The sequence below is a fragment of the Mucilaginibacter sp. UYP27 genome (assembly GCF_040547175.1).
Taxonomy (GTDB): Bacteria; Bacteroidota; Bacteroidia; order Sphingobacteriales; family Sphingobacteriaceae; genus Mucilaginibacter.
The window spans coordinates 634387-692057 of sequence record NZ_JBEPPE010000001.1 but is presented as its reverse complement, the minus strand read 5'-3'; the positions used below and the strand labels follow the sequence as shown (position 1 = coordinate 692057).

Genomic DNA, 57671 nt, shown 5'->3' with positions numbered 1-57671 from the left:
ACATATTTTAATATCTAAACGATAGGATTGTTACATTATCAAAATATAAAAGCCCTCCCAAGATTAGTTGGGAGGGCTTTAACAAACTCTTAATATACAGCTGTTGTATAGGCTATTGTAACCTAAAGGTAGATGCTACCTGATTGAAATTTCTCACGTTTAAGCCGGGGTGTGTAATTGATAGCGTGGTCATTGATGTACCTGCTATTACAACAACCCTAAAGTCTAAACCGGTGGCTGTAAAGTTAGCTTTCACATCAACATAACCTAATCCAAAATTTGACACACTTAACGTACGGTCGGCTTCGCTGTATGGAAGAGCATAATAGCCGGTTCCGGAACCACTAACCCTAAAGTAAACCAATACGATACCCTGATCAACTACGCTTTGTGTAATTGCAGGTATGGTTAACCTTGTTAAGCCGGTTAATGTTACCGATTTGTTTGGTAACAAGAAACTTTGAACATTAGCCTGCCCATCCTGTCCGTTTTGCCCATTTTGGCCGGCGGCACCTGTTTGGCCTGGTGCGCCAGTAGCACCGGCGGGGCCGGCAGGGCCTTGTGCACCAGTAGCGCCTGTGGCACCGGTTGCGCCTGTAGCTCCGTTAGTGCCGTTTGCACCTGCAGTGCCGTTAGCACCTGTTGCGCCATTAGTTCCGTTTGTGCCATTGGCACCCGTTGCGCCGGTCTCACCTTTTTCGCCTTGCGGCCCTTGCGGTCCAGTTGCACCTGTAGCACCAGTTGGGCCTACTGGTCCCCCTGCTGGTCCGGCCGGGCCTTGTGGTCCTGCGGGGCCAGCAGGGCCTGCTGTTCCTGTAGCACCCGTTGCACCCGTCGCGCCTGTACCACCGGTTTCGCCAGTTGCTCCTTGTGGCCCTGCTGCACCGGTTGCGCCAGTAGCACCAGTGCCTCCGGTTTTTCCCTGAACGCCTTGCGGGCCCGGGGTTGTAGATTTTTTACATGCACCTGCTGTTAGTAGGCTAAGTGCTATAGTTGCTAATAAAAGTCTGTTTCTTTTCATAATCTTTTGTGAGTGTAGGGTCTTGTACGGAGTTATTAACATTTGGTTTCAAAAAATTATTTATGTGGAATAAATTATCTTTCAAATGCCAATGAATATGCCTACAGATGCCTACAGACGGGAGATAACATATGTTAACAAGTATTTCGTTTGGGCTACAACCTTCGAGATGATGTTTTCGTTAAACATAAAAAAACATTAACCTATGGATAATTTTAAAGGGTCGTTGCATAATAAAGTGCATAAATGGATGGATGCATTCGGATTCAGATTAAATACATCCCAAACGAGCGGAAGAAGTAAGATAACTACTAATCACTATTTTTTTGAAACCTTCAATTTTTTTGAAAAGTGGAAAGATAACGATCCTGCAAAAGCCAAGTTTTTGTGTTTTGATACTTATGGTGAAAAGGTGAATGTTAAAACATTACTTGATTTGCAAACCGCATTTTTTGATAATATAAGTCAGCTGAAATAATACTTATCCCATTTCCAAAAATGAAGCAATAAAAAAGCCCCCGTCAATTGACGGGGGCCTTGCTTTTAAACTTTAAATTATTTTGTTTGCGGCCAGCAGCTGTTATCCACAGGGGCAACCCCGTCTGTTAAACGGCCTGGTGTGCCACCGCTAACATTAACAATTGGGCGGGTTGGGTTCAAAGCTTCTTTAATGCGCAAACGTAAGTCGGCATAGTGCGCTGTTGTTAACGCATCGCCCCCCTTTGGCAGGCTTGCGCTAATTTTTACAAGTTCAACACGTACCATCGGCCTGATATCTGATAAAGCGATGTTGATAGGTGTTAACCCAAGGCTTGCCAATTGTGCTGAAGTAGCACCCGGAAAACTTTGACTCGCATCATCATTTAACAAAGTTTTTAAACGGTCAACATACCCACGTTGTAGGTTGCGTTTAAACTCATCAGGTGTACTTTTTGCAAATATGCCTACACGCAGATCGTTAAACATATCTGCAACGGTATAAGCAGTTGCCCCGTTTTTTGATTGATTGTCAAACATGCGCGCCATACGAGATGGGTTGATAACGTTTGCAACAGCATTTACCTGTACAGATTTAATGCGGCCTATAACAACGCCATTATCGAATTTGCTTAATTCGGCATTGTTTATTAACCACCTTGGTGTAGTAAATACTTGTTGGTTTAAAAAAACAACAGCATCGTGCTGTAGATTTTTGTTTACAACACCATAAACGGCACCTCTTGATCATAGGTTTTATAGTTTTCGTTCATGCCACCAATATTCATCGTAACGTGGCCTATGTAGCGATTGTACTGGCCAATAACCTCATTGTATAAAGTTACCAGGTCATCATAATCCTCGCCTTTTTGATAAGTCCATCTTTCGATATTAGGAAGAATCCGTTTTAAGTTAGCAATACCATAGGTGCTTGCCTTCATCGCATTGTCACCCAAATCCTCGTTTTGTAAGCGTGGGTCTATAGAAGTTCCCTGTCTGCCATAATAGTAAAGCGGGTTGCCGGCTTTCTCTTTGGTCCAAACATCTAACATTTCTTTTTCCTGCACGGCAGTTTTCTTTCCGGAGAAGTAACTGTAACCCCATTTTACCGACCATAAGTCGTACTCGCCAATTTGAGGGTAAAGGTGGGTTACATTATCTCCAGGCTGTGCTATGTAGTTAAAACGGGCATAATCCATTATTGAGGGAGCCGTACCATGCTTATCAGTAAATGATTTTGAACGTAACGAATCAACCGGATATGCGTAGCTCGAACCAAAGTTGTGTGGTAAGCCTAAAGTGTGCCCTATCTCATGCGACGATACAAAACGGATAAGTTCGCCCATTTGCGCGTCGCTAAATTTAGCCATGCGTACATTAGGGTTAACCGCCGCTGTTTGGATGAAGTACCAGTTACGCAATAAACTCATCACGTTATGATACCAGCCTACGTGACTCTCCAGTATCTCGCCGCTGCGCGGGTCAGATATGTGCGGGCCATAGGCATTTTGCACATCAGACGCAAAGTATCTTAATACACTGTAACGCGCATCTTCAGTGCTAAACTCAGGGTCTTCTTTTTTAGTTGGCGCTTCTTTACCTACGATGGCATTTTTAAAGCCTGCTGCCTCAAACGCCTTGTTCCAGTCGTTAACACCGGCAATAAGGTATGGTACCCATTTTTTAGGGGTAGCAGGGTCTATATAGTAAACAATCTGTTTTTTAGGCTCAACCAACTCGCCGCGGCTGTAAGCAGCTTCGTCTTTAGGCTCCAGTTTCCAACGGTGGATGTAGGCAGTTGCTTCTGCTTTTTGGGCATCAGTACCATAATCTGTTTGGCCCTGGCCAAAAAAACCAACACGTGCATCCATTATACGCGCTTTCATTGGCGTTTTAGGAAGCAATAGCATCGACGTGTTCAACTCAAAGGTTACTGCCGCGTTGGTATTGTCGGTTGGCGACTCTGTAGCGCGGTAGGTTTTAAGAGTGCGTGTCTCTATATTTATCGGGAAGCTCCTCATGGTATCTATATAAGAGCGGGTGTTATCCAGCGCGCTTATCTTGTACATTTTTTTAATGTTATCGGGCAGACCAATTGCTGCAACGTCGCCATTGTAAAGGTCTGTTACATCTACCAAAACACCGGTAGTATCTTTATTGTATGCTTTAATATCAAAAGCCGCTAATACAGCATCAAGGTTTGAGTTTTTTACCGATTGATACATGTCGCTGGTGCTATCGGCCCTTACCGAGTAGCTTGGTACGCGTATAAATACTTGTTTATCATGGCGTTCCCACTTCCAAACCTGGTTATTAACCTCCTCGCCACCATATTGCTGGCCAAAAGATTTTAAGCCGGTTGGCGTTTTTACAAAGCGGGTAACTACCAGCATTTCGCGACTAACCAAGCTATCAGGAATTTCAAAGTAATACTTACCATCAACTTTATAGGTGTTAAAAAGGCCGCTATCGGCTTTTGCTTTCCCAATAAGATCGCTGAATTTTTTGATGCCTTCTTTTTTGGCGGCACCAATTGTTGCAGTGGCGGTAGAGCCGCCCGGGGTGGTTGTGGTTTTTAGCGTAACCGTACGGTCTGCCGCTTTTTTGGTGGCGCAAGAACTTGCAATAGTTGCCATAGCAAAAAATGCAACGCCCAGGTAAGTATTTACCCGTAAAGGTGTATTCATCGTTAAGTTAATTAGTAAAGGCTAAAAATATGGAATAATTTTTTTAGAAACCTATTGGAACATATTCGTTATATGCACTTTATATGCGGCGTTTAAGGTTAATGACAACCCTATCATATTTCTTATCGTGATAGATCTCCAGCAAAAGGCTGCGCTCGCTTGTTTTAAAGTAGGAGTCTATCTCCTCAGCTGTCATTTTGGAAATGGGTTTAAAATTGATGGATGTGATTTCATCGTCTTTTATAAGCCCTATCTCATCGGCGGGTGAGCCGGGCGCGATGCGGCCAATAATTAAATGTGCAAGATTTTCGCCGGCCATAAAGTATTCTATCCCGCTCATATCGTGTTCAAACGGCAGGCCGAATTTCTCGTTTGCCTTTAAATACAGCAAGCCATTGGTATAATCAAAAATAAGGTTAAAGCGTTTAAGTATCCCTATACCAAGGTTACCATCCCTGGGTACGCTCGCTGTTCGTTCCACATAATCTTTATCAGGAAAGGATGTAATGATGTTTTTTATCTTGTATCCGGCCATATCAATATCCTTTACCCGGCTTAAGTACCCCGATATTGGGCCGTTAAGGCCTACCCCGAGATTTGCCTGGATCGACTTTTTAGGCAGGCCGTGTTTCTGCAACATATTCTCGATAGATAATGGGTGCCCTGCACCCAAATCTATTACAAACTTACTTAACGCTTTTGTACCATCGGGAAAACTCACCGTAGTTTGCATATAGGGCTTTTTATCCTCTATATTGATAGGGATCTTTCGGCTCTTTTTAAAAGGCTTAAGGTCTTTAGGGCGGCAAACGGTAATGGTGCTATCGGTAAAGTTTATTTTTACCGCCATCGAATTAAAAAACTCGTATCCCAGTAAACCATGTATAGGCAACCCTACGTATCCCGAAAGGTTAAAATAATCGGTTTTAAGTATCGCTGCAGATACATTGTCGGTCACCAGGCCGGGAATGCCAATGTTTAAAGCCGGGGTAACATAGGCTTCGAATGCATCGCCTTCGCCAAGCCCAAATAATTTTATGGTTCGTTTTGACGTGATGCCGATGGAATCTACCAGCTTGGGTTCGGTGATAATCATCAACCCAACACCCGTATCTAAAATAAAATTAAAAGGCCCTTTACCGTTTATATTAAGCTTGACGATCATCATATTACGAACAAGCTTAAAAGGAATTTCGACGTTTTTGTGGTTTGAGTCTACCTCAAAAGACTGGGCACTTGCCGATAGAAAAAGGCAATTAAATATGACAAAGAGCCATATATGTTTAAACGTTGAATATTTATAAAGACCGGCTAACACCTGGTTTGGATTGGAAGCTAAATCTACATTTTATTTTTAAAAAAATAGCAGGATAGTTTAGCTACCAATCATAGCATACTAACAGCCCTCAGGCTTTTTGCCGTCTTTGCCTTCGTCGCATTTTAGCGCGCCACGCAACTCGGGATTTTGTAATGGAACGGTCGCCAACTTTCTTTCAACCTCGGTTTGCTGTACAACAACGGCATAATCGGCAGGCTCAATGCGGCTGCCCCGCGCTTCAGCATATACCTGCGTAAACTCTGCTCCAATATATAGAATCGCGGCGGTATAATAGATCCATACTAATATTACAATAAGCGCCCCGGCTGTACCATATAAAGACCCTTGCGCAGTAAATTGAATATATAAGCTAATTACATACTGGCCAATAATGAATAGTATGGCGGTAAATATAGCCCCAGAACGTACATCCTTCCATTTTATCTTAACGTCTGGCAATACTTTAAATATAATAGCGAACAGTACCGAAATTACCAATAGGGTAATACCGAAGTTTACCGTAAATAAGAATGTTTCGCCAATTACGCCGGCAATGCTTTTACCTAATATTTTCGGTAAAAAAGCCACTATTTTATCGCTGATGGCACTTATAATTATATTTACTAACAATGATGCGAGCAGTAAAAATCCAAGGCTTACAATAAGCGAGAACGACAAAAACCTGTTTTTTATCATCTGCACCCAGCCCCTTTTTGGTTTTGCCTTAACCCTCCAGATAATGTTAAGCGAATCCTGGATCTCTAAGAATATAGAGCTTGCACCAATTAATAAGGTAACAATACTTATTACCAGGCCAATGCCGCTTTTGCCTGCAATATCCTGCGATTTTATGGTGCTTTGTATTTGTAATGCACCTTGTTTGCCTAAATAATGTTGTATCTGATCGTAAAAATCCTGGCGATAACTGCCGTCTTTCAGAAAAATCCCCGCAAGCGCCAATACCAATAACAACAACGGCGCCAGCGAAAAAACGGTGTAATATGCTAACGATGCACTAAGTTTTAAACCGTTATCTGAACCAAAGCCGCTGAAGGTCGCGATCAACACTTTCCACAGTTGTTTTAAATAGTCTTTGCTAAAAAATTTCATATTAAAAATCGAATGTATTTGTTAGTACCTTACGTTATAAAACAGATAACACCAGTTTATGAAAATTGTAATGATGCCAGCTAAATTTTTAAGGCTATTATATATTTGTTTGTTAGTAAGCAATTTTAGTGCCTCGGCACAAAGACCACCATTTGGATAGTGCGCCATACCGAAAAAGTGACCAATATCAAACGCTATGATGACCCCATTTAAGCCCGGCGGGCACCAAACGTGCCGGGGCATTAGCCAAATAATTAAAGCGCGAAAATATAAAAGCCATATATGTAACCAAGTAAAACGAACTGGCTTAACCGCACGGCCGCTTGCTTACAAAGCTAAGATACTGCGACGTGTTTTTGTGGACCCAGCGCTAAATGTATTTGCAAAAACCATATTAAACTTTGGGGGCGAAAATGTTTTAATTGTTGGACACTCTAATACCGTAATGAAGCTCTTAGGAGCCTTTGGAGCTGATGTGCCATTCCCATCGTCGTTAGATGAGAAAGATTACGATATGCTTTTTAAGATCACTATTAAAGATAACGAAACGAGAGAATACCTACGGATTATTACGGCGATAAGCACCACACTAACGAGATTCCCGAAAAATATCAGCCCGAGATAATCCACCCGGAGGCAGTAAGGCCCTTTACTAATTATTAAAAGAGAATCAAGAGTCAGGACAGCAAGAACAAGAAATAATAAATTCGGTTTTATCTTGTCTTTGGTTCTTTTAATCTTGCTTCGCTTAATGATTGGATACCACCAGTAAGTCGAGGTCTTTACACGGAATATTGAAACGCTCGCCCATGTGCTTGTTAGTGAGGTGCCCCTGGTAAATATATACCGATTTACGGATGCCGGCTTTTTGCCATATCACATTTTTAAGCCCACCCATTTCGCCAATATCCAATAAGATAGGTGCAAAAATGTTGGTAAGCGCATAAGTAGCAGTACGTGCTACACGCGATGCAATGTTAGGTACGCAGTAATGAATAACATCGTACTTGCGGAAAACGGGGTGGGTATGGTTAGTAACTTCTGATGTTTCGAAACAGCCCCCCTGGTCAATACTAACATCGATAATAACCGAATTGGGTTTCATTTTGCTTACAGTAGTTTCTGATACTATTTGGGGGCTGCGCCCGTCATCGGCACGCATAGCGCCAATGGCAACATCGCAGGTGGTAATGGCTTTTTCTAATACAATTGGTTGCACTACCGAGGTAAATACCCGCGTGCCTATGTTATTTTGCAGACGGCGTAATTTATAAATAGATGGATCGAACACCTTTACCTGCGCGCCTAATGATATGGCCGTACGCGCGGCGTATTCGCCAACTGTGCCTGCCCCAAGTATCACAATTTCTGTTGGCGGCACGCCGGTAATGCCACCCAGCATCAGCCCCTTGCCTTCAAAAATATTGCTCAGGTATTCGGCGGCGATGAGTATAGATGTTGCGCCTACAATTTCGCTCATGGCGCGCACTACGGTAAGTGAGCCACCTTCGTCCTCTAAGTGTTCAAAACACAACGCGGTGATCTTTTTCTTCATCAGCGCGTGCAAGCAATCGGCTTTAAGTGTTGATAACTGCAGGGCCGATATAAGTAACTGCCCGGGCTTCATCATCTCTATTTCCTCCTTGGTAGGCGGGGCAATTTTAATGATGATATCGGCTTCGTAAACTTTTTTGGTATCGTAAACTATTTGGGCGCCTTGTTCGCTGTAGTTGTTATCAGTAAAGTTTGCGGCCTGGCCGGCGTTGCTTTCCAGCATTACTTCGTGGCCATTGTTTATTAGCAGTGCTACCGATAAAGGGGTAAGCGGGATACGGTTTTCCTGAAAGGAAACCTCCTTGGGGATGCCAATGTAAAGCTTGTCTTTTTTGCTCTTAACTTCCAGCATCGACTCTTTGGGCTGCATCATTGCCTGCCTGGCAACATCTGAAAACCCACTGTATTTCCCTGTACTCATGATACGTTATTTTTCCGGCTGATGAAGATAAGAAAAAAACAGGATTGCTTATTAAATGTTTTCAACGCTTATTTGCCTGCTTAAAGCGTCAATTACATGGATGCGTATCCCGGCATAACTATCTGGGATAAGGTTAGCAATCTTTTCGGGCCATTCGATAAAGCAGTAATTACCCGAGTAAAAATATTCTTCATAACCCATATCCAGCGCTTCATTCTGATCTTTTAACCTGTAAAAATCAAAATGATAAACCGGTCCGTCCTGGCTTTCATATTGGTTTACTATTGAGAACGTAGGGCTTGTGGCCGCGTCTAAAACACCTAATTGTGCACAAAGTGCTTTTATAAGTGTTGTTTTGCCCGCACCCATATCTCCGTAAAATAGAAATATGCGGGTATCGTGTGCAAAGTTTAATATATCCGATGCTACCTGCGGTAGTTCGGCGGTTGATGTAATGTGTAAGTCCATAGTATATGTTCGCCATCTCCTTTGCGAAAGCACACAAAGGAGATGGCGAATTTAATATTTTCAATTCCTATTTAGGGCCATAGGTAACTATCGGGATAATCATTTCTTCTAACGAGATACCGCCGTGCTGGAAGGTTTCGTTATAAAAATTAACAAAGTGGTTGTAGTTGTTTGGGTACACAAAGTAACTATCGCCCTTGGCAAACACAAAGCTACTGCTTACGTGCAGCTTTGGCAACATGGCATCATGCGGGTTGCGGATATGGAACACCTCTTTAGCATTATAGTTTAGGTTTTTACCTTGTTTATAACGCAGGTTGGTATTAGTATTACGGTCGCCTATTATCTTGCTTGGGTTTTTAACGCGTATGGTACCATGGTCGGTTGTGATAACAACTCTCACCTGTTTCGATGCCAGGAACTTCAACAACTCAAATAACGGCGAATGCTCAAACCATGATAACGTTAACGAGCGGTAGGCTGCATCATCGCTCGCCAACTCGCGTATCATCTGCATATCTGTACGGGCATGGCTAAGCATATCCACAAAGTTGTAAACAACTACGTTTAGCTCATTATTCATCAGGTTGTTAACCGACTCATTCAATGCGCGGCCTTCGTCAATGTTGAGTATCTTGTGGTACGAGTGTTTAACATCACGACGCAAAACGCGTTTTAGTTGATCGGCAACAAAGTCGGCCTCAAAAAGGTTCTTACCGCCTTCATCCTCGTCATTTTGCCATTTTTGCGGGTAACGGGTTTCCATTTCTAAAGGCATTAAACCCGAGAAAATAGCATTACGAGCGTATTGTGTAGCCGTAGGCAAGATGCTGTAATAGGTGTCTTCTTCCTCTAAACGAAAATACTCTGATATAATAGGATTAATGATCTTAAACTGATCGTAACGTAAGTTATCTATCAATATAAAGAAAACCGGCCCTTTACCATCCAATTTAGGGAACACCTTTTTCTTAAATAACTGCGGCGATGATGTTGGCCCGTTCTCCGGGTCTTTGATCCAGCCTAAATAGTTCCGTTCTACAAACTTGCAGAACTGTACATTAGCTTCGGCCTTTTGCATAGTAAGGATCTCGTGCATACCGGCATCTTCTAAGGTTTCCAATTCAAGTTCCCAGTAAATGAGTTTCTTGTAAACATCAACCCATTCCTGGTAGCTCAGGTTATCGTTAAGGGTCATACCCAGGTTACGAAAATCCTGCTGATAGGCCATGGTGGTTTTTGCGCCAACAAGCTTTTTGTTTTCGGTAAGTTTTTTTATGGTAAGCAGTATTTGCTTCGGGTGTACCGGCTTTATCAGGTAGTCATCAATTTTCGAGCCTATGGCATCTTCCATTAAATACTCTTCCTCGTTTTTGGTGATCAGTACAATTGGTATATCGTTATTGATGTTCTTTATTTGTTGGAGGGTTTCCAGGCCGGTTAGGCCGGGCATATTCTCATCCAGGAAAACCAGGTCGAAGTACTGCTTTTTAAATTCCTCAATGGCATCGTTGCCATTAGTAACGGTTATTACTTTATATCCCTTTTCAGTTAAAAATAGAACGTGTGGTTTCAGCAGATCAATTTCGTCATCGGCCCATAATATAGTGGTATCCTGCATAATATATTTAATTTTACCACCCTATAACCTTTAGGTAGTATGTTTTGTTGTAAAAATATGCAAAGGATTAACATTAATTAACAAATAGACGGTGCTTGTTTTGTCATAATTCAACACTTTTGTATTCTTAACAGCTACCTTGAACAAAAAGAAAATCATAAACGACCCGGTTTACGGCTTCATAAGTATACCCACTGAACTGGTGTATGACCTGATAGACCATCCATACTTTCAGCGCCTGCGCTATATTAAACAATTGGGGATGACGCATTTGGTATATCCCGGCGCTTTGCACACCCGTTTTCACCATGCTTTGGGTGCTATGCATTTAATGAGCCTCGCTATTGAAACCCTTTGCAATAAAGGCGCGGAGATTTCGCCCGAAGAAAAAGAAGGCCTGATGATCGCGATATTATTGCATGATATTGGGCACGGCCCGTTCTCGCACGCTTTAGAGCATACCATAGTAGATGAAATAGACCACGAGGATATTTCAATCCTGTTGATGAATAAGCTGAACGATGAGTTCGACGGTAAGCTTTCATTAGCCATCAGCATATTTACAGGCAGCCATCCAAAACACTTCTTACATCAGTTAGTAAGCAGTCAATTGGACATGGATAGGATGGATTACTTAAATCGCGACAGCTATTTTACAGGCGTATCTGAAGGGGTTATCAGTTCGGACCGGATCATAAAAATGCTCACCGTAAAAGATGATAGCATTGCTGTAGAAGAGAAGGGTATTTATTCGATAGAGAAATTCCTGATCGCCCGCAGGCTGATGTACTGGCAGGTTTATCTGCATAAAACAGTAATAGCCGCCGAGCAGTTGCTTTGCAAAATATTTACCCGCAGCCGCGAACTTGCTTTGCAGGGAACACATTTCCCGCTTACCCCGGCGCTTAGTTACTTCCTGGAAAATTTTATCACCAAGGAAGAGTTTATCGCGAGCGACGAGCATTTAAAAACCTTCGCCCTGCTTGATGATACCGATGTGATGGCCGCGGTGAAGATCTGGGCCGATAGCGAAGATTTTGTACTATCGCACCTTTGTAATAACTTGATAAACCGCAGGCTTTACCACGTAGACATCACCAGCGAGCAACCCCACTGCGACTTTGTTAAGCAATTGACGGCTAACGCGATAAAAAAATATGGCATCAGCGAGCATGAGGCATCATACTTTGTATTTACCGATAGCATCCGCAATAATGCCTACAACAAAGGGGATGGAAACATCGACATTTTGAAAAAGAATGGCGAAATAACAGATATAACCCTGGCCAGCGACAATTCAAACCTGGAGGCTTTATCAAAAACTGTAAAAAAATATATACTTTGCTATGCCAAAGAACTGTTATAAGTACTGAGTAGTATGTTGGTTAGTGGTTATAATAGCCGCTTACAAACCAGTATACTTCACGCATTATTAATAATTTGTTGCTATGGTTTTAACATTTAAATTTGTACGATGCAATTTACCGCAAAGGATATAGCCTTTATGCTTAAGGGCACAGTTGAAGGCGACCCGCTTGTGGAAGCTAATCACCTGGCCAAGATAGAAGAAGGCGGCACTGGTTCTTTATCGTTTTTAGCTAACCCTAAATATGAGCAGTACCTGTATACCACTAATGCATCGGTAGTTATTGTAAACAATAGCCTGCAATTAACCGCGCCGGTAAAGGCCACCCTGATCAGGGTAGAGAATGCATATTCATCGTTCACCTTACTACTTGAACAATACAATACTATTAAACTTAATAAATCGGGCGTTGAAGAACCGCACTTTATACATAAATCAGCACAAATTGGTAAAGACCCTTATATAGGTGCTTTTAGCTACATTAGCCAGGATGTTGTTATGGGCGATAATTGTAAGATCTATCCCGGTTGTTACATTGCCGATAATGTAAAATTGGGTAATAACGTAACTTTGTTTCCCGGCGTCAAGGTTTACTTTGATTGTGTTATAGGCAATAATGTAGTTATCCATTCAGGTGCTGTTATTGGCAGCGATGGTTTCGGCTTTGCGCCTAATGCCGACGGCACATACACCAAAGTAGCCCAAATAGGTAATGTTGTTGTTGAAGACAACGTTGAAGTGGGTGCTAATACCACTATAGACAGGGCTACGATGGGCTCAACCTACGTGCGCAAAGGTGCTAAGGTGGATAACCTTGTGCAGATTGCCCATAACGTTGATATTGGCCCCAACACTGTAATAGCTGCCCAGGCGGGTATTGCAGGTAGTGCTAAACTGGGCGAAGGCGTAATGCTTGGGGGCCAGGTAGGGGTAGTTGGGCATATTACCCTTGCTAAAGGTACCAAAGTGCAGGCGCAATCCGGGATTGGCCGTACTATTAAGGAAGAAGGCAAAAGTTGGGCGGGTTCGCCGGCTATTGCTTACACGGCAGATATGCGATCTAATGTCGTGGTAAGCCGCTTGCCCGAATTGGAAAGAAGAGTTAACGAACTTGAAAAGATAATAAAAGAGTTAAAGAACAAAGATGTTCATTAGTCCACTTGTTCATTAGTTTATTAGGCTTGCTGAGCAGTATAATAAACTATTTACCAATGAACCATTGACCGATGAACCATTGAACATCATAACATGAATGTAAAACAAAGAACTATTAAGGCGCCCATATCGGTTTCGGGCACAGGGTTACACACCGGGCAAAGCGTTACCATGACGTTTAACCCCGCCCCGGAAAAACATGGCTACAAGTTCCGCAGGGTTGATTTGCCCGGCCAGCCAATTATTGATGCCGATGTTGATAATGTAACCGATACCTCAAGAGGAACCACGCTAACCCAAAATGGTGCCAGTGTAAGTACTGTTGAGCACGTGCTTGCCGCCTTAGTTGGTTTAGAGATAGATAATGTACTTATTGATATGGATGGCCCGGAAACGCCAATAATGGATGGCAGTTCTATTCAGTTTATTGATGCGATAGAAAAAGCCGGTTACGAAGAACAGGCTGCCGACAGGGAGTATTACCACATCCCATATAATATCCACTACTCGGAACCCGACCGTAAAGTAGATATGGTAGCTATGCCTTTAGATGATGATTACCGCTTTACCTGTATGGTTGATTATAATTCGCAGGTGTTGGGTAGCCAGCATGCAACCATCTCGAGTTTATCCGAGTTTAAAAAGGAGATTGCATCCAGCCGTACTTTTTGCTTTTTGCATGAGCTGGAAATGCTGGTTAAACACGACCTGATAAAAGGCGGAGACCTTAACAACGCCATCGTAGTGGTTGATAAAGACGTTGACGAAGAAGAGCTTGCCAGCCTTGCTAAGCTGTTTAACCGCAAGGATATTAATGTTGCACCACAAGGTATTTTGAATAATATCGAGCTTCGCCATCAAAACGAGCCGGCACGCCACAAGTTGCTGGATATGATAGGCGACCTTGCCTTGGTTGGTGTGCCGTTAAAAGGGCATATTATGGCTGCAAGGCCGGGCCACGCGGCAAACGTAGCCTTCGCAAAAAAAATTAAAACGCTTATTAAAAAAGAGCGAAGCCGCAAACATGTAAAAGTTTACGACCCCAACATGACCCCGGTTTACGATACTGTTCAGATCATGAACATATTGCCACACCGCCCGCCATTGTTGCTGATAGACAAGATCCTGGAACTTTCTAAAACGCACGTAGTAGGTTTAAAAGCTGTAACTATGAACGAGCCGTTCTTTGTAGGCCATTTTCCTGGTGCGCCTGTCATGCCCGGTGTTTTGCAAATAGAGGCTATGGCACAAACCGGTGGTATACTGGTTTTAAACACCGTTCCTGATCCGGAAAACTGGTTAACATTGTTTCTTAAAATTGAAAGTGCAAGGTTTAAGGATAAGGTTTTACCCGGCGATACGTTAATATTCCGTTGCGACCTGATAGCGCCTATCCGCCGTGGCATTGCTCAAATGAAAGGTATAGGTATGGTTGGGGAAAAGATTGTTGTAGAGGCCGAGCTGATGGCGCAAATCGTTAGATATAAATAAGTATGATACAGCCTTTAGCATATATACACCCACAGGCAAAAATTGCCGACAACGTGGTTATAGAGCCTTTTGTTACCATACATAAAGATGTGGTAATTGAGGAAGGTACCTGGGTGGGTTCAAACTCCGTAATTATGGATGGCGCCCGCATCGGCAAAAACTGCCGCATTTTCCCGGGGGCTGTAGTATCTGCACCACCACAAGATTTGAAATATAAAGGCGAGGCTAGCACCGTTACCATTGGCGACAACACAGTTATCCGCGAATGCGTTACCTTAAATCGTGGTACCGCCCTTGATAAAAATACGACCACAATTGGGCAAAATTGCCTACTAATGGCTTATGTCCACGTAGCACACGATTGTGTTATTGGCGATAACGTTATTATAGCAAACGGTGTGCAGCTTGCAGGCCACATCAACGTTTACGACTATGCCTTTATCGGCGGCACTTCTGCCGTGCACCAGTTTGTAGAAATTGGCGCGCATGCCATGATCTCTGGTGGTTCGTTGGTGCGTAAAGATGTTCCCCCATATACTAAGGCCGGCCGCGAGCCATTGTCGTACATCGGCATCAATTCAGTTGGTTTACGCCGCAGGGGCTTTAGTGCCGAAACCATTAACGAGATCCAGGAGATCTACCGGATCATCTTTCTGAAAAAATACAACATCACCAAAGCCCTCGATATCATCGAGGCCGAATTTAACCCAACGGTTGAACGCGACGAGATCATAAACTTTGTGCAGAACTCGCAACGCGGTATCATGAAGGGATTTGGAAGCTCCTAAAAAGTTTGCAGTCATTAGTGGGAAGTTTGCAGTTAAAAGATAAGTCAATCGCTACCACCTATGCCAACTGCGCACTAATAACTGCCAACTAAGAATGAACATCACCCTCCAAAACATTGGCCGCCGCTTTAACCGTGAATGGATCTTCAGGGGGATAGATTATACCTTCGAAAATGCCGGTAAATACGCGGTATTGGGGGCAAATGGTTCGGGCAAATCCACCTTATTGCAGGTGCTTAACGGTAGCCTTGTACCTTCTGTCGGGGTGCTTAAGTATGAAGATGCCGGTAAAGAAATTGAAGCCGGCGAGATTTTCAATTACCTGAGTTTAGCAGCACCTTACCTTGAGGTTATCGAAGATTTCTCGTTGAACGAGATGATCGATTTTCATTTTAGGTTCAAAAAATTTAAAACAGGGATGGATAAAAATGCTGTTGCCGAGATCCTGAATTTAGAAGGCAGCCGCAATAAACTTGTGAAATACTTTTCATCAGGTATGAAACAACGTCTAAAACTGGCACTTGCTTTTTGTGCCGATACCCCCATGCTGATGCTGGATGAACCCACCTCCAACCTGGATACACAGGGCATCGACTGGTACCTAAGCCTGGTAGAAAAATTTAGCGAGAACCGCCTAACCATTGTTTGCTCTAACCAGGAGCACGAGTACGGTTTTTGTGAGAACAGGTTAAGCATAGCCGATTACAAATCGTAGTGATGCGATACCTCGCATCTTACAGGCATGTTGAAGTTTCAAATCAATTATAAAATTGCAAATACAGGCGATAAGGTAAAAGTTGATACTGCAACCGGCGCTCATGTATAACGCATAAAAGCTTAAGTCATTATCCAGCCCAGCCTTCTCTATCCAAACTTCTGAAATGGATCGCCTCTGCAAGGTGCTCTAATAATATTTCTTCGCTGCCGGCAAGGTCGGCAATGGTGCGGGCAACTTTAAGGATGCGGTCGTATGCGCGCGCAGATAAACCCAGCTTTTCCATGGCTTTCTTTAAAAGCGTTTGCCCCGCCGTGGTTATCTTACAAACGTCACGCACCATTTGTGGGCTCATTTGCGCATTAGCGTGCAGGTCTGGCCGTTCGCCAAATCGTTCTATCTGAATTTCACGGGCTTTTATCACGCGGTCGCGAATCAATTCACTCTTTTCGGATAGTCTGTCTGATGCTAACTCGTTAAAATTTACCGGTGTAACTTCCACGTGCAGGTCAATCCGGTCAAGCAACGGGCCCGAGATCTTGCTCAAATATTTTTGTACAGTGCCCGGCGGGCAAATACATTCTTTTTCGGGATGATTGTAATAGCCGCAAGGGCAAGGGTTCATGCTGGCTATCAGCATAAAGCTACTCGGATAATCAACCGTAAACTTAGCCCGCGAAATTGTAACCTTGCGTTCTTCCAAAGGTTGGCGCATTACTTCGAGCGCGCTGCGTTTAAATTCTGGTAACTCATCCAAAAATAAAACCCCGTTATGCGCAAGCGAGATCTCACCCGGCTGCGGGTTGCTACCTCCACCTACGAGGGCAACGTCAGAAATGGTGTGATGCGGCGCCCTGAACGGCCTTGTTGTAACCAATGCATCCGCTGTAGACAGTTTCCCGGCCACAGAATGGATCTTGGTAGTTTCTAACGATTCGTATAAACTCAGCGGAGGCAATATAGATGGCAGCCTGCGTGCAAGCATGGTTTTACCTGCTCCCGGCGGGCCTATCAGTATCACATTATGCCCACCTGCAGCGGCTATTTCTAAAGCGCGTTTAATGTTCTCTTGCCCGCGCACTTCACTAAAGTCGCTATCGTAAGCGGTAAGGCTTTTGTAAAACTCGTCGCGGGTGTTAACCACCTCGGGTTCTAATGTTCCGTCGCCGTTAAAAAAGTCGGCCACTTGTTTTATGTTCTCCACGCCGTAAACTTCCAGGTTATCTACAATGGCGGCCTCGCGTGCGTTTTGTTTTGGGAGGATGAAACCTTTATACCCTTCTTTGCGGGCTTGTATGGCAATTGGCAACGCGCCTTTAATGGGCTGCAGGCCACCGTCTAACGACAGTTCGCCCATAATGAGGTACTTGTCAAGGTTCTCAGCTTCTATCTGGCCGGATGCCGCTAAAACACCTGTGGCAATAGTAAGGTCATACGCCGAACCCTCTTTCTTGATATCGGCAGGGGCCATATTTACTACTACTTGTTGACGAGGCATGCGGTAACCGCAGTTTTTCAATGCAGAGTCTATTCTGAAATAACTTTCCTTAATGGCTACATCCGGCAGGCCTACCACAAAATATTTAGTGCCCGCAGCAATATTCACTTCAACTGTAATGGTAATTGCCTGGATACCATAAACCGCACTTCCAAAGGTCTTAACTAACACGTGATAGGATTTTTTTTAAGCGAAAGATATAGATTTTATTTGAGGGGCGAATGGTTAAGTTGAGGTTTGTGCTAAAATATGACCTAACCAATCTATTCTTGTGCCCAAGGTCAAAATCAAGAAGCCCGCCTGGTATCCAGGCGGGCTTCTTGATTACATAATTACTTTATATCTACCTGATAAAGCACAAACCACAAGCGAATACTATATTCACGAGTAATACAATCGAAAACATGTTTTTATTGTGTGCGCTAATGGTTGCCAAACGCGTGTTAAGGCGCTTTAACATCCTGTTATTTAATAATATAAAATGGTTTATTAGCAAAAAGCCTACTGCGCCAAATAAAATGGCAACATAGCTTGATGTGTTTAGGGTAAGCAAATTTGCCTTTACCATAAGCTTGGTAAAAAGCATGGCGTTTGTTAACACCACAATCAGCAAAAAGCTAACGTTAAACAACGATTTAAACTGGGGCAATGAGCCCTGACCGAAATTTTTGAAGCTCCACCTGTAAAACATTACATAAATGGATTGATACGCTTTTGCCATGGTGTTAAAATTTAAGTGAACAGATCGGGTTAATTTTCATAACAACCTTACTTGTTATTATAATATTCAATTATACGGAAAACATTTAAAAAAGATATAATGTTTTGATTTTTTTTAATTATCAAAATTATATAAGGCTAATTTACAAATATCGAAACTAAATTACAATTTGATTAGACATTTAAACTCATTACTTATTAGGTACGACAGGTTTTGTATCTAAAGGTTTATTAGTGGTATCAAATGTAGCCAAGAGATCCACGTTAGGGTCCGCTTTTATTTCAATCGTAGGCGATGCCACCGGTATCACGGTTGATGATGCGATACCTTTTACTTCGGTTTTAATTAGTTTTCCGTTAACTAATAACTCTAATGTAAATTGGTAGGGCTTATCCTGTAGCTGGTTAATATGTATCGCTACCGATTTTGTTTTGTCAATATATTCCCACGAGATCCTAAGTTGCGGGTGGCCGGCTTCGCGCAGCCATTGTGTAAAAAAGTGTTTCAGATCTTTACCGCTTGCTTTCTCCATCACCATTCGCAGGTCGTTGGTGTTGGCGTTGCTGCCGTTGTACTGTTTGTAATAGGCAGCTATCCCCTTCCAAAAAGCGATATCGCCAATTTTGCGGCGCAGCATGTGCAGTACCCAGCCTCCTTTTTGGTACGCATTTGCGTTAAGCATGTTTATCATTGGCCCTTTAAACGCCGAATCTACAATTGGCGCCCGATATTTTTTTTCGAACCCGAATATCATATCCCTATCTGTAGTTAAACGGCTTTTAAGGGTATCAACACCATAGGTGCCTTCCATATACAAGTTGGTCATGTAAGTAGCAAAGCCTTCGCTAAGCCAAACATTTGGCCAGGTTTTCTCGCTCACGGCATCACCAAACCATTGGTGCGCTATTTCATGCGCCATCAAGGGTTCAATGCCTTTGCTGTCATTTACCGACTTCTCATAATAAAAAATGGCGCCGGCATTTTCCATCCCGCCAAATATCGTTTTCGACTGCACATTAGCCAACTTTTTATACGGGAACGCGCCAATGCGTTTTACAAACCAAGGCAGTATCTTGGCGGCTACGGCATAGTTTTTTAAACCGTCTAACTTATCCTCCGGGAACACGTAGCTGTAAACCGGCGTAACGCTCGCGGTTACAGGTGCGCTAACAACAAAATCCGCTACGCCAATTACCATTACCTTGGTGGGTAGCTGTGCCGTTTCGCTCCAGTGGGTTAATTTCTTATTAAGCGGCAACGGTTTTTCCATCACTTTTAGGCCATTAGATACCACCTTGTATTTAGCAGGGGCTGTAACCAGGAACTCTACAGATGCTTTGTCGGCGGGGTTATCAACACAGGGGAGCCAATAGCGGGCGCGTGTTGCCCAGTTATCGCCAAAAAAGGTGCGGTGTTTGTATTGGTTTGTGGAGATGATCAACCCATCGGTAGGAATGCCCTGGTAGGTGATCACATAGCTATGAGTCGAACCCACTACAGCCTTTATATTGATATTTAGTTTATCGCTATCCTGCGTATATTTTACCGGCAGGTTTTTCTCTTTGATGCCCGATACCAGCATGCCCTTACCTTCAGCATTTTTCCTGTAAAGATCCAGCTGTAAAGTTGTGGTTGGTTTAATAAACTTAGCAGTTACAGTGGCCTGCCCCTTTATTATATTGTCAGCATCGTTTAGGGTTATGGCGAAGCGGTAATGTTGGATATCGACTTTAGCACCGGGCGCCTGGGCACCGGCAGATAAAGCAGCTATTAGCGGAGCAACCAGCAATAGATAAAATTTTTTACGCATGGGTAATATTACAAATTTTACGTTTGTAATTACAAGGGGTATTTAACCCTTTCTGATAAAAAGGATTGTATAGGGTTAAAACAGCTGATGTTATCCCTTGTGGTGTTTCCTCAAGCTTTGAAAATCGATATAATAAAGCACCTTAATAGAAAAGTTATTGTTTTGCGGCTGGTTATACGTGTCACGGAAGTTGTTGTAATAATTTTGCGTGCCCATATTGGTGTAGCTTTGTGCCGACTGTTTCCACGCCAGGCTTATTTCGCTGCCCGGTGTAAACTGCCAAACGTATATCATGTCAATGTTCCAAAGGTTTAGGTTTTGATCAACATTGTGGTTAAAATCGGTTGTGGTTAATTTGGCCAATGAGCCATCCTGCGCCAGGTCGAAAAACTGTTTGTAGTTAACCTTGCTCCAGTAATGCCTTAACCGGAACGTAAGCCCCATAATGTTACTGAAGGTGTATTTCACATTAAAAATGTTTTGTACGGTTTGGGCGTCGCGCAAGCCAATTATAGGGGTGGTGTTATCTGTAGCCACGGTGGCAAAGCCCACATAGTTTATGCGCGGACTAACCGTTAGGTCGCCACCTACCGAAAACTTGTTGCTTACCCTGTAATTGTAGTAAAATTCCAGGTCGTTACCCTTGCCTTTAAAGCGGTTTAACCAGGCGTTTGAGTAAAAGATGCCTACCGAAAATGGCTTAGCCTGGTTAGTTTGCAAGTTTAGGTTAAATACAAAAGTTTCTGCTGTTTTAAATACACGGCCGGGCACACGTGGCTCATAAAAATCGTTTCCGCTTAGGCGGATGTGGCCGTTAAAGTTGGCGTACCAAAAGTTTTTAAAGTTTGCCTCGGCACCAAAATTTTGGTTAAAGTATTGGTATGATGATGGCGATACCCGGTACGATGAATAAGTGTTGGTCCACACATCCCATTTGGTGAAAAAGTGCTTGGGTTTGTAGTTGGCGTATGATAGGTTTAGGTTATGGTCCAGGAAGTTATTATTGAACAGGATGCCCAGATCGTTAGGGTCATACTTTTTATCTACGCGGTCTTCAGATACGCTCCAGGTAAAATTACCCAGCGTTTTACCGAAAGTAAGGTTGTAGTTATAACCCGTAACCGTTTGCTGGTCGCGATAGAACTTGTTGCTCATTAGCCCGTAGCCGGATAAATTATAAGAGTTGCGTTTGTTATTTAAGTTGAATACAAATCCGCCTACGTCTGCCGAGTAATCTTTACCAAAACGGTTAACATTGGTATTGATCAACGTTACCGAAGAGTTGTTCTTCAGGTTTTGATCCAGCACGATGATGTTATAGTTGGTTAACGGACTTGTCTCTACCTGGCGTTGGTTTCCTGCCGGGTCCTCAACTGTAGCATAAGCGGTATTGGTGATGCCGTTAAAAACACCGATCCCCAACCCTTTTGAGGTACGGCCCGATAGCTTAAAGGCATTGATCAGCTTGGTTTCGGTAGGGTTGCTCACTACAGACTCGCCTGTTTGCAGGTTATCGTAAGCCTTGCCATAGTTGATGGGCTGCCCGCCCACCCGGCGTGTGTAAAACAGGTTGCCCTTGTTAAATAACTCGGTTCCTTCCGTAAAAAAGGGGCGGTTCTCATTATATTTTACCTCGAACGGAGTAAGGTTAAGGATCTTATTGTCGGATTGTACCTGCCCAAAATCGGGGATGAGGGTAAGATCCAGCGTAAAGCTTTCGTTGATGCCGTATTTTACATCCATACCACCATTTACAGATGTTTTTGTGTTAGGGACGCCCGCGGTATTGTAAGGGTAGTGGTTTACATAAGTAGAAAAGTATGGGTAAAAGGCTAAACGCACAGGCGGCACAATTTTTTCTATCCCGGTAAGAATGCCCTCCTGGTTTATAAAGCCGTTTTGTTTAGGGTCGAGTTCGTTCCAAAATAATTGCTGCTGTGTGTTTTGGCGCTTACGAATGATGTTCATCCCCCAGGTTTGAATATCCTTTTTTGCGAAACGTAAAGCTGAGTAGGGAACTTTGATCTCGGCCGTCCAGCCCAGGCTGTCAATTTTTACCTTGCTTATCCAAACGGCGTTCCAGGTTGGGTCTTCGGAATTTCCTTCCGAATTTGGCAGGGCATACTTAGCATCAAACTGCCCGTTGGTTGATGTTACAAAAAAGCCTGATGCATTTATCCCATCCTTATAGGTATCAAAAATGATTCCGATGAAATCGGCGTTACCTATCTGGTCGCGGGTGGCAAATTCACGGGCAATTTTCGAGGGGTCTTTCTCAAACATCCGGGCACCAATATAAACGGCCTCGTTATCGTAAATGATCTTTACTTCGGTCCGTTCTGAAGGGCTTTCATGCGTGCCGGCGTTGGGGCGTAGTTGTACAAAATCCGTAGCTATGGGTACATTTTGCCATACGGCATCATCCAATTCACCATCCATTTTTGGGGCGGCCTGTGTTTTTATAGCCACAAGGGTTTTCTTATTCTCTTGCGAAAAGGCATTAAATGTTATAACAGATAACAATATGACAAGTAAAAAAAATCTCATTCAGGTTGGTTAACAGTATCAATAAGATGCTCAAATTTTGCAAAACGTTACAAGGTTTTATGTTAAATGTTAGTTAACGAATGTTAAAGTTTGGTAATGAGCAAATTGAGCAGTTATATATTTTACCACCTATAAAATGTTGGCCTAAAGACCGCCATTGTCATTTTAAGATATATTAGCCAAATCGCTTCAAAATCTTAACTTTGTGTCCTCAAAAATTAGGAAGTAATAATGTTTGAAAATTTATCAGATAAACTCGACAGGGCGTTTAAAGTACTGAAGGGACAGGGATCAATAACAGAAATAAACGTGGCCGAAACCATGAAAGAGATTCGCAAAGCTCTTTTAGATGCCGACGTTAACTATAAAACCGCCAAAACCTTTACAGATGATGTAAGGACGAAGGCAATGGGCGAAAACGTGCTTACCTCAATTTCGCCGGGCCAGTTGCTTACCAAATTGATGAACGACGAGCTGACCGAGCTAATGGGCGGCACCACTGCCGAACTTGAGCTTAAAGCATCGCCAACCATTATTTTGATAGCAGGTTTGAATGGCGCGGGTAAAACCACGTTTACCGGCAAACTGGCTAACTATTTAAAAACACAAAAAGGCAAAAAACCACTATTGGTTGCCGATGATATTTACCGCCCCGCGGCTATTACCCAATTACAGGTTTTAGGCGAGCAGATAGGCGTACCTGTTTATGCCAACCTTGAGTCGAAAGACCCGATCGCTATTGCGCGTGAGGGTATTGCGCTGGCTAAGCAAAATGGCAACAACGTGGTTATTATTGATACCGCCGGCCGTTTAGCGATAGACGAAGCCATGATGGTGGAGATAGAGCAGGTTAAAGCTGCCGTTAACCCGCACGAGATACTATTTGTGGTAGATTCCATGACAGGCCAGGATGCTGTAAACACCGCTAAGGTGTTTAACGACCGCCTTGATTTTACCGGTGTGGTTTTAACCAAGCTGGATGGTGACACCCGTGGTGGTGCCGCGTTATCTATTAAATCGGTTGTTAATAAGCCGATCAAATTTATTGGTACGGGCGAAAAAATGGAAGCGCTTGACGTTTTCCACCCTGATCGTATGGCATCAAGGATTTTGGGCATGGGCGACGTGGTTTCTCTTGTTGAACGCGCGCAACAGCAGTTTGACGAGAAAGAAGCCGCCGAACTACAACGCAAGATCCGCAAGAACAAATTTGACTTTAACGACTTTTACGGGCAGATTCAGCAGATCAAAAAAATGGGTAACATGAAAGATCTGATGGGCATGATACCGGGCGTAGGTAAAATGATGAAAGATGTTGAAGTAAGCGACGATTCATTCAAGGGTATCGAAGCCATTATCAACTCGATGACCCCTAAAGAAAAAGAAAACCCCGATCTAATCAACCCAAGCCGCCGCAACCGTATTGCGAAAGGCTCGGGCACCGACCTGCAGGAAGTTAACCGCCTGATGAAACAGTTTGATGATATGCGTAAAATGATGAAACAAATGAGTAACCCCGCAGCCATGGCCAACATGATGCGCAGGATGCCTAAAATGTAACGATCATAAAAATGAATAGAAAAGCCCCGACCATGTTGGGGCTTTTCCGTTTGTATCAATTATCTTTAACTCATGAAACGCCTACTTCTGTTTATCGTAATATTTTCATCGCTTTCTGTAGGCGCGCAAACTAAAAAAGTTACCCATTCGGAATTTAAAACATGGAGCAGAGAAGTTTACTATGTTTTAAAATCTGACAAGAATGTTCGCGAAGGCGGATACCGAAAATATTGGTCAGCAGGACCTCATTCCGAATTATTAGTAGAAGGGCATTATCATAATAATTTAAAAGATAGTATTTGGAAATATTATTCGAACGGTAAGATGGTGGGACAAGGAAGTTACATGGACGAAGAAAAGATTGGTATTTGGATTGGTTATAATCGCGGGTTTGAACGATTTAGATATAATTTCACTAATAATGAAATGGTTGCATTTATCAATAATCCTGGTGATTCAAGCCAAACAAGTAGTATAATTACTGATGCAAACCCGGGTGAGGTATTCGATAGGCAACCTGTTTACATAACCGGAATTACATCTTTGTTCCGGAATGTTTCTTACTCTGTGAAGTATCCGGAAGGGGCTCAAGAAAAGCGGAAGCAAGGGGAGGTTATTATAGCTTTTACTATTGATGAAAAAGGCTCTGCCCGTGATTATGTCTCTAAAACGAATGTTGGTTACGGCCTCGAAACTACCGCTCTAAACGCTGTTAAAAATATTATGGGGGAGTGGGTGCCGGCCCTTATAAAGGGCAAGCCAGCCGCTGTTAAGTGCGAATTATCTTTTCTATTTTCCATTTCATCGGGCGAAGACCTAATTCCAAAGCCCAATCAAATTGTAATTAGAACCTTTGGGATTCCAAGCATTCGCTCATATTGATCATCACGGAAACTTATATAACACACCTAACGCTAAGCCTTCTGTAGCCTGCACGCCCGGTTTCGATTTTTTGTCATAAAGTATCGTTCCGTTGATGGATACGTTAATGAGGCGGTTCACTTTGGCCGCAAGGATGGCGTCAAAGCGGTGGCGGGTAAAGCCAAGGTCTTCGCCGTAAGGTACAAACACATCGTAACGAGCGTTAAGGTGCATATTTTTGGCAATGTCTTTATCAAATATGGCTACCATCTGGAAGGCTATATCCGTACGGATGCTCTTGCCTCTTTTTACACCGTATAATTCATTCACCTCAGGTGGCAGGCTATTAAATACTTTATCATCCAATACAAAGGTTTGCCGGGCGGTACCTGTGCCCAAACGGAGGTCGAAATAAGGTACCGGTTTATACTCAAAACCTATCGATTCTGTTAAGTAACCGGGCGCCATAAAATTTGAGATCAGCACGGGGGGGGTAACGCCACTCCCGTCATACTGGTAACCTGTATCAAACTGCGACTCGAAGGTTAACGACCCAAAGAAGAACCAATGCTTGGACATCTGCGTGGCTATCTTATTATCAAAAAAGATCCTGTCGTTACTTTTACGGGACGATTGGCCCTTGTTTTTTGATTTACCGTAAAGCAAATTCAACTCAGATGTGTAACTGAATGGTGCTTTATTATACTCTATCCTGTAAATAAAGTTTGACGTTAAGGCAACAGCTGTAACACCACCCGCTGCGTAATTATCGCTAAAAGCGGCCTGGCTAAAGTTCAACCCAAAGGTTACAAATTTGCGCCAGTAACTTATCTTATAATCCAGCATGGTAACCGGGATCAGTTCCTGCTGTATTTGTATGGGGGTTGGGGGTACAGGTATGGCATTCTTTTTTGTTTGAATGCGGTACTTATTAAGCAGGTTAGTATCAATTTTTACCGTGTCTTTTTTTACGGTATCGGCAGTTTGCGCGTTTGCGCCAAGCGCCGCTGTGAACATCAGTAGGAGGAATAATCTGGTACCGGGTTTCAACATAGCCACAAATAAAAAGTAAAAATCTGTTATTTCGATGGTTTAATTAAAAATACCTCGCCCACCCTAACCATTTACGGCGCTTCAGATAATCCATATCAGCCTCTTTGGCGTATGCTTCCCGCTCAAAAACGATATTTAAATAGGCATTATTGTGGTTACGGTAAATGGTAAGGTTAACCAGGTAATTGAGAAGGTATAAAATATAAAAAGGTATCACCAGTAATTCGGCTTGTTGCCGCAGGTGAATACGCTCGTGGTTAATCGTAACGGCATCATTCAATAAACTTTTTTTGTTAACCAATATAAATGGAAACAACGCCATGCCGCTAACCTGTAAAAAGGGCACTACAATTATTTTGTATCTGGCTCCCATTTAACTTGTGGTAAGGGGGCGAGTTCGTATGCATTTGGCCGGCGCTGGTAACGTTTCAAATTCTTGCGGATGTAATCGATAAAATCATAATCGCTTGCTGTGGTAACTAAATAATAGCCGGGGCGGTATTTGTGCATAAAGTCGGTCAGTTTGGGTTCTTCGAGGTGAGTTATACCCTGTACAAAGCCTTTGTTAAACCGGTAGTCTATGATGTTTTGGCGGTATTCGGCATCTATAAGGCCACGCAGCTTTTCGGCATTACGGCCGCTTTTGCTAAAAGCGTTGTATATGGCATCTATACTAAACCCTATCCCGCCAGAACCAAGGTTCAGCAGATCGGGGTTGTATTGCGACCCATAGATCTTGCTGTATTCTTGTCGTGTATTTGCATACCGCCTTTGCGGGCTTAAAAAGCTATCCCGGATGGTAACCTCTTGCAGGGATATGGCTTTCGGCTTTAAATAGATGGCCAAAGCGGTGTAGTCTTTTATTTTAACGGTATCAGTAAAGTGGTCGGGCTTGGTAAAAACTAATAGGTCGCCGGGTTTGGCGTCAATACTAAACTCGCCCTTAAAGGTATTGTAAACGGTTTTGTTAGCGGTAATATTAAGCACGTTTACTTTAGCTACACGTGCCTTGCTGTCTTTATCAAACACAATACCGGTAACCTGCCTGGTTTGGGCAAATGTATTAACGCATAAAATGCTCAGGAAAAAAGCCGGCCATAACTTCATTACAAAGTTTAAAGCTAAGCGTTTGTGGAGGGATAAACTATACTTTAACAATCTTTAACACACTATTTCACTACTACAAGTTTCTGCCCAAGCTTAATGCCATAGTCAGATAGTTTGTTAAGTGCTTTTAACTCATCAACAGTGATACCAAAACGTTTAGATATACTGTATAGTGTGTCGCCTTGCTTTACGGTATATATTTTATCGTCGGGCGGGGTTTTAGAAATGCTATCCTGTTGGGGTTGGTTAATGTTTTCGTTTATTTCGCCTAACACACGGTCCTCACGTTTTATTTTGGCTAACTCACCTTCCGGTCGGTCGTATTGATCAAGCTGGTATTTGTTGATGATGTTGAGCAATAATTGAGGATATTTTGGATTAGTTGCATAACCGCAAGCCTTAAGCCCATAGGCCCATCTTTTAAAATCGTTCTTGTCCAGTTCGAAAAGGCGGGCGTAATTTTTTTTCTTTAAAAACTCAGAATGGTCGCGGAAAGATTCCTCAGGATTGTTATAAACGCGGAAACAGTCGTTCACGTTATCGTCGTTCTTGTAGTAACTTTCACCTGTCCAGGTAGTGCCGCATTTAATTCCGAAGTGGTTATTTGCTACAACAGCCAGGTCGCTGTTGCCGCTGCCGCTTTCAAACAAGCCCTGTGCAAGTGTAATACTTGCAGGGATTCCATAGGTGTTCATTTCCTGTATGGCAATAGCTTTAAAACGCTCTATATATTCAAGGGAAGTAAAATCGCGGTGCCCGTCAATTGATTCACGGTTGCGTTTTTGAATGGTTTTATTGTTTTTGGATGCTTTTTTGCTGCTAATTACGCTCTTGTGGGCCGAGCACGAAGTAAATAACAAAACGGCAACCATTAATGTGTATATCCTACGCATGCAGTTTTAGCTTTTGTTGGCCAAACTTAAGGTTAAAAATATAATTATTAATTGTTATTGGCTATTTCCTCTTTTTTCGGGGTAGTTGCGGCATCGTCATCGTAGTCATTAAGGTCATATTTATTGATGATACCTAATACCTGTGCCGACCATTTTTTGCTGCTGGCGTAGCCGCTGCGCTGGATGCCTTTTGCCCATCCGTTGTAATCGTACTGGGTAAACTTATCTGCAAGGTGGCTAAATTGCTTACGCTCTGTCATGATGCGGGCAAAATCCTGGAATGATGCCATCACATTGTCGTATCTTTTGTATGCCGAATGTACCTTTTTGTTTCCTTTATAGTACACTGCGCCACCACTGCCTTTTACACCAAACTGATTGTTTAAATTTTGTGCTATAGCGCTTTTTCCGCTTGCAGACTCATGCATGGCAACGCCTAAAATGATGCTTGCCGGTACGCCGGTTTCGTGCATTATACGAATGGCATTATCTTTGAACTTCTCAATGTATGATTGTGCTGCGCTTTGGGCCGACGCTGCTGTTGTTGAAGCAAAAAATGCTGAAACTGAAAGAAGTGTAACAGTTAAGAGTTTCTTCATAATTATTTTTTTCTGATGATCAGTAGGCCATCGCGTACAGGTAGAATGAATTTTTCGACCTGTGTGTTAACAGCTATATGCTCATTTAGTTTGCGGATGCTCTCGGTATCAGCATCTTTTTCGGCGCCAAACACCTTTCCTTTCCACAAAACGTTATCAATTATTATTAAGCCTCCGGGCCTTACTTTGTCAATTATTAACTCAAAGTACTTAAAATTATTTCGTTTATCCGCATCAATAAATACTAAATCGAAGATAGTGTCCTCAAAATCAGCTATTATAGCTTCAGCAGGGCCAATATGAAGCTTTATTTTTTTATCCACATTTGTTGATGCAAAGTGTGAATTAAGCAATTCTTCAAATTCGCGGTTAACTTCTATGGTGTGCAAAATGCCGCCTTCTGCCAATCCTTCTGCCAGGCAAATAGCCGAGTAACCGGTAAAAGTGCCTATCTCTAAAATAAGTTTAGGTTGTATCATTTTGCTGAGCATGCTCAGCACCCGGCCCTGGTAATGTCCCGAAAGCATGTGCGGTTTCAATACCTTTAGGTAGGTATCCCGGTTTATTTTTTGCAACGCCTCCGGCTCGGGGTCGCAGTGGTTATCAAGGTAAGCCTGTAAGGCCGGATCAAGGATTTCCATGCCGCAAAAGTAGGAAATTTATTTTTAATGGGGTTTGGAGACCAAGCTACCGGCTATCAATAATGTTATACATTTAAGTTACTCGATATACACCCATATTTAAACTGTCAAGCTAACGGTTTTGTTCACGTTCACGGCCGTGAACGGCATGAATATTTTAAAATCTATTTATAATCAGTGGTTTACATATTTAGGGAATTACAAAACAGCTCTGCCATAGCTTTTTAAGAACTATCCCATAAGGGAAATTAAGGTTTAGAAGCTTTTACTCATCCAGCTTTGCAGCAATATCACTGCCGATATGGTATCTACCAGTTCCTTATTCTGCCGGGCCTTTTTACCCATTCCACTTTGGGCGATGGTAGCCGATGCCATTTTAGAGGTAAAGCGCTCGTCGAACATTTCTACCGGGATCTCGGGGAACGTTTTTTTGAGCAGATTGGCAAAACCCTTTACATGCATGGCCGATTGCGAGGGCGTGTTATCCATCTGCTTGGGCTCGCCCAATACAAAACGCTCTACTTGCTCGGTTACCAGGTATTTTTTTAGATAGTCGATAATTTTTAGCGGATGGATAGTATCCAGCCCCGTCGCGATGATCTGCATCGGGTCGGTAACGGCAATGCCGATCCGCTTGGTGCCGTAATCGAAAGCCATTATGCGCATAGGATTTTAGATTTTAGATGTACGATTTTAGATTTGAGCATGGCTTAACTATATCTGCAAATGTGCGGATTATTTGTGTTTGTGTTCTTCGCGTCGGCTAAATCTAACATCTAAAATCGTACATCTAAAATCAATTTGCTATTTTGCACCAAATGCGGTTTAAGGATATTATAGGGCAAGGGGCAATTAAGCAAAGGTTGATTACCTCGGTAAACGAGAACAGGGTAAGCCACGCTCAGTTGTTTTTAGGGCCCGAAGGTGCGGGAGGATTGGCATTGGCAGTTGCTTACGCGCAATATCTATCGTGCGAGGATAAGCAGCCGGAAGATTCTTGCGGGGTATGTTCATCGTGCCGCAAATACCAAAAACTGATGCACCCCGATCTGCATTTTTCTTACCCTTTTTTCGCCAAGCATAAGGATGATACCGCACTTACCTTTATTGAGCAGTGGCGCGATGCTTTTACGGCCCACCCATATTTAAGCCTCGATATTTGGCGTGGCTATTTGGAAGCCGACAACAAGCAGGCCAATATCAATATTGCCGAGTGCCACCAGATCATCAAAAAACTCAGCTTTAAGCCATTCGAATCGGTTTACAAGGTCCTGATCCTTTGGCTGCCCGAGTATCTTGATAAAGAGGGTAACGCCCTGTTAAAAATGATAGAGGAGCCACAGCCAAATACGCTGTTCATACTTGTGGCCCAAAACCAGGACCAGATCCTGAACACCATATTATCGCGTACACAACTCATTAAAATACCTTGTTTAAATTACGAGGATATTAAAGGCGAGCTAATTGACAAATACCATCAAACGGAAACCGCCGCCTCGCAAATTGCTTATTTAAGTAATGGCAATATGACCGAGGCTTTGGCTATGTTACAACACGATACCAAAAGCTATCATGAGCTGTTTGTACAATGGCTGCGCTTGTGTTTTAGTAATAAGGTGCCGGAGATACTAAGTTTTGTTGATCAAATGTCTAAGATGGGCCGCGAAAACCAAAAGAACTTTTTACGATACGGCACCAGTTTTATCCGCGAGTGTACGCTGCTGCGCGCCGGGGCCGAACGGATTGTAAAACTGCCGGAGCAGGAAATGGGGACCGCTAAAAAGATGTCGGCGGTGATCAATAATGCACAGGCACAAGCTATCATAACCGAGCTGGAAAAGGCTCATTATCATATAGAACGTAATGCTAACCCTAAAATCTTGTTTTTAGACGTATCTTTACAAATTATAATAGTTCTAAATTTGAAAACTGTCCCTGCGGGGAATCATTATATACCGAATTAATTATGGGATGCGGAAGTTGCTCAACAGGCGGCGGTTGTTCGCCTGCAGGCTGCAAAAGTAATGGCTCTTGCCTTACAAATGGTTGCAGCAAATTAGATGTACACGATTGGCTATCGCACATGGATATGCCAACTAACTATAAACCTTACTCAATAATCGAAGTAAAATTCAAGGGATCGCGTAAGGAGTTTTATCACAACAACGATAATATTTACCTGGAAGCCGGCGACCTGGTTGCTGTAGAAACCACCACGGGTGGCTATGATATTGGCCATGTATCTATCACCGGCGAGCTTGTGCGCATGCAAATGACCAAGCGCCATGTAAAGGAGGCAGACGTTGTTAAAAAGATCTATCGCCGCGCTACCGTTGCCGATGTTGACAAGTGGAAACTTGCCAAGGATATGGAGTGGGAAACCATGCATAAATCGCGCACGCTGGCATTAGAGCTAAAGTTATCTATGAAGATAAGCGATGTAGATTACCAGGGCGATAAAACCAAGGCAACCTTTTACTACACAGCCGAGGGCCGCGTAGATTTTAGGGAACTGATCAAAAAAATGGCGGAGAGTTTCCGTATTCGGATCGAGATGCGCCAGATTGGTATGCGCCAGGAAGCAAGCCGCTTAGGTGGTATCGGTTCATGTGGCCGCGAGCTTTGCTGCAGCACCTGGTTAACCGATTTTAAGACCGTTTCTACATCTGCAGCGCGATACCAAAACCTATCTTTAAACACGTTAAAACTTGCCGGCCAATGTGGCAAGTTAAAGTGCTGTTTAAATTACGAGCTGGATACTTACATGGATGCGTTAAAGCACATCCCCGATAATGTGAATGTGCTTAAAACCGAAAAAGGGGATGCGCGACTGCAAAAAACCGACATCTTTAAAAAGATAATGTGGTTTAGCTACCCACGCGAAGAAGCATGGGTGCCTATGCCAATTGCCAAGGTAAAGGAAATTCAACAACAGAACCGCGAGGGGATTATCCCTGCCGATTTGGGTGAAATGGTTGAGATGGAGAATACACCGGCAAAAGCATTGGATTACGAGAATGTTGTAGGCCAGGATAGCTTAACCCGCCTGGACGATCGCCGTAACCAAAATCGAAACAAGAGTAATAGCAACAATAATAATAATAACCGCGACCGTAACCGCCGTGGTGGCGATGGCAGACGCGATGGCCAGCAAGCCGCCGGACAACGCCCGGAAGGTAGTGGCAGAGAAAACCGCCTGCAGGGCAACCGTGCCGAAGGTGATAGGCCGCAAGGCAATCGCCAGCAGCAACAACAAGGAGGCAATAAGCCGGATGGGCAGCCAAGGCCGGAAGGTGGGGGCAACCGACCACAGGGCAACAGGCCCGACGGTAACCGCCAGCAACAGCAACAAGGCGGTAACCGCCCCGAAGGGCAGCAAGCCGGTGGGCAAAAGCCCGAAGGCGGTGGCGAAAACCGACCGCAGGGTAATCGCAATAACAACAGGCGCAACAACAACCGCCCAAGGCCAAATAACCCAAACAACAACCAACCCCGTACCGATAACCCGGGCGGCGGCAGTGCAGAATAAATGAATGCTTTAAAATATCTTTTCGGTGGCTTAATAACCCTTGTGCTTTTTACAGCACAAGGCTGCACCGATCCTAACGCAGTTATTGATCAGAATACAGAGATCGCCAATCACAATTGGTCGTACGTTAACCGGGTTAAGTTTGATGTTAAGATAGATGAGATAAGCGTGCCCTATAACCTGTACTTTAACGTGAGGGTTAGCGGCAGTTACAAATACTCCAATATGTTCGCGTTGCTGTTCCAGACGTCGCCGGGCAAAAAAACGCATACCACCCGTTACGAATTTACGCTGGCTACCAAAGATGGCGAATGGCTGGGTAGCGGCAGTGGCAACCTGTACAGCTACCAATTGCCTTTACGTACCAACTATAAATTCCCGGCCAAAGGGGTTTACCATTTCGAGGTTGAGCAAAACATGCGCGATAATCCCCTCCACGAAGTTATAGATGCCGGTTTAAGGGTAGAGAAAGCGCAGTAAAAATCTTCATTCCAAATAATTAAAACCTGTAATAAATACGTTTGTAGTTATAGTACAACATAGTACATAATTATGAAAAAGTTATTTGTTTATCTATTCGCGGCAGCAGCATTAAGCTTATCAGCCTGCAAAGGCAACAATAAAACCGGCGGGGACCAGGCAGATTCCGGCGCTACAAATGTGGGAAGTTCCGGCGCGGCTGATACGTCAGCAGCGGTATCTACAGCAACCACCCCGGCACAAACCGGAACCAGCGGTACAGATACCAGCGGCAACGGAAAGGGCACCACAAACCCAACGGCAGATACGCTTAAAACCAACTCTAAATAATCATGAAAAAGCACATTATATATTTATTTGCGGTTGCTGCAATCGCCATAACTTCTTGTAAAGGGAAAACTGCAGGCAATGCCAGCGATACCACCGCAGCGGATTCCGGGCAAGCCCATGTAGGCAACGAGAGCCCTGCAGATACCAATAAACTGCTTACCACACCAACCGAAACCGGTGGCAAGGATAGCAGCGGCAATGGAAGCGGAAATACTAATGCGCCAAAGGATACGCTTAAAAGCAATCCGTAAATTACTAAGCATTTTATATTAATGCTAAAATCATTACATTCGTTTTGCTAATATTTTTATCAAATGGATGTTGTAGTTTTAGGTGCCGCTATAGTTATATTGCTTATTGCTGTTTTTGTTTTTCTGAAGCGCCCGGTCTCAAACGTTTTTTCTGCGGATGAATTTGCTAACGCAAAAGCAGAAAATGAAGCGTTAAAAATAGCCGTGGCCCAGGCAGAACAAAAAGCTGCCAGCTTATTTTCCGAAAAGGAAAACATCACCAAACTTTTAAAGGATGAGCAAAACCGGCTGCTCGACGAACTATTGTACGAACGTGGACAACTGGCCCAAGCCAATCAGTCATTAGAATCTTCCCGCTCCTACTTTAAGGCACAGCAGGAAAAACTTGCCGAGCAAAAAGGGGACATCGAAAATACCCGCAAGCATTTTCAGCGCGAATTTGAGAATGTGGCCGAAAAACTATTAAAAGAAAAATCGCGGGAGTTTACGGATGTGAATAAGCTGAGCATCGATACCATCTTAAACCCGCTTAAAGAAAATATTAAAGCTTTCGAGGAAAAAGTAGACAAGGTTTACAACATGGAAGCCGCCGAGCGCAACACGCTTAAAGGGGTTATTACCCAATTGATGGACCTGAACAAACTGATCAGTACAGAAGCATCTAACTTAACCAAAGCATTAAAAGGCGACAACAAAAAACAAGGTAACTGGGGCGAGGTGATATTGGAGAAAGTTTTAGAGCGTAGCGGCCTGGTGCGCGACCGGGAATACCGGGTACAGGCCAGCCTGAACAGCGTAGATGGCGGCAGGTTGCAGCCCGATGTGATTATTGACCTTCCGGATGAAAAACATTTGATAATCGATTCTAAAGTGTCGCTTATCGCTTACGAGCGTTTGGTGAATTGCGAAACGGAAGAGGAGCGGAAGCTTTACTCAAAAGCGCACATCGAATCGTTACGCAATCATGTGCACGGCTTGTCATCAAAAAGCTACCATGACCTGTACCAGGTAAACTCTCCCGATTTTGTTTTGCTTTTTGTGCCGATAGAATCCTCCTTCAGCTTTGCAGTACAATTGGATGCCGACCTTTTTAGCGATGCCTGGGATAAGCGGGTGGTAATTGTTAGCCCAAGTACCTTGTTAGCCACCCTGCGCACCATTGCCAGCATTTGGAAACAGGAACGCCAAAACCGGAACGTGCTGGAGATTGCCCGCCTTAGCGGTGAGATGTACGATAAATTTGTGGGCTTTGTTGGCGATATGGAAGGCATCGGCAAAAATATAAAGCAAAGCCAGGACAACTACGATAAAGCCCTTAACAAACTAACCGACGGCCGCGGCAACTTAACGGTTACCGCCGAAAAAATTAAAAAATTAGGCGCAAAGGCTAATAAGCAGATAGATCAGAAATATATTGGGGAGGAATAGTTGGCAGTTACAGGTTGGCTTTAGCACGAGCAACTGCAAACTTAAAACTGCCTACTGCTCACTGGATTTAAACGCGTTCCACCCTTGCGCCTTCAATTCATGCTGGTTGCCCGATTTTGTGATCAGGTTGCAGCCTTCATTCGGCTCAGTTATGTAGCCGATGATGGAGAAGTCCATCTTATGTTTTATCTTATCGTAATCGGCTTGTTTCACGGTGAAGAGCAGTTCGTAATCTTCGCCACCACTTAGGGCGCATACGGTTGGGTCGAGGCCAAACTCGCGGGCGGTTTCGTAAGTCATCGGGTCGATAGGAATCTTTTCTTCATATAATTTGCAGCCCTTATTGCTTTGCTTGCAAATGTGTAATACTTCCGATGCTAAACCGTCAGAAACATCTATCATGGCCGTTGGTTTAACACTCAATTCTTTCAATAAATCGATAATATCTTTTCGGGCTTCCGGTTTTAACTGGCGCTCTACTATGTAGTCTTTACCTTCCAGATCGGGCTGGATGTTTGGGTTTTCGATGTAAACCAGTTTCTCGCGCTCTAATAGTTGCAGGCCGGTATATGCGCCACCCAGATCCCCCGATACGCAGATCAGGTCGCCTTCTTTGGCAGTATTGCGATACACCACATCCTTTTCATCGGCGTAACCAATAGAGGTAATGCTAATCACCAGGCCCTGTTTTGATGCTGAGGTATCACCGCCAACAATATCTACATTGTAATTGCCGCAAGCCAGGTAAATACCTTCGTACAATTCTTCAACAGCCTCTAACGGAAACTTACTGCTCATGCCGATAGAAACGGTGATCTGGCTGGCCGTACCATTCATGGCGTAAATATCGCTCAGGTTTACCTGCACCGCTTTATAACCCAAATGTTTAAGGGGAGTGTAAGCCAAATCGAAATGGATGCCCTCTAAAAGCAAGTCGGTAGATATCAGGGTTTTCTTCCCCTCAAAATTTAATACCGCCGCATCATCGCCCACGCCTTTTATGGTGCTTTTTTGGGTAAGGGTTATATTCTTGGTTAAATGGCTTATCAGGCCAAACTCGCCAAGGTTCTCTATATTGGTTTTCTCTTCGTTCTCGAACATAGTATTATTTCCAAAGTGCAAAAATACAAAAGCTTAATACAATAACCTTAAGCTAATTGCTTTATGCGCATGCTGTTAACCTCCCTGTAATATTTATCATACAATAAAATAATTAACATTTGGTTAATACCAAGAGTCTACTTTTGCTTTACTAAACAAGTTTATATGAAAATCAGAAAATTACTTATTTATTCAACTCTTATACTTGCAGCTGCGAGCTGTAAAAAAGACAATGCCCCAACACAACCGGTAGACCCACCCGTAGTGATAATACCCCCCATGCCGAAACCTTATGCAATAACCGAAGGTTTTGAAACGGGTACAAAAGGTAGTTACGCTATTGCCGATGTACAACTAAACACCGGCTTATGGAGTTTTAACGATGCCTTGATTGGTAACCTTGCGGCTGATGTTAAGGCTGGTTTAAAAGCCGTTCGTTTGCGCACGGGTGACATCACCATGAAATTTGATATAACAGGGGTTGAACAAATAAGCATTAAACACGCTAAATATGGTAACGACGGCACCTCTACCTGGCAGTTAATGATGTCGACAGATAGCGGCAGTACATACACTCAGTTAGGTGCAGATATAGCTGAAAATAACACCACCTTAGTTACCGACTCATTTGCGGTTAATACCACCAAAAAGGTACGTTTCCGAATCCAAAAAACAGGCACCACCCGGATTAACCTGGATGATATTACGTTTAAGGGGAAAGGTGATGCAGGTATTGTAATTGGCGCACCCGATACCAGCGGCGGTGACGGAAGTACCGACCCTGGTACAGGGACTGGTACCCCAAACGCAGAGCGCGGTGTTACCGTAGGTGCTGATGCACCACCCAATGCCGGCGATAACAGCAACCTTTTAATGGGAAACCCATCGGGCGCGCAGCCGGCCATTGTTATGGTTGATAATTACCTGATAGACCAGGGTTATTACACAGAATCGTACAGCAGTACAAGGGGTACGCCAAACTGGGTTAGCTGGCACTTAGATGCTACTAATATTACAAACGCGGCGCCGCGGGTGGATAATTTTGCAGGATTTATTGGCTTATCAAATACGTTCTACCATGTAGAAAGCACCAGCTACTCAGGGTCGGGTTTTGACAGGGGGCACAATTGTCCGTCTGCAGATAGGACAAGCTCGGCAGATGCAAATTCTGCAACTTTCCTGATGACTAACATGATACCGCAGGCACCTAACAATAACCAGCAAACCTGGGCCAATATGGAAAACTACCTGCGCGAGCAAGTAGTTGCCGGTAACGAGGTTTATATTATTATGGGTAATTACGGTGTAGGTGGTACGGGCTCAAAAGGTACCGTCAACAAAATAAATAACGACCATATCACCGTACCAAGAAATGTATGGAAGGTTGCTGTTATTGTTCCAAAAGGCGATGCTGATGCAAGCCGTGTTGCCACTAATACGCGCGTTATTGCAGTTAACACCCCAAATATCAATACTACCAATAGCGACTGGAAACAATACCGCGTAACTGTACGCGATATTGAAACTGCTACAGGTTATAACCTGTTATCTAACTTGCCGCAAAGTGTGCAGGATGCTATTGAAACGAAAAAAGATAATCTATAATCTGGGGATCACAGCGATCCAGAATTGATTTTACACAAATAGAAAAGGCCTTGCTTATATATTAAGCAAGGCCTTTTTGTAGTATAATGGGCGGTATCTATCCAAATAAGAGCCCAAATACTTCTTCTATCCTACCCACAACTTTTACATCAATGGTGTAGCGCGACAGGTCTAACCGTTTTTTGTCTTTCGCGGCGGTAGGCATATTGTACTTGGAGATAAAGATCTGTTCGAAGCCAAGCTTCTGCGCTTCGGCAATGCGTTGCTCCACCCGGTTAACCGCGCGGATCTCACCGGACAAACCTATCTCGCCTGCGAAACAGGTTTTTGCAGGAATGGGGATATCCTCGTGCGATGAAATGATGGCAGCGGCCAGGCCCAGGTCAATAGCGGGGTCTTCTACCCGGATGCCGCCGGTGATATTCAGAAATACATCTTTGGCGCCAAGGCGGAAACCACAACGTTTCTCCAACACCGCCAGCAGCATGCTCATACGTTTGGTGTCAAAGCCGGTTGCGGTTCGTTGAGGCGTACCATAAGCCGATGTGCTTACCAACGCCTGGGTTTCTATCAGCATGGGCCTCATGCCCTCTAATGTGGCAGATATGGTGATGCCGCTTAAAGGTTCGTCCCTTTGCGATAATAAGATCTCTGATGGGTTTGACACCTCGCGCAAGCCCTCGCCCAGCATTTCGTAAATACCAATCTCTGATGATGAACCGAAGCGATTTTTGATAGTACGTAATATCCGGTACACATGGTGGCGGTCGCCTTCAAATTGCAATACCGTATCTACCATGTGCTCCAATATCTTTGGTCCGGCTATCATACCATCTTTGGTGATGTGGCCTATCAAAAATACGGGGGTTGATGTTTCTTTAGCAAAACGCAATAACTCGGCAGTACATTCGCGCACCTGTGATACACTACCCGGGGTAGATTCCACATGCGATGAATGCAGCGTTTGGATAGAATCTATCACCAGGATATCCGGTTGCAATTCTTCTATCTGCTTAAATATATTTTGGGTGGAGGTTTCGGTCAAGATAAAACAACCCTTGCCAAACTCATCTTTTAATTCTTTATTCTTGGCGCGTTCTTGATGGGTATCTAACGACACCAAACGCTCAGCACGCATTTTAATCTGGTGGTCGCTTTCCTCGCCCGATACATACAGCACTTTTATATTTGGCATGTTAAGTGCCAATTGCAACATTAGGGTAGATTTACCGATGCCCGGCTCGCCACCAATCAGCACTAACGAACCGGCAACAATACCGCCACCCAAAACGCGGTTAAACTCCTTGTCGGGGGTAAGCAGGCGATGCTCTTCTTTAAAAGTAATTTCACCTACCTCAACCGGCTTGTTAGCGCGCTGTGATGATGCCGGGCTTGCCTTCCAGTTAGGAACAGACGCGTTCGACTTTTCTAAAATTTCTTCAACAAAGGTATTCCATTGCTGGCAGCTTGGGCATTTACCCAGCCACTTAGCCGATTCGTAACCACAGCTTTGACAGAAATAAGCGATTTTAGATTTAGCCATTTAATGATGAGCAAATATGAAGATACAAATGTGCAGATTTAATCCAGAATCGCAAACAATATTACTAAAATTATTAGTAATATTGTTTCTTATGGTCACAAAAAAGAGAATAAACCTTGAACTATCGGTAGCCGAAAAGCTTATATTGAAAAAAAATAATGTTACCCAAAAATGTCTTATAGATTTAGCTGTTGATGAAATAATTACATTATTATCCCCTCCTCCGCAACGGGTACAGATAATACAGGCATTATTTGAATTTCAATCCATACCCTCAGTTGGTATAAGGTTTGCCCACGACCTTATATTTTTAGGATATTATCAACTAACTGATATTAAAGATAAAAGCGGGCCCGATTTGCTGAACGAGTATGAATATAAAATCGGCTATAAAGTAGATCCATGTGTTGAAGACCAGTTTTGGCTGGTGGTTAATTACGCCAACCACCCGAACAGCAAGAATCAATGGTGGGATTTTACGACAGCCCGTAAAGCTTATCGCAGTGAAAATGGTTATCCCGATACCAGGCCTAAAGAGAATATATTTTTCACGAATAAATGATGTAAACAAAAAAGAGCAAATGCTACTTAAAACATTTGCTCTTTCAATATCTGCCATAAGGCAACTTATAATTTTATTTCTTCGTCTTTGCTTGAGAAGAACTTGAACTCGGTGATTTGGTAAGCAGGGTTGCTTTTCACTTTTATCCACTGGTTATATTTAAAGTACCATTTCATCTGGCGGTTAAATAAACCTTTTTTGATATATGCCTCAATGTACGGGTGTACACAAAGCGTAATATTTTTTTCGTTCTGCTCCTCCAGTATGTAATTGAAGTTCGTTTCAATATCATCTATCAGCAACACAGTTGGCCTGATGGTACCAGTACCGCCACAAGCAGGGCAAACCTCGCTGGTGATGATATTCATTTCGGGCCTTACACGCTGGCGTGTAATTTGGATCAAGCCAAATTTGCTTGGAGGCAAAATGGTGTGCTTGGCACGGTCATCGGCCATTTGGGCTTTCAGATAGTCAAAAAGCTCTTTACGGTTGGTTGGCTTATGCATGTCAATAAAATCGACAACCACTATACCACCCATATCGCGCAGGCGCAACTGGCGTGCAATTTCTTTGGCGGCTTCCTTATTTACCTGGTAAGCGTTCTCCTCCTGGTTCTCTTTATTAGCTGTACGGTTACCGCTGTTCACGTCAATAACGTGCAGGGCCTCTGTATGCTCAATAACCAGATAGGCGCCACCGGCAAGGTTTACCGTTTTCCCGAAGGTTGATTTTATCTGCTTATCCACACCATGGTGCTCAAAAATAGGCTCCTTGTGTTTGTGCAAACGTACAATACCTTCCAAATCAGGAGAGATCTCGTGGATATACGACCTAACCTCTTCATACATACTCTGCTCGTTCACATAAATATGCTGAAAATCGGGGTTAAGGATATCCCTCAGGATGGTAGATGTACGGCCAATTTCACCCAATACCTTTTTAGAAGGCTCGGTGCCATGCAGCTTGGTCACAAATGTTTCCCATTTCGATATCAGGTCTAACAGATCTTTCTGCAGTTCCTGCACACCTTTACCCTCAGATACGGTACGTATAATAACGCCGAAATGCTTTGGTTTAATGCTTTCAACCACCTTACGCAGGCGGTTGCGTTCCGTATTGCTTTTGATCTTTTTCGAGATAGATATCACCTCAGAAAAAGGCACTAATACCACGTAACGGCCCGCTATTGACAGGTCGGAACTTAAGCGGGGGCCTTTTGTTGAAATTGGCTCCTTAGCTATTTGTACTGGTACAAGCACGCCTTTTGATAATACATCAGAGATCTTACCCCCTTTGTTAATATCAGCTTCCGGCTTAAAGTTATCTAAAAGCTTCGATTGGTACCCACCGCTACGTACTTGTTTTGTAAGCTTAAGCAGGCTTTGTACCTGCGGCCCCAAATCAAGGTAATGCAAAAAGGCATCCTTCTCGTAACCTACATCCACAAATGCGGCATTCAGGCTCGGCATAATTTTTTTAATGCGGCCTAAATAGATATCGCCAACAGTATAATTGTTAGTGATCTGCTCTTTGTGGAGTTCTACAAGTTGTTTGTCCTGTAATAATGCAATAGTAGCCCCGTTGGGGGATGAATCGATAATTAATTCTTTTATCAATTGCTACTCCATTTCTTAAAACGGTGCAAAATTGCACCGCGAGTTAATAAGTGGGTAAAAAAACTCACATAAAAACCCCGGCACAGGCCGGGGTAATAAACTACTTAAGTAGCCTATTTTTTCTTATGTCTGTTTTTTCTTAAACGCTTTTTGCGTTTGTGGGTAGCCATTTTATGTCTCTTACGTTTTTTACCGCTTGGCATAGTAATAATGTTTAAATGTGATTATTTATTTCTTTAATTCCTTTATATACTCATCAATGCGCTGGCCTGCAGCAGGGTCGCCCATCAGATCTTTGCATTTTTCATAAGCTGCAATCGCTTCTTTCTTTTTACCCAGCTGTTTATAGCTTTCGGCTAAATAAAAGTATGGCTCAAGTTCTTCTTTTTGCGCAATAAGCGTTTTAAACCTTTCAACCGCTTTTTCGTACTGGCCGCTCTTCATGGCAAACATGCCTAAGTTTAGCAGTGCGTCGTGGTTTTCGGGATCCTGTTTTACTACGTCAAGCAAAAGTGCGATACCCTGCATTGGCGAAGCGCCACCATTTACATAAGCAACACCTAAACCCGTTTTAGCCTCAAGGCTGGCGGGTTGTAGTTTGGTAGCGTTTTTAAATGCATCAACTGCATTTACTACATATGTACCCTGTGCCGATGTATCCTGCGACAATTTGTAAGCCCCGTTAAAATCTTTACCTGCATCTAACCAATCTGCCAGTGCATTGCTTTTTTGAGCAATATCCAGATAGTAGAAAGCTGCCGGGGCGGGCTGTGCAACGCTATCCCAAAGCTTGGCTAATTGCCTTTGCAGGGTAGCTTTGTCAGCATCACCTGCTGTTTTAAGCTTATTTTCAAGTGTGCTTATTTGTTGTGCAACAGAAGCATCAATATTAACCTTGGCCGATGCTGATACCGTAGCCACATTTATATTAGCGTTTGCCTTAACCATTGGTGCAGCACTTGCAGCCATCTGGCCACGTGTTGCTTCTTTGGCTTGCGACAAACCTTTAACCGGTAACGAATACAAATAGCCCATGATAGCAACTACTGCTACGCCGATAACTATTTGTTTAACTTTCATACTGATTATTTGGTTGCTTTAGCTGTTGTTTTGTTACCAGAGCGAACTTTCTCAACAAAAGTTTTAGCCGGTTTAAAACTTGGTACAAAATGCTCGGGTATTATAATGGCAGTATTTTTTGAAATATTACGTGCTGTCTTCTTAGCACGTTTTTTTACTACAAAGCTACCGAAACCTCTTACGTAAACGTTTTCGCCGCCAACCATTGAGGTTTTAACTACTTTGAAAAACGCCTCAACAGTTTCCTGCACGTCCACTTTCTCTATTCCTGTTTTAGATGAGATTTCAGCTATAATTTCTGCCTTGGTCATATCTTGTTTTCTTTTATTTAAATGTATAAATACTTAACTGTTTTGGGGTTGCAAAAGTATCGCTTTAAAATTAAAGAATAAAATAAATAGAAGATTTTTTTTCAGAGGGGGGCAAATGGGCATTTTTCGTCATTAATTATGATACTCAGATGATAAGATGTTAATTTGTATAAGATGGATTTTTCTGCCGAACTGATAAGCTGGTACCATAATAATAAGCGCGATTTGCCCTGGAGGCATACTACCGATGCTTATATCATATGGTTATCTGAAATTATATTGCAGCAAACACGGGTAGAGCAGGGCATGCCCTATTTTCATCGTTTTGCAGAAAAATACCCAACCGTAACTACCTTTGCAGCAGCGCACGAGGATGAAGTGCTGCATTTATGGCAAGGATTGGGTTACTACTCGCGTGGCCGTAATATGTTAAAAACGGCACAGTTGGTTCAGGAAAAATATAACGGCCAATTCCCGGTTAAATATGACGAGCTTATAAAACTTAAGGGTATAGGTGAATATACCGCGGCGGCAATTTCGTCCTTTTCGGCAAACGAGGCCAGGGCTGTTGTTGATGGCAACGTTTACCGGGTGCTGGCGCGATATTTTGGCGTTGATGAACCAATAAATTCGCCTAAAGGCAAAAAAATGTTCCAGCAATTGGCAAATGAACTGCTAAATAAAGAGCAATCTGCAACGTACAACCAGGCTATTATGGAGTTTGGTGCGATGCTTTGCAAGCCCAAAAACCCTGCTTGTGGTATTTGCCCTGTACATATGGACTGTGTTGCATTTAAAACGAACGCTACAACGTATTTACCAGTAAAACTTAAGACGGTAAAAATCCGCAAAAGATTTTTTAACTATATGTTAATATCCGACGGTAAAAAGATATTGATGAATAAACGGGGCGAAGGCGATATTTGGGCAAACATGTACGATTTGCCTTTGATCGAAACGCCCGAATTAATGGAAACTGTTGAGGTTTTAAAGCTGCCGCAGATGGCTGATTTTGGCAGAAACATTGCCTTAAAGGATAATACGACTATAATAAAACATGTATTAACGCATCAACATTTATTTATAAGGTTTTTTGTACTTAAGGATTTCCCTGAAAAGTTACAGGAAAATTGGTTTTATACCGACGTGGATAAACTGGAAAACTTAGCACTTCCGAAAGCTATTTTTATATTTATAAAATATTTTTTTAATTTCTAAATAATTCTCCGTTAATTTATGGCATGTCTGGAATTAATAAAGTAATACTGGTTGGGCATTTAGGAAAGGACCCGGAAGTACGCCATTTAGAAGGTGGGGTAGCAGTGGCAAGTTTCCCTCTGGCAACATCTGAGACGTTTAATAAAGATGGCCGAAAAGTTGAACAAACCGAGTGGCATAACATAGTTATGTGGCGTGGCCTTGCTGATGTAGCAGCTAAGTTTTTACAAAAAGGTAAACTCGTTTATATAGAAGGTAAATTACGCACCCGTTCTTTTGAAGACAAAGAAGGCATAAAAAAATACACGACAGAAGTTGTCGCCGAAAACTTTACCATGCTGGGCCGCAAAACTGATTTTGAAAACGAAAGCCCCGCAAAACCGGCCCTTAAAACGTCAGACACCGACGGTTACCGCAATAACGATGCGGATGACCTTCCATTTTAACCAATTACAAACTTACATAGTAAAGCCCCGCCGGTATAACCGCGGGGCTTTTGTTTTGAACAGTCGGTGACGAATATGAAATATAGCTCGACGATGTTTAATAGCAGACTGCCAGGCTCTATTTTTTTAAATAAATAATGCCGCTTTAAATTTTGCGTTAAATTAGCACCTTAAAGCTTGTGAAAATTACCTGCATGAAAAAATTAGTTATACTTTTTACCGCCCTTATCTCCTTTACAACTGTTAATGCCCAAAACGTCGACAGGAGTAAATTTATTAAAGATAGCCTTGACGTTTATATCAATAAAGCCCTAACCAACTGGCGCATACCGGGGGTAGCGGTTTGTATTGTTAAGGATGGTAAAATAGTGCTTATGAAGGGCTACGGTATAAAAGAGCTTGGCTTGCCCGGTAAGGTAGATCAGAACACTTTATTTATGATAGGCAGCAATACCAAAGCTTTTACTGCTACGGCATTAGCCATGCTACAGGCCGAAAAGAAATTATCGCTCGATGATAAAGTAACCAAATACATCCCCGAATTTAAACTGGATAATAAGCCCGCCGGCGAAATGGCTATTGTAAAAGACCTTTTGAGCCACCGCTTAGGTTTCCGCACCTTCCAGGGTGATTTTACTTTTTATAACACCAACTTAAGCCGCCACGAAGTAATTGAGAAATTGGGTAAAATGAAGGCTACCTACCCGTTCCGTACCAACTGGGGCTACACAAATTCGGCGTTTTTAACGGCGGGTGAGATCATACCCCGGGTTACAGGCAAGCAATGGGAAACTTATTTAAAAGAAAGCATTTTTTCGCCGCTTGGTATGACAAACACCCTTGCCCTCACTGCCGAAATGCCTAAGGCCCTTAACCGCACCGTACCGCATACTTTAATTGACGGCAGGCTATCGGCCATACCTTATTGCAATATTGATGGCCTGGCCCCCGCGGGCAGTATCAGCTCATCGGCGGCAGATATGGGTAAGTGGGTAATGGCTTTGCTTGATAATGGCAAGGTTGGTAATAAACAGGTAATACCCGTTGCTGTGATCGCTGCCACCCGCCAACCGCAAGATTTTGTAAGCAGCGTAAATCATTTAAACGGCGAAACAGGCTTTGAGCTTTATGGCCTTGGCTGGTTTTTACAGGATTACAGCGGCCGCAGGCTGGTGATGCACGACGGAGGCGTTAACGGCTATGTATCATCGGTTACCTTGGTGCCTAAAGAGAACCTGGGCATAGTTATCCTGACCAACACCGACCAAAACTCGCTTTATGAAGCCATGCGCTGGGATATACTGGACGCCTTCTTTAAAAACAAAAACAACCATTACAACGATACCTACCTGGGATATAACAAAGCAAATACAACCACCTTCCAGGCTATTGATAAAAAAATGCGCGATAGCACATTGCTGAACCTTAAGCCACTATTATCTACCGGTAAATACACCGGCAAATACGTTAACGAGCTATACGGCAGCCTTGAAATTACCCCCGGCGATGTAGGTAATGACCTGGAGATCCGTTTTGAGCATCACCCTAAAATGTTTGCTAAGCTGCAACCACTGGGTGGTAACCGTTTCTACGTAACCTTCTCCGACCCGGTTTTGGGCAAAGCAATATTCCCGTTTACTGTAGTTGATGGTAAAGTAACCGGCGTGCGGGTTAAAGTAGCCGATTTTGTAGAATACAATGCCTACGACTTTAAGAAGGTAGATAAGTAGCATCCATAGTGATGATAGTGTTCATGTTCACGGCATGAACACTATCATGTATTTGTAGATAGCAGTTAATCAGCAAATTAAAAAATTCAGCTGCTGACAAAACATTGCCACCATTTATTATTGATTTTTTGGGAGTAAAAATAATTATCAAAATCTTTACCCGCACTTTAAACAACCTCAAGTGATATCCCCTATAGCAACTAATTACAACCAATCTGCCAATGAAGTCCTTAGTATCTCTATTAACCCAGGATCATTAAATAGATAATCATCTTCAATATTTAAAACCAGCAATTGCTTATGCCTGATATCATACTGTTGTTTGATGATGTCCCGATGCTTATACTCCATCACAAAAACAACATCGGCCCAATCCATTAGTTTTTGGTTGAGTTTAATGCGTGCTTTATCGCTTGTGCCAGCGCTGCGTGCATGATGCAATTGATGGCCTTTAAATAAAAGCTCGGCAGTTGGGCTGCGCCATTGGTTTTTACTACAGATGAAAAGGAGGTTAGGCAAGGGGTTGACGGTTATTAATTGTAATGCTACAAAGTTTTAAATGCTTTTTTAAAAGCATCTAAAACTCTAATAAATAGCTCTCTTTGTTTAAACTGGGGTAATTCCTTAAGGAAATATTCTGGCTCATAGGCTTCTACAGAACTAAATTGATGAGGTTCAATTAATTCAAATCTATAATTTGTTCCATCATTTAAAGTTAATTTACTAATAGACCCATCAGGATTTCTCTGATTTTGATTATTTAAAGAGTCGACATTCAATGTCCATAACCCCATTTCGACCAACTGTTTAAATATGGCAACAGCTTTTTTCGTGTTTACCTCATTATATTTAATTAAAGGGGTTGTCCAGTGATTTTTATTTCTTTTGAGGGTGATGGACCCTTTAAAATAGGTTTTATTTTTTACGCTAACAAAACTGTAAATAATACGGTATGATAGCCAATAACCTTCTGTTGTGTATGCAATTGTTTGGTCGAATGTACTATGAAGATTTTTATAGGCTAAACTGTAGTTCGCGCTGTCCGCAATGCCATAATTAACAGGTGTTTTCTGTACACAAATACAATAAGGAAATCCGACGACCAGAAGGGTAACATAAATTAAGTTTTTCATTTCCCTTTCCCGGCCATATAATCCAACGTTAAATTACACAGGGCTTTTACGCCGAGGGTAAAACCGCTTTCGTCCAGGTAAAAATCGGGCGTGTGGTGCGATGGTGCTGTGAGGCTGTTGCCCCCTTTTGGCATCCCGCCTAAAAAGAAGAATATGCCGGGTACCTTTTGCTGGTAAAAACTAAAATCTTCGGCGCCGGTAACAGGTGGGCGCAGCAATACATTTTCTTTGCCCACGGTAGCTTCCAGCGTGGGCAGCATTTTAGCGGTAAGGGCAACATCATTAAACGTAACCGGGTATTTATTACTGAAGGGGATCTGTACTTCGGCAGTGGCACCATAGGCTTCTGCCGTTTTGGTGGCAATGCGTTTCACGTTCTCGGTTATTAACTTTTCGTCGCCATCGGTAAAGTAGCGTACGGTGCCCTGCATTTTAACACTCTCGGGGATGATATTAAAGCGCGAGCCGCCATTTATTAAGCCGATGGTAACTACGGCGGGGTTTTCGGTAACGTTGATGTTGCGGCTTACAATGCTTTGCAGGCTGCTGATAATTTGTGCCGATACCACTATCGGGTCTACACTGCTCCACGGGTAAGCACCGTGTGCCGAGCGGCCTTTAACGATGATCTGCAGATCTTTTACCCCTGCCATGGTTCCACCAGGGCGGTAAACTATTTTGCCAACCTCGGTTTGCGAATTAATGTGCAGACCAAAAATCACATCAACCTTCGGATTTTCCATTACGCCCTGCTTCACCATTTCTTCGGCACCGCCTTTTTCGCCAACAGGTGCGCCCTCTTCGGCGGGCTGGAAAATGAATTTTACCGTGCCGTGCAGGTCTTTTTTCATGGACGACAATACCTCCGCCACCGCCATCAATATCGCCATATGCGAATCGTGCCCGCAGGCGTGCATCACACCAACTTCCTGCCCGTTGTATTGTGTTTTTACTTTCGATGCAAATGGCAGGTCCACACGCTCGGTCACCGGCAGGCCGTCCATATCTGCACGTAGCGCAACAACAGGGCCGGGCAAACCGCCTTTTAAGGTCCCAACAACTCCCGTGGTGGCTACACCGGTTTTAACCTCGATACCTAACGACTGTAAATGTTTGGCTATAATGCCCGACGTGCGTACCTCGCGATTACCCAGTTCGGGGTGTTCATGAAAATCGCGTCGCCATGCAGTTATTTTGCTTGTAAGCGCATCGGCCTTGGTGCTGATAATTTTTTTAGATGCGTTATTTTGTGCCGATACCGATAATGCGAAAAGCAACAATGCCGGAACGATTAGATTTTTCATGATAATAAATGGTTGGGATTTTCTATAAATATAAAAACAATGAGCACATTATAGATTAATATGTACTAATCGTGAAAAAATGTTCTACATATAAAATACTTTACACCCCACGCCAAGCACATAATTAGTCAATTGAACGCAAAATGCCCCTTGTAAGATCTTACAAGGGGCATTTGATATCGTAGAATATTTACTATTTAAAGCTTAATACATCAATTGTAAAAATTAATGGGGCATTACCCGGTATTGACCCTTGGCCCTTTACGCCATAAGCATATCTTGATGGGATGATAAGTAATATCCTGCCGTCTTTTTTACCATGCAATAAGCCTATTTTCCAACCTTCTATAACCTGGCCGTCACTACCCAGGCTTGTGGTGTAGTTCCCGGCATCAAACTGCTGGCCGCTTAAAAGCTTACCAACATAATTTACTGTTACTGTAGAGGCAGCGGTAGGGTTATCTCCGGTACCTGCGGTTATATTTTGGTAGTAAACACCGGATGGGTCTTTAGTTGCAGTTATAGATGGATTAGCTGTAAGATAAGCTTGTATGGTAGAATCATCTATGATGGCTTGCTCGTCAACACTTACTGTTTTCTCTTTTTTGCATGAAGCGAGGCCTGCAACTGCTAATAATAAAACAAATACAAATTTTTTCATATTTCTTATAACGGATGGATTGCTTATTGTGATACAGTTGTTTTAATTTTTAATTCGTTTAGTTGCGCATCAGCAATGGTTGATGGCGAATCGATCATCACATCGCGGCCCGAGTTGTTTTTAGGGAACGCGATAACATCGCGGATGGAATCCAGGCCTGCGAAAATTGAGGTTAACCTGTCAAACCCAAACGCGATACCACCATGCGGCGGTGCGCCGTATTCAAAGGCATCCATCAAAAAGCCAAATTGCTTTTGTGCTTCTTCTTTTGAAAACCCAAGGTGTTTAAACATCAGTGCCTGCAAATCGCGGTTGTGGATCCGGATAGAGCCGCCGCCAATTTCGGTACCGTTTATAACCAGGTCATATGCATTTGCACGTACGTTTTTAGGGTCGGTATCCAACAGGGTGATATCCTCCGGTTTTGGCGAGGTAAACGGGTGGTGCATGGCATGGAAACGCGATGTTTCTTCGTCCCATTCTAAAAGAGGAAAATCCAGCACCCAAAGCGGCGCGAATTTATTTTTATCGCGTAAGCCTAAGCGGCCGCCAACTTCAAGGCGCAGTTCGTTCAGTTGCTTGCGTACTTTGTCGGTTTCGCCGGCAACGATCAAAATTAAGTCGCCCTTTTCAGTGTCGAAAGCGGCACTCCATTTAGCCAGTTCTTCTTCGTTGTAAAATTTATCTACAGATGATTTTAACGTGCCGTCGTCATTATGGCGGGCATAAATTAAGCCTGTCGCGCCAATTTGCGGGCGTTTCATCCACTCGGTTAATTCATCAATTTGTTTGCGGGTGTAACCGGCGCAGCCTTTTGCGTTGATACCCACAACAAGTTCGGCATTATCAAAAATGCTAAAGCCTTTGCCTTTAACCACATCGTTCAGTTCAACAAACTCCATCCCGAAACGGGTATCCGGCTTATCAGAGCCGTATAAACGCATAGCATCGGCGTATTGCATACGCGGAAAATCGCCAAGTTCCATCCCTTTTACGTTGCGGAACAGGTGGCGGGTAAGGCCTTCAAATATATTCAGGATATCTTCCTGGGTAATGAACGACATCTCGCAGTCTATCTGCGTAAACTCCGGCTGGCGGTCGGCACGCAGGTCTTCGTCCCTAAAACATTTCACGATCTGGAAATAACGGTCAAAGCCGCTTACCATCAGCAATTGCTTAAATGTTTGCGGCGATTGCGGCAGGGCGTAAAACTCGCCCGGGTTCATGCGGCTTGGTACCACAAAATCGCGCGCACCCTCGGGTGTAGATTTAATTAGCACCGGGGTTTCTACTTCGATAAAATCTAAACCATCCAGATACTTGCGAATCTCCTGAGCCATTTTGTGGCGCAAAACAAGGTTGTTGCGGATAGGGTTACGGCGCAGGTCTAAATAGCGATATTTGGCACGAAGCTCTTCGCCACCGTCAGTTTCATCCTCAATTAAAAACGGAGGGATCTTTGATGAGTTAAGTATTTCAAGTTCGGTAACGGTAATTTCTACCTCGCCGGTTGGGATCTTGGTGTTTTTGTTAGAACGCTCTACCACGGTGCCTGTAACCTTAATTACAAACTCGCGGCCAAGCTGCTTCCCTGCTTCGCGAAGGCCGGCATCGGTATCGGTATTTAAAACCAGTTGGGTTAAACCATACCGGTCGCGCACATCAATAAATGTTGTGCCGCCCAGGTCGCGCGATTTTTGGACCCATCCGCAAAGGGTTACCGGTTCACCTAAATTGCTGATATTTAATTGCCCGCAGGTGTGTGTTCTAAGCATAATTCCTTTTTTTAAAAGTCTGCAAAAGTAATATTTTGAGGCGAAAGGTGCTCAGTAAAAACTAAAGTTAGTATCAAAAAAAATTGAGAAGCCGGCGGTAAATGATATTTTTAGCAAATGAGATGGAAACTGTTAGCGGGGCAGATACTTGAAAAAAGTAATAACCTGATCATTAACTCGGGGCTAAATTTTGTAGATAATAACTACCCATATGGCAAAAACTGGGTGTTCGACCTAAAAAGGCTTTTGCCGGGGGCAACCACTATATTTGACATTGGGGCGCATGCAGGCAGCGTATCTTTAGAACTTAATAATAGTTTCCCCAATGCTGATATTATTGCATTTGAGCCAGTAAGTGCATCCTTTGATCGGTTTAAGGCAAACACGGTTAGTATTTATAAAATAAAGGGCTATCAATTAGCTGCCGGGAATGAGGCCGGTGTTTTAGAGATACCGATATATAGCGAAAGTACCATTAATACACTTAAGAACGCTGAATACAGCATACCGCCAATAGGAAATGAAAAAATAACGGTAATCAGGCTTGACGAGTTCGCAAACAAGAATAATATTAGTCACATTGATATTTTAAAAATTGATGTGGAAGGTTACGAACTTGAAGCCCTGAGAGGGGTCGGCAATTTTTTGCAACAAGTGAAATATGTTTATGCCGAAATTGGCTTTGAGCGATGCCCCACTAAAACCCATTTTACAGATATGGATGTTTTTATGGAACAACATGGCTTTAGGCTTGTAAACATCTACGAATTACAACACCATTATATCGACAGAACGCGGCTTAGCTACGCTAATGCTTTATATGTAAAAAAATAACACACCGCCCTATATACGGTCATATTTACTTTTATTATTAATTTCTCAAATCAAAAACTATATTTGCCACATAATTCTCAAGGGGTGCCTTGCTTTGAGCAATCAAACTGAAAGACAGGCTGAGATCAAACCCATTGTTTTGCAAAGTCAAAAGTTAAAAGTCAAAAGTTAAAGTTGCATGTCAGCTTTATACTTTGAACTTTCAGCTCTCAACTCCAAAAACATGCACCTGATCCGGGTAATGCCGGCGTAGGGAGAGGTAACAAGTTAAGTGTACTGCCATTATACCCTGGTGAGCAGATGGTTTAACTCATTTATTGTTTAACAATTTGAAAAATTTATTTGCGGCGCTTATCGCCCTGCTGCTGCCTGTCCTGGCATCGGCCCAATTTTCCATCAGCGGAAAGATCATCAACCAAGCCGGCGAAGCTTTGCCCGGCGCAACGGTTTCCATCACAAACCCGGCCACTAACACCCAAACGGATGTTAAAGGCAACTACCAAATTGGCGACCTGCCCGCAGGCGCCTACACCATTAAGGCCAGTTACATTGGCTATCAAATTACTACCCAAACTGTAAATTTAACGGCTAACCGGGTTGTAAACCTTTCGCTTACCAACTCCATTTTTAGCGCCGAAGAAGTTACGGTGACCGCGACCCGCGCAGGCAAAAACTCGCCAACGGCATTTACCAACCTCAGCAAAAAAGACATCGAAAAAAACAACTACGGGCAGGATCTGCCTTACATGCTGGCCCAAACGCCATCGGTAGTGGTATCGTCAGATGCGGGAACGGGCATTGGCTATACCGGCATCCGCATCCGCGGAAGTGACGGCACACGTATAAACGTCACGGTTAACGGCATCCCGCTAAATGATGCCGAAAGCCAGGGTTCGTATTTTGTGGACCTACCCGATCTTACCTCTTCGGTAAATAACATACAGGTGCAGCGTGGTGTGGGTACCTCTACTAATGGCGCAGGTGCTTTTGGTGGTAGCATCAACATACAAACCGCAACCCGCCGCGATACCGGCTTTGCCGATATCAACAATACTGTAGGCTCGTACGGCACGGTAAAAAATACCGTAAGCCTGGGTACAGGCCTGTTAAATGGGCATTTTAGCTTTGATGGCCGGTTGTCCAGGATCCGTTCTGACGGGTATATCGACCGCGCATCATCAAACTTGCGTTCTTTTTTTGTGAGCGGTGCTTATTACGATAACAAGAGTACTTTAAGGCTTAACGTGTTCTCGGGCGTAGAGCGCACCTACCAAGCCTGGAATGGTGTGGCCGATTACATTATTGGCGATAACACCCGAAAGGATAGCCGCACCTATAACGAACTTGGCCTGATGCCGGACGGCACTTTTTATAAAGATCAGGTAGATAATTACCAGCAGAACCACTACCAGTTATTGTACGATAGAAAGTTATCAGATAAACTTGCCTTTAGCGGTGCCCTGCATTATACCAAAGGCTTTGGTTATTACGAAGAGTTTAAGGCCGATCAGGCTGTAACCAAGTATGGCTTAACCCCCGTGGTTGTTGGCGGTACACCTATCACAAATACAGATCTTGCCCGCCGCCTTTGGTTAAACAATGATTTCTACGGAATAACATACGCGCTAAAATACCAGGCAAAAAGTAACCTTAACTTTACCCTCGGCGGTGCTTATAACAAGTACACCGGCGCGCATTACGGCAATATTATTTATACCGCGCAAAGCGCGGGTATAACGCCTAATTACGAATACTATCGCGATAACGCCAAAAAAACGGACTTCAACATCTTCGGCCGTGGCGAGTACAAATTGGATGATGTAACCCTTTTTGCCGATCTGCAATACCGCCGGATAGATTACTCATTTTTAGGTTTCGACAGGAACCTGAACAATGTGCAACAAGATGCTAAGCTGAACTTTTTTAATCCCAAAGCAGGCATAACCTACGAAATTGATGATTATAACAATGTGTACGCATCATTTGCCGTTGGTAACCACGAGCCTAACCGCGACGATTACACCAACTCTACCCCGGCAAGCAGGCCAAAGCCAGAGACCCTGAAAGACTTTGAAGCCGGTTACCGCACCAGCGGCGATGTATTTAAAGGTGGCGTAAACCTGTTTTACATGCTTTATAAAAACCAGCTGATATTAACCGGGGCGCTAAACGATGTAGGATCGGCAACACGTATCAATGTGGATGATAGCTACCGCGCAGGTATAGAAGTTGATGGCCGTGTTAGGTTTACTAAACAGCTAAGCTGGGCAGCAAACGCAACAATCAGCACCAATAAAATCAAGAATTTAACCCGCACCCTGGCAAGCTATGATGACGACTACAACCCGCTAACCCCGGTAACGCAAACATTCAAAAAAACAGATATAGCGTACTCGCCGTCACTTATCGTGGGTAGCGAGATCGCCTACTCGCCGGTGCCAAATGGCAGTATTGCCTTTGTAAGTAAATATGTAAGCAGGCAGTTTTTAGATAATACCGGCAATGTTAACCCTACAGGTATAAGCACCGCGCCGGATGTTGCCAATAACCCATATGCGGTTAACAGGTTGTTAAAAGCTTACTTTGTAAATGATGTAAGACTGAATTATAACATCCATACAAAAGCTATTAAAAATATTGGGTTGGGCTTGCTGATAAACAATGTATTTAGCAAAAAGTACGAGGCCAATGGCGCCACTTACCCGGAAGTTGACAGTGGCGTGCTGGTTAACTACAACTACTATTTCCCGCAGGCAACGCGCAACTTTTTAGCATCGGTTAGCTTAAACTTTTAAGTATGCAAAGCTGGATAGACTTGTTTATAAACCAAGTTAAGGCTACCACCTGGCTGGAATGGCTCGCCGTAATTTTAGGCGTGGCCGAAGTGCTGCTGGCAAAAGCAAATAAAGTGTGGCTATACCCAACGGGTATAGTCGCTACTTTAATTTCTATATACTTGTTGCTCAACTTTGGGCTGTATGCCGAGTGCCTGCTTAACGGCTATTATGTAGTGATGAGCTTTTATGGCTGGTATTACTGGATAAAAAAGAAAAATGCACCACCTGTAAAAGTTAGTTATTCCACCAGGCAGGAATGGCTCATAACCCTCCTTATTGTATTTGTAGGGTGGGGAGTGTTATATTTTATCCTCATCAAATTTACACCATCTACCGTTCCCATTTGGGATGCATGGGTATCATCAACGGCTTGGGCTGGCATGTGGCTGTTGGCAAGGCGAAAGATTGAGAATTGGGTGCTGCTGAATGTGAGTAACCTGTTTGCCATCCCACTGCTATATCATAAAAACCTGGCCATGTTTGCTGTGCTTACGCTGATACTGTTCATTGTAGCAATATTCGGTTATTTTGAATGGAGGAAAATAATAGATAAAGAACAGCCCCCTAACCCCCTAAAGCGGGAACGGGATTTAAACTCCCCCTTCAGGGGGCTGGGGGGCTCAATATGAAGCATCCATCAGCATTACTAAAACCCGAATGGGTTGAAATTATCCGTCAATACGCTACCGAAGCCGAAAAATTAGGCAAGTTGCACCCGGCACAATTGGAATTGGTTTACCAACAACAGTGGTTTAATTTATTATCACCCGCCGCATATGGCGGACTGGAAACTCCTTTACCCCTCCTTATTAAAACAGAAGAAGCCCTGGCATGGGCCGATGGCAGCCTGGGCTGGGTGGTAACCTTGTGTTGCGGCGCGGGTTGGTTTGGTGGTTTTATAGATCAGGGCATCGCGCAACAGATTTATGCCGATAAAAAAGCCTGCCTTGCTGGTAGTGGCGCGGCTACAGGCACAGCAACAATTACAGATAACGGTTACCTGATTAACGGTAGTTGGAAGTACGCAAGCGGTGTACACCATGCTACGCACATTACGGTCAACTGCAACATAATGCAGGGCGATAACCCCGTGTTAGATACCGATGGCAGCCAACTGATCTTGCCTTTTGTGTTGGATAGAAAAGACGTACAGCTACTGTCCGGCTGGAAATATATAGGGATGATAGCCACCGGTAGCGATGCGTATTCCGTAGAGGATTTACATGTTGATAAAAATCGGTGTTTTAAAATTGACGCCGATTCTGCGGTGATAAATTCGCTGCTGTACACATACCCCTTTTTGCAATTGGCTGAGGCTACGCTGGCGGCAAACCTATCCGGCATGGCAGTGCATTTTATAGACCTTTGTAAACCTGCGTTTGAATATAAGGCGACTAACATCCGCAGGGTAAATGCCGCGAATGTGTTGCTGATGGAGGAGGCGTTGCAGTCGGCAACAGAATTGTTGAACCAGGCAAGGGCGGCGTTTTTGGATGCGGTGGATGCGTCGTGGAGCAATCCTAAGAATGAGACGTTATTGCAAACCGTGAGCAATACCAGCCGGGTACTGGCAAAAATAGCACGCGAAAGCGTAGACGAGCTTTTTCCTTATTGTGGCTTGCAGGCAGCTTCACCGGATACCGAGATCAACCGGGTGTGGCGCGATATACATACCGCAAGCCAGCACAGTTTGCTTACTTTTTTAGATTAGGTTTGCCATATTTTTAATTATATGGTAACGCAAATATCACATTGTTTATAAATAGCAATGGTGATATTTGCCTTTTTAATATCCAAATCCATGAAGATAAAAGTACTGCTTACATTAACGTTTGCTACCGCTGTATTTAGCTTATCGGCACAAAATAAAAAAATCATAACTGCTGTTTCAACTAACTTGCCCCGCCCTAAATTAATGGTTGGTTTAGTGGTTGACCAAATGCGTTGGGATTACCTATACCGCTATTACGACCGCTACCAGGCAGGTGGTTTTAAGCGAATGCTTAACGAGGGGTTCACTTGCGAGAATACGCTTATCCCTTACATCCCTACCGTTACCGCGGCCGGCCATAGCAGTATTTATACAGGGTCGGTACCATCAATAAACGGTATTGCGGGTAACGATTTTATAGTACAGGCAACCGGCAAATCGATGTATTGTACCGATGATAGCACGGTTACAGCGGTTGGCAGTAACTCAATAGCAGGCAAAATGTCGCCACGTAACTTGCTTACAACTACCGTTACAGATGAGTTACGGTTGGCTACTAATTTCCGCTCGAAGGTTATCGGCATCGCATTAAAAGATCGCGGCGGCATTCTTCCCGGCGGCCACGCTGCAAACGCCGCATATTGGTTTGATGATGCCAACGGCGCATGGATCAGCAGTACTTATTACATGACAGAACTGCCTGC

52 protein-coding genes and 1 pseudogene (1 of these 53 running past the window's edge) are annotated in these 57671 nt (G+C 43.4%); 25 read left to right on the top strand and 28 right to left on the bottom strand.

Annotated elements, in window-relative coordinates; all coding sequences use genetic code 11:
* Positions 1–112 precede the first annotated feature (112 nt).
* Positions 113–1021 (bottom strand): hypothetical protein, encoded by a 909-nt coding sequence (locus ABIB39_RS03090; protein ID WP_354427198.1) that lies wholly within the window; start codon positions 1019–1021, stop codon positions 113–115.
* A gap of 205 nt (positions 1022–1226) precedes the next feature.
* On the opposite strand from ABIB39_RS03090, the gene ABIB39_RS03085 reads away from it, so the two are divergent.
* Positions 1227–1499 carry a hypothetical protein gene (locus ABIB39_RS03085; RefSeq protein ID WP_354427197.1) on the top strand — a complete coding sequence of 91 codons (273 nt, stop codon included), beginning with the start codon at positions 1227–1229 and terminating at the stop codon, positions 1497–1499.
* 77 nt (positions 1500–1576) lie between these two features.
* On the opposite strand, the pseudogene ABIB39_RS03080 reads toward ABIB39_RS03085, so the two are convergent.
* From ABIB39_RS03080 to ABIB39_RS03070, 3 genes and pseudogenes are all read right to left on the bottom strand, one after another.
* Positions 1577–4134 (bottom strand): annotated as a pseudogene (locus tag ABIB39_RS03080) (zinc-dependent metalloprotease).
* Positions 4135–4264: 130 nt separating this feature from the next.
* Entirely contained in the window at positions 4265–5353 is a 1089-nt protein-coding gene (locus ABIB39_RS03075) for an aspartyl protease family protein (RefSeq protein WP_354427195.1), read from the bottom strand.
* A gap of 228 nt (positions 5354–5581) precedes the next feature.
* A complete protein-coding gene (locus tag ABIB39_RS03070; protein ID WP_354427193.1) occupies positions 5582–6613 on the bottom strand; it encodes a YihY/virulence factor BrkB family protein in 1032 nt (343 codons plus the stop codon).
* 445 nt (positions 6614–7058) lie between these two features.
* On the opposite strand from ABIB39_RS03070, the gene ABIB39_RS03065 reads away from it, so the two are divergent.
* The gene (locus tag ABIB39_RS03065; RefSeq protein WP_354427192.1) at positions 7059–7238 is read left to right on the top strand and encodes a hypothetical protein; all 180 of its coding nucleotides are present in this window, start codon (positions 7059–7061) and stop codon (positions 7236–7238) included.
* Positions 7239–7361: 123 nt separating this feature from the next.
* Here ABIB39_RS03065 and ABIB39_RS03060 read toward each other — a convergent pair whose 3' ends face one another.
* From ABIB39_RS03060 to porX, 3 genes are all read right to left on the bottom strand, one after another.
* A complete protein-coding gene (locus ABIB39_RS03060; protein ID WP_354427190.1) occupies positions 7362–8588 on the bottom strand; it encodes an alanine dehydrogenase in 1227 nt (408 codons plus the stop codon).
* A gap of 51 nt (positions 8589–8639) precedes the next feature.
* Entirely contained in the window at positions 8640–9056 is a 417-nt protein-coding gene (tsaE, locus tag ABIB39_RS03055) for a tRNA (adenosine(37)-N6)-threonylcarbamoyltransferase complex ATPase subunit type 1 TsaE (RefSeq protein ID WP_354427189.1), read from the bottom strand.
* A 67-nt stretch (positions 9057–9123) separates the two neighbouring features.
* Positions 9124–10677 (bottom strand): T9SS response regulator signal transducer PorX, encoded by a 1554-nt coding sequence (porX, locus tag ABIB39_RS03050; protein WP_354427187.1) that lies wholly within the window; start codon positions 10675–10677, stop codon positions 9124–9126.
* 139 nt (positions 10678–10816) lie between these two features.
* Between porX and ABIB39_RS03045 the strand changes: the two genes are divergently transcribed.
* The 5 genes from ABIB39_RS03045 (at position 10817) to ABIB39_RS03025 (ending at position 16192) form a co-directional block, all read left to right on the top strand.
* Complete coding sequence (locus tag ABIB39_RS03045) at positions 10817–12043, top strand: HD domain-containing protein (RefSeq protein WP_354427185.1); 1227 nt, start codon at positions 10817–10819, stop codon at positions 12041–12043.
* A gap of 108 nt (positions 12044–12151) precedes the next feature.
* Positions 12152–13198 (top strand): UDP-3-O-(3-hydroxymyristoyl)glucosamine N-acyltransferase, encoded by a 1047-nt coding sequence (lpxD, locus tag ABIB39_RS03040; RefSeq protein WP_354427183.1) that lies wholly within the window; start codon positions 12152–12154, stop codon positions 13196–13198.
* Between the two features lie 93 nt (positions 13199–13291).
* Complete coding sequence (locus ABIB39_RS03035) at positions 13292–14689, top strand: bifunctional UDP-3-O-[3-hydroxymyristoyl] N-acetylglucosamine deacetylase/3-hydroxyacyl-ACP dehydratase (RefSeq protein ID WP_354427181.1); 1398 nt, start codon at positions 13292–13294, stop codon at positions 14687–14689.
* 2 nt (positions 14690–14691) lie between these two features.
* Complete coding sequence (lpxA, locus tag ABIB39_RS03030) at positions 14692–15477, top strand: acyl-ACP--UDP-N-acetylglucosamine O-acyltransferase (protein ID WP_354427180.1); 786 nt, start codon at positions 14692–14694, stop codon at positions 15475–15477.
* A gap of 94 nt (positions 15478–15571) precedes the next feature.
* Positions 15572–16192 (top strand): ABC transporter ATP-binding protein, encoded by a 621-nt coding sequence (locus tag ABIB39_RS03025; protein ID WP_354427178.1) that lies wholly within the window; start codon positions 15572–15574, stop codon positions 16190–16192.
* A 130-nt stretch (positions 16193–16322) separates the two neighbouring features.
* Here the strand turns inward: ABIB39_RS03025 and ABIB39_RS03020 are convergent, their stop codons facing one another.
* The 4 genes from ABIB39_RS03020 to ABIB39_RS03005 all read right to left on the bottom strand — a co-directional run bounded on the left by ABIB39_RS03020 (position 16323) and on the right by ABIB39_RS03005 (position 22768).
* Positions 16323–17861, bottom strand: a complete 1539-nt coding sequence (locus ABIB39_RS03020; protein WP_354427176.1) for a YifB family Mg chelatase-like AAA ATPase — start codon at positions 17859–17861, stop codon at positions 16323–16325.
* 172 nt (positions 17862–18033) lie between these two features.
* Complete coding sequence (locus ABIB39_RS03015) at positions 18034–18411, bottom strand: hypothetical protein (protein ID WP_354427174.1); 378 nt, start codon at positions 18409–18411, stop codon at positions 18034–18036.
* Between the two features lie 190 nt (positions 18412–18601).
* Positions 18602–20221, bottom strand: a complete 1620-nt coding sequence (locus ABIB39_RS03010; RefSeq protein WP_354427172.1) for a M1 family metallopeptidase — start codon at positions 20219–20221, stop codon at positions 18602–18604.
* 90 nt (positions 20222–20311) lie between these two features.
* Positions 20312–22768 carry a DUF5916 domain-containing protein gene (locus ABIB39_RS03005; RefSeq protein WP_354427170.1) on the bottom strand — a complete coding sequence of 819 codons (2457 nt, stop codon included), beginning with the start codon at positions 22766–22768 and terminating at the stop codon, positions 20312–20314.
* A 231-nt stretch (positions 22769–22999) separates the two neighbouring features.
* Here ABIB39_RS03005 and ffh point away from each other — a divergent pair, with 231 nt between their 5' ends.
* On the top strand, positions 23000–24328 hold the full coding sequence (gene ffh / locus ABIB39_RS03000) for a signal recognition particle protein (protein ID WP_354427169.1): 1329 nt from the start codon (positions 23000–23002) through the stop codon (positions 24326–24328).
* 72 nt (positions 24329–24400) lie between these two features.
* A complete protein-coding gene (locus ABIB39_RS02995; RefSeq protein WP_354427167.1) occupies positions 24401–25210 on the top strand; it encodes a TonB family protein in 810 nt (269 codons plus the stop codon).
* Between the two features lie 3 nt (positions 25211–25213).
* On the opposite strand, the gene ABIB39_RS02990 is transcribed toward ABIB39_RS02995, so the two are convergent.
* The 7 genes from ABIB39_RS02990 to ruvX all read right to left on the bottom strand — a co-directional run bounded on the left by ABIB39_RS02990 (position 25214) and on the right by ruvX (position 30148).
* Positions 25214–26206: a DUF3078 domain-containing protein gene (locus tag ABIB39_RS02990; protein WP_354427165.1), complete on the bottom strand. Its 993-nt coding sequence runs from the start codon at positions 26204–26206 to the stop codon at positions 25214–25216.
* Positions 26207–26285: 79 nt separating this feature from the next.
* Complete coding sequence (locus ABIB39_RS02985; protein WP_354427163.1) at positions 26286–26615, bottom strand: hypothetical protein; 330 nt, start codon at positions 26613–26615, stop codon at positions 26286–26288.
* Positions 26594–27349 carry a hypothetical protein gene (locus ABIB39_RS02980; protein ID WP_354427162.1) on the bottom strand — a complete coding sequence of 252 codons (756 nt, stop codon included), beginning with the start codon at positions 27347–27349 and terminating at the stop codon, positions 26594–26596. The genes ABIB39_RS02985 and ABIB39_RS02980 overlap by 22 nt, the downstream gene beginning before the upstream one ends.
* Positions 27350–27411: 62 nt before the next feature.
* A complete protein-coding gene (locus ABIB39_RS02975) occupies positions 27412–28242 on the bottom strand; it encodes a glucosaminidase domain-containing protein (protein WP_354427160.1) in 831 nt (276 codons plus the stop codon).
* A 47-nt stretch (positions 28243–28289) separates the two neighbouring features.
* Positions 28290–28841 (bottom strand): glucosaminidase domain-containing protein, encoded by a 552-nt coding sequence (locus ABIB39_RS02970; protein ID WP_354427158.1) that lies wholly within the window; start codon positions 28839–28841, stop codon positions 28290–28292.
* Between the two features lie 2 nt (positions 28842–28843).
* On the bottom strand, positions 28844–29482 hold the full coding sequence (locus tag ABIB39_RS02965; protein WP_354427157.1) for an O-methyltransferase: 639 nt from the start codon (positions 29480–29482) through the stop codon (positions 28844–28846).
* A 255-nt stretch (positions 29483–29737) separates the two neighbouring features.
* Positions 29738–30148 carry a Holliday junction resolvase RuvX gene (ruvX, locus tag ABIB39_RS02960; protein ID WP_354427156.1) on the bottom strand — a complete coding sequence of 137 codons (411 nt, stop codon included), beginning with the start codon at positions 30146–30148 and terminating at the stop codon, positions 29738–29740.
* 152 nt (positions 30149–30300) lie between these two features.
* Here ruvX and ABIB39_RS02955 point away from each other — a divergent pair, with 152 nt between their 5' ends.
* From ABIB39_RS02955 to ABIB39_RS02930, 6 genes are all read left to right on the top strand, one after another.
* Positions 30301–31446 carry a DNA polymerase III subunit gene (locus ABIB39_RS02955; RefSeq protein ID WP_354427155.1) on the top strand — a complete coding sequence of 382 codons (1146 nt, stop codon included), beginning with the start codon at positions 30301–30303 and terminating at the stop codon, positions 31444–31446.
* A 2-nt stretch (positions 31447–31448) separates the two neighbouring features.
* Positions 31449–33011, top strand: a complete 1563-nt coding sequence (locus ABIB39_RS02950; RefSeq protein WP_354427154.1) for a PSP1 domain-containing protein — start codon at positions 31449–31451, stop codon at positions 33009–33011.
* Positions 33012–33491, top strand: a complete 480-nt coding sequence (locus ABIB39_RS02945; RefSeq protein ID WP_354427153.1) for a gliding motility lipoprotein GldH — start codon at positions 33012–33014, stop codon at positions 33489–33491. It abuts the gene before it with no gap.
* Between the two features lie 72 nt (positions 33492–33563).
* Entirely contained in the window at positions 33564–33821 is a 258-nt protein-coding gene (locus ABIB39_RS02940) for a hypothetical protein (RefSeq protein ID WP_354427150.1), read from the top strand.
* A gap of 2 nt (positions 33822–33823) precedes the next feature.
* A complete protein-coding gene (locus ABIB39_RS02935; protein ID WP_354427148.1) occupies positions 33824–34072 on the top strand; it encodes a hypothetical protein in 249 nt (82 codons plus the stop codon).
* Positions 34073–34135: 63 nt separating this feature from the next.
* A complete protein-coding gene (locus tag ABIB39_RS02930; protein WP_354427146.1) occupies positions 34136–35500 on the top strand; it encodes a DNA recombination protein RmuC in 1365 nt (454 codons plus the stop codon).
* A gap of 51 nt (positions 35501–35551) precedes the next feature.
* Here ABIB39_RS02930 and thiL read toward each other — a convergent pair whose 3' ends face one another.
* Complete coding sequence (thiL, locus tag ABIB39_RS02925; RefSeq protein ID WP_354427144.1) at positions 35552–36601, bottom strand: thiamine-phosphate kinase; 1050 nt, start codon at positions 36599–36601, stop codon at positions 35552–35554.
* 165 nt (positions 36602–36766) lie between these two features.
* Here thiL and ABIB39_RS02920 point away from each other — a divergent pair, with 165 nt between their 5' ends.
* The gene (locus ABIB39_RS02920) at positions 36767–38206 is read left to right on the top strand and encodes a DNA/RNA non-specific endonuclease (protein ID WP_354427143.1); all 1440 of its coding nucleotides are present in this window, start codon (positions 36767–36769) and stop codon (positions 38204–38206) included.
* Positions 38207–38303: 97 nt separating this feature from the next.
* On the opposite strand, the gene radA is transcribed toward ABIB39_RS02920, so the two are convergent.
* Positions 38304–39749 carry a DNA repair protein RadA gene (gene radA / locus ABIB39_RS02915; protein ID WP_354427141.1) on the bottom strand — a complete coding sequence of 482 codons (1446 nt, stop codon included), beginning with the start codon at positions 39747–39749 and terminating at the stop codon, positions 38304–38306.
* Positions 39750–39765: 16 nt separating this feature from the next.
* On the opposite strand from radA, the gene ABIB39_RS02910 reads away from it, so the two are divergent.
* Positions 39766–40311, top strand: a complete 546-nt coding sequence (locus ABIB39_RS02910) for a helix-hairpin-helix domain-containing protein (RefSeq protein WP_354427140.1) — start codon at positions 39766–39768, stop codon at positions 40309–40311.
* A gap of 65 nt (positions 40312–40376) precedes the next feature.
* Here ABIB39_RS02910 and ABIB39_RS02905 read toward each other — a convergent pair whose 3' ends face one another.
* From ABIB39_RS02905 to ABIB39_RS02890, 3 genes are all read right to left on the bottom strand, one after another.
* Positions 40377–41927 carry an Rne/Rng family ribonuclease gene (locus tag ABIB39_RS02905; protein ID WP_354427138.1) on the bottom strand — a complete coding sequence of 517 codons (1551 nt, stop codon included), beginning with the start codon at positions 41925–41927 and terminating at the stop codon, positions 40377–40379.
* Between the two features lie 228 nt (positions 41928–42155).
* On the bottom strand, positions 42156–43007 hold the full coding sequence (locus ABIB39_RS02895) for a tetratricopeptide repeat protein (protein WP_354427136.1): 852 nt from the start codon (positions 43005–43007) through the stop codon (positions 42156–42158).
* 5 nt (positions 43008–43012) lie between these two features.
* Positions 43013–43318: an HU family DNA-binding protein gene (locus tag ABIB39_RS02890; protein WP_354427135.1), complete on the bottom strand. Its 306-nt coding sequence runs from the start codon at positions 43316–43318 to the stop codon at positions 43013–43015.
* A gap of 174 nt (positions 43319–43492) precedes the next feature.
* Here ABIB39_RS02890 and mutY point away from each other — a divergent pair, with 174 nt between their 5' ends.
* The 3 genes from mutY to ABIB39_RS02875 all read left to right on the top strand — a co-directional run bounded on the left by mutY (position 43493) and on the right by ABIB39_RS02875 (position 46712).
* Positions 43493–44536, top strand: coding sequence for an A/G-specific adenine glycosylase (gene mutY / locus ABIB39_RS02885; RefSeq protein WP_354427133.1), 1044 nt, complete (start codon positions 43493–43495; stop codon positions 44534–44536).
* Between the two features lie 23 nt (positions 44537–44559).
* Positions 44560–44982 carry a single-stranded DNA-binding protein gene (locus tag ABIB39_RS02880; protein ID WP_354427131.1) on the top strand — a complete coding sequence of 141 codons (423 nt, stop codon included), beginning with the start codon at positions 44560–44562 and terminating at the stop codon, positions 44980–44982.
* A 194-nt stretch (positions 44983–45176) separates the two neighbouring features.
* Positions 45177–46712 (top strand): serine hydrolase, encoded by a 1536-nt coding sequence (locus tag ABIB39_RS02875; RefSeq protein ID WP_354427129.1) that lies wholly within the window; start codon positions 45177–45179, stop codon positions 46710–46712.
* A gap of 204 nt (positions 46713–46916) precedes the next feature.
* Here ABIB39_RS02875 and ABIB39_RS02870 read toward each other — a convergent pair whose 3' ends face one another.
* The 5 genes from ABIB39_RS02870 to aspS form a co-directional block, all read right to left on the bottom strand.
* On the bottom strand, positions 46917–47231 hold the full coding sequence (locus ABIB39_RS02870; protein WP_354427127.1) for a low molecular weight protein tyrosine phosphatase family protein: 315 nt from the start codon (positions 47229–47231) through the stop codon (positions 46917–46919).
* A 26-nt stretch (positions 47232–47257) separates the two neighbouring features.
* Complete coding sequence (locus ABIB39_RS02865) at positions 47258–47845, bottom strand: hypothetical protein (protein ID WP_354427125.1); 588 nt, start codon at positions 47843–47845, stop codon at positions 47258–47260.
* The gene (locus ABIB39_RS02860; RefSeq protein ID WP_354427123.1) at positions 47842–49149 is read right to left on the bottom strand and encodes an amidohydrolase; all 1308 of its coding nucleotides are present in this window, start codon (positions 49147–49149) and stop codon (positions 47842–47844) included. The genes ABIB39_RS02865 and ABIB39_RS02860 overlap by 4 nt, the downstream gene beginning before the upstream one ends.
* Before the next feature lie 193 nt (positions 49150–49342).
* On the bottom strand, positions 49343–49810 hold the full coding sequence (locus tag ABIB39_RS02855; protein ID WP_354427122.1) for an FKBP-type peptidyl-prolyl cis-trans isomerase: 468 nt from the start codon (positions 49808–49810) through the stop codon (positions 49343–49345).
* A 23-nt stretch (positions 49811–49833) separates the two neighbouring features.
* A complete protein-coding gene (gene aspS / locus ABIB39_RS02850) occupies positions 49834–51585 on the bottom strand; it encodes an aspartate--tRNA ligase (RefSeq protein ID WP_354427120.1) in 1752 nt (583 codons plus the stop codon).
* A gap of 117 nt (positions 51586–51702) precedes the next feature.
* On the opposite strand from aspS, the gene ABIB39_RS02845 reads away from it, so the two are divergent.
* The 5 genes from ABIB39_RS02845 to pafA form a co-directional block, all read left to right on the top strand.
* Positions 51703–52419, top strand: a complete 717-nt coding sequence (locus ABIB39_RS02845; RefSeq protein WP_354427118.1) for an FkbM family methyltransferase — start codon at positions 51703–51705, stop codon at positions 52417–52419.
* Between the two features lie 329 nt (positions 52420–52748).
* Positions 52749–55214, top strand: coding sequence for a TonB-dependent receptor (locus ABIB39_RS02840; protein ID WP_354427116.1), 2466 nt, complete (start codon positions 52749–52751; stop codon positions 55212–55214).
* A gap of 2 nt (positions 55215–55216) precedes the next feature.
* Complete coding sequence (gene pnuC, locus ABIB39_RS02835) at positions 55217–55885, top strand: nicotinamide riboside transporter PnuC (RefSeq protein ID WP_354427114.1); 669 nt, start codon at positions 55217–55219, stop codon at positions 55883–55885.
* Positions 55882–56967 (top strand): acyl-CoA dehydrogenase family protein, encoded by a 1086-nt coding sequence (locus ABIB39_RS02830; RefSeq protein WP_354427112.1) that lies wholly within the window; start codon positions 55882–55884, stop codon positions 56965–56967. The genes pnuC and ABIB39_RS02830 overlap by 4 nt, the downstream gene beginning before the upstream one ends.
* A 90-nt stretch (positions 56968–57057) precedes the next feature.
* On the top strand, positions 57058–57671 hold the start of the coding sequence (gene pafA, locus ABIB39_RS02825) for an alkaline phosphatase PafA (RefSeq protein ID WP_354427110.1). 1045 nt of this gene lie beyond the right edge of the window; only the first 614 of its 1659 coding nucleotides appear in the window; it begins with the start codon at positions 57058–57060; its stop codon lies beyond the right edge, outside the window.

Bases quoted from the DNA above. Each gene is read 5' to 3' on its own strand.
- ABIB39_RS03090 (WP_354427198.1), bottom strand. From the start codon at position 1,021: ATGAAAAGAAACAGACTTTTATTAGCAACTATAGCACTTAGCCTACTA.
- ABIB39_RS03085 (WP_354427197.1), top strand. From the start codon at position 1,227: ATGGATAATTTTAAAGGGTCGTTGCATAATAAAGTGCATAAATGGATG.
- ABIB39_RS03075 (WP_354427195.1), bottom strand. From the start codon at position 5,353: ATGATGATCGTCAAGCTTAATATAAACGGTAAAGGGCCTTTTAATTTT.
- ABIB39_RS03070 (WP_354427193.1), bottom strand. From the start codon at position 6,613: ATGAAATTTTTTAGCAAAGACTATTTAAAACAACTGTGGAAAGTGTTG.
- ABIB39_RS03065 (WP_354427192.1), top strand. From the start codon at position 7,059: ATGAAGCTCTTAGGAGCCTTTGGAGCTGATGTGCCATTCCCATCGTCG.
- ABIB39_RS03060 (WP_354427190.1), bottom strand. From the start codon at position 8,588: ATGAGTACAGGGAAATACAGTGGGTTTTCAGATGTTGCCAGGCAGGCA.
- tsaE (WP_354427189.1), bottom strand. From the start codon at position 9,056: ATGGACTTACACATTACATCAACCGCCGAACTACCGCAGGTAGCATCG.
- porX (WP_354427187.1), bottom strand. From the start codon at position 10,677: ATGCAGGATACCACTATATTATGGGCCGATGACGAAATTGATCTGCTG.
- lpxD (WP_354427183.1), top strand. From the start codon at position 12,152: ATGCAATTTACCGCAAAGGATATAGCCTTTATGCTTAAGGGCACAGTT.
- ABIB39_RS03035 (WP_354427181.1), top strand. From the start codon at position 13,292: ATGAATGTAAAACAAAGAACTATTAAGGCGCCCATATCGGTTTCGGGC.
- lpxA (WP_354427180.1), top strand. From the start codon at position 14,692: ATGATACAGCCTTTAGCATATATACACCCACAGGCAAAAATTGCCGAC.
- ABIB39_RS03025 (WP_354427178.1), top strand. From the start codon at position 15,572: ATGAACATCACCCTCCAAAACATTGGCCGCCGCTTTAACCGTGAATGG.
- ABIB39_RS03015 (WP_354427174.1), bottom strand. From the start codon at position 18,411: ATGGCAAAAGCGTATCAATCCATTTATGTAATGTTTTACAGGTGGAGC.
- ABIB39_RS03010 (WP_354427172.1), bottom strand. From the start codon at position 20,221: ATGCGTAAAAAATTTTATCTATTGCTGGTTGCTCCGCTAATAGCTGCT.
- ABIB39_RS03005 (WP_354427170.1), bottom strand. From the start codon at position 22,768: ATGAGATTTTTTTTACTTGTCATATTGTTATCTGTTATAACATTTAAT.
- ffh (WP_354427169.1), top strand. From the start codon at position 23,000: ATGTTTGAAAATTTATCAGATAAACTCGACAGGGCGTTTAAAGTACTG.
- ABIB39_RS02995 (WP_354427167.1), top strand. From the start codon at position 24,401: ATGAAACGCCTACTTCTGTTTATCGTAATATTTTCATCGCTTTCTGTA.
- ABIB39_RS02990 (WP_354427165.1), bottom strand. From the start codon at position 26,206: ATGTTCACAGCGGCGCTTGGCGCAAACGCGCAAACTGCCGATACCGTA.
- ABIB39_RS02985 (WP_354427163.1), bottom strand. From the start codon at position 26,615: ATGGGAGCCAGATACAAAATAATTGTAGTGCCCTTTTTACAGGTTAGC.
- ABIB39_RS02980 (WP_354427162.1), bottom strand. From the start codon at position 27,349: ATGAAGTTATGGCCGGCTTTTTTCCTGAGCATTTTATGCGTTAATACA.
- ABIB39_RS02975 (WP_354427160.1), bottom strand. From the start codon at position 28,242: ATGCGTAGGATATACACATTAATGGTTGCCGTTTTGTTATTTACTTCG.
- ABIB39_RS02970 (WP_354427158.1), bottom strand. From the start codon at position 28,841: ATGAAGAAACTCTTAACTGTTACACTTCTTTCAGTTTCAGCATTTTTT.
- ABIB39_RS02965 (WP_354427157.1), bottom strand. From the start codon at position 29,482: ATGGAAATCCTTGATCCGGCCTTACAGGCTTACCTTGATAACCACTGC.
- ruvX (WP_354427156.1), bottom strand. From the start codon at position 30,148: ATGCGCATAATGGCTTTCGATTACGGCACCAAGCGGATCGGCATTGCC.
- ABIB39_RS02955 (WP_354427155.1), top strand. From the start codon at position 30,301: ATGCGGTTTAAGGATATTATAGGGCAAGGGGCAATTAAGCAAAGGTTG.
- ABIB39_RS02950 (WP_354427154.1), top strand. From the start codon at position 31,449: ATGGGATGCGGAAGTTGCTCAACAGGCGGCGGTTGTTCGCCTGCAGGC.
- ABIB39_RS02945 (WP_354427153.1), top strand. From the start codon at position 33,012: ATGAATGCTTTAAAATATCTTTTCGGTGGCTTAATAACCCTTGTGCTT.
- ABIB39_RS02940 (WP_354427150.1), top strand. From the start codon at position 33,564: ATGAAAAAGTTATTTGTTTATCTATTCGCGGCAGCAGCATTAAGCTTA.
- ABIB39_RS02935 (WP_354427148.1), top strand. From the start codon at position 33,824: ATGAAAAAGCACATTATATATTTATTTGCGGTTGCTGCAATCGCCATA.
- ABIB39_RS02930 (WP_354427146.1), top strand. From the start codon at position 34,136: ATGGATGTTGTAGTTTTAGGTGCCGCTATAGTTATATTGCTTATTGCT.
- thiL (WP_354427144.1), bottom strand. From the start codon at position 36,601: ATGTTCGAGAACGAAGAGAAAACCAATATAGAGAACCTTGGCGAGTTT.
- ABIB39_RS02920 (WP_354427143.1), top strand. From the start codon at position 36,767: ATGAAAATCAGAAAATTACTTATTTATTCAACTCTTATACTTGCAGCT.
- radA (WP_354427141.1), bottom strand. From the start codon at position 39,749: ATGGCTAAATCTAAAATCGCTTATTTCTGTCAAAGCTGTGGTTACGAA.
- ABIB39_RS02910 (WP_354427140.1), top strand. From the start codon at position 39,766: ATGAAGATACAAATGTGCAGATTTAATCCAGAATCGCAAACAATATTA.
- ABIB39_RS02895 (WP_354427136.1), bottom strand. From the start codon at position 43,007: ATGAAAGTTAAACAAATAGTTATCGGCGTAGCAGTAGTTGCTATCATG.
- ABIB39_RS02890 (WP_354427135.1), bottom strand. From the start codon at position 43,318: ATGACCAAGGCAGAAATTATAGCTGAAATCTCATCTAAAACAGGAATA.
- mutY (WP_354427133.1), top strand. From the start codon at position 43,493: ATGGATTTTTCTGCCGAACTGATAAGCTGGTACCATAATAATAAGCGC.
- ABIB39_RS02880 (WP_354427131.1), top strand. From the start codon at position 44,560: ATGTCTGGAATTAATAAAGTAATACTGGTTGGGCATTTAGGAAAGGAC.
- ABIB39_RS02875 (WP_354427129.1), top strand. From the start codon at position 45,177: ATGAAAAAATTAGTTATACTTTTTACCGCCCTTATCTCCTTTACAACT.
- ABIB39_RS02865 (WP_354427125.1), bottom strand. From the start codon at position 47,845: ATGAAAAACTTAATTTATGTTACCCTTCTGGTCGTCGGATTTCCTTAT.
- ABIB39_RS02860 (WP_354427123.1), bottom strand. From the start codon at position 49,149: ATGAAAAATCTAATCGTTCCGGCATTGTTGCTTTTCGCATTATCGGTA.
- ABIB39_RS02855 (WP_354427122.1), bottom strand. From the start codon at position 49,810: ATGAAAAAATTTGTATTTGTTTTATTATTAGCAGTTGCAGGCCTCGCT.
- aspS (WP_354427120.1), bottom strand. From the start codon at position 51,585: ATGCTTAGAACACACACCTGCGGGCAATTAAATATCAGCAATTTAGGT.
- ABIB39_RS02845 (WP_354427118.1), top strand. From the start codon at position 51,703: ATGAGATGGAAACTGTTAGCGGGGCAGATACTTGAAAAAAGTAATAAC.
- pnuC (WP_354427114.1), top strand. From the start codon at position 55,217: ATGCAAAGCTGGATAGACTTGTTTATAAACCAAGTTAAGGCTACCACC.
- ABIB39_RS02830 (WP_354427112.1), top strand. From the start codon at position 55,882: ATGAAGCATCCATCAGCATTACTAAAACCCGAATGGGTTGAAATTATC.